Source organism: Pseudoalteromonas sp. 2CM39R, assembly GCF_023161845.1.
Genome location: NZ_JALNTM010000032.1, coordinates 1 through 57,671 on the forward strand (window position 1 = coordinate 1; position 57,671 = coordinate 57,671).

Consider the following 57,671-nt stretch of genomic DNA (forward strand, 5'->3'; position numbering starts at 1 on the left):
ACGTTGCGACGTTGTCGCTAGGGATGCGTATAATACATCCTTAATTTTTCGAGTCAACACTTAATTTTAAACTTTCTTTGTAGACCGTTTTAAACCGAAGTTTCACTTAACTCTGTGTCACTTTGTTCAGCGCTTTTCATTGCTGCCCGCCGTGTCAGTGGATGCGCATTATAGGGATACGAAGAATTAACGCAAGCACTTTTTGAAGGTTTTTTTGAATATTTTCAAATTAGTACAATAACCATACAAATAAAGGGCTGTAGAGGGGTTTTAGCTCAAAAAGCAGTCATTTTTGTGAGGAGAAAATGGCATAGAAAAAGCGACATACATTAAATTAGCTATGTCGCCTTTTATTTTAATAAGGCGGATTAGTTAGTAGAAACTTCCCAAACAGCGATTGAACCCGAAATTTCATTACCAACAACTAGCAATGCTTCATTCGTTGCACTTTGTTCTGCAGGTATAAATGCCATACCTTCAGGAGCAAGATCACCTGTTATATCTGCATCAGCTTCTAGGCCACGATTAAAAAAGTAATCTTGGAATGTCACATTGTATGGATTAGTAATATCAAACACCATAATGCCACCCATACGCTCTAAGCCAATAAATGCAAATGTACGTTCGCCAATCGTACCCAGTGCTAACGCTTCTGGTTCTGCACCTTTGTCATCAGAGCGACTATCACCGTCATTTTCATCTTCGTTATTATTGAATGCTGCTCCGTGAACTGATGCAGTAATGCGTGAGATTTGATCGCCAGAGTCAAAAACCACCATGCCGTTACTATCCCAAATGGTAAAAGAGCGGGCACCATATGCATAGAGTGATTCATATTCGCCATTATTATCTTCATCACCTTTAACAGTGGTCACTTTTAAACGGCCAATATCACTGTTGTCATTGTTCAGGTAGTCAAAATTGCTTGCCAGTATTAAATCTTTAGCTCTGGTTTCATCTATATATGATAAACAACCATCATCTTCATCGTAATCTAGACCACCTTTTGCTAAACAATCAGCTTCGTCGGTTGTATCAAAGAAGTATTCTCGTGCATCACCTTCGTTCGCTGTGACAATAAAGTTAGCACCTTTCCAGGTAAAGCTTGAAATAGTATCTGGTTGATACATGCCATAGAGACCAGGGTAAGATTTAAAGTTAACGCCACCGTCTTTATCTGATGCATCAAAAAGTAAATTAGACCAATCCTTAAAACCTAAGCCTTTAAGCTCTAGGCTATTATCTTCAAGATTGACGATTGCAAGGGCGTTATTTTCTTGTAGTGACACGTAGGCAAACTTATTGTCTTTCGAAATGCTGATGTATTCAGGTTCTAAATCCATAGCCACGGTTGTATTAATCAAGTTACCGTTGATTGTTCGACCTGTCGGGTTAGCAAATACAATCCCAAGTTCTTCAAGCTCTGCTTGTTTGTCGTTATAAGCTGAAAAAGTAATGCTAATAGCAGTATCTGCAATTACACCATCATTAATATTAATAATGCTGATAGAGCCTTCAGGGTCAATACTGTAATCACCATTAGGTTCGCCTTCATTTGCAACCAATACTTTATTGCCATCATGGCTAAAAGTAACCATGTCGGGTAGGGCGCCAACAGATACATTTTTAATAAACTGAGGCTCGTCGCCACTGATATCATAAAATGCGATTAAACCTGCATCACCGGTATTACTTGCAGCCATTGCGACAGCTAAAAGCTCATTATTAGCATCAATAGCGATACTGTTTGCATCACCCGCACTGTGCTCATTAAGTGCAACGGTGATCTCTGAGCTTAAATTAGTGCCGTTTATAACCCCTTCGTTATCTTTAACTAAAGCTGCACGGTCAAAGCTATCGGCTTTTATGATATTAACGACCGCAGAATCACCGGAACTATTGATAGCAAAAATTCGTTGTTTAGATGCTTGGTAAGCGACAATTTCCGCAGCACCTTCAGGGCTTTCTGCGTTCAGCACTGCACGGCCGATAAGATTTATAGTTAAAGCAGCGTTTGCATCTGTACCATTTGCTCCGTCAGTTCCGTTTGTACCATCGGTGCCATTTACCCCATCAGTTCCATTAGTACCATTTTGACCTGCAGGACCTTGTTCACCTTGTAGGCCGTCTTTGCCGTCGTCACCGTCTAATGAGCAGCCAGAAAGAATGGTTAAAAGTGATAGCGCAATAATTGATCTTTTTAACATTATTATTTTTCCTTGGAGTTGTATTGAGGCAATTACAACACGCAGGCATTACAACTATATGGCACTTTTATGAGAACAAAATTTAGTCATAAAAAAAGCGAGTATAAACTCGCTTTTTATTTATAAATTAGTAGGGTAGCTCATTACTTTTTAGTTGGACGCTTCCAACCAGTAAGGTTACGCTGTTTACCACGAGCGACTGCAAGCTGATCGTCTTCAACAGTATTAGTGATAACAGAGCCTGCGCCAATCGTTGCCATTGAGCCAATATTAACAGGGGCCACCAGTGATGAATTAGAACCGATAAAGGCGTTATTTCCAATAATGGTTTTTGATTTATTTACGCCATCATAATTACAAGTAATAGTCCCTGCGCCAATATTAACTTTTTCGCCAACTTCAGTGTCGCCTAAGTAGGTTAGGTGATTTGCTTTTGAGCCTTTACCTAAGCGAGTCTTTTTCATCTCAACGAAGTTACCAATGTGCGAGTCTTCTTCCATAATCGCACCAGGGCGAAGGCGGGCATAAGGACCTAAAGTACATTTAGCTGCGACACTGGCTTCTTCAACAAGTGAGTTAGCTTTAATAACAACGTTATCGCCGATAGTACAATCTTTCAGTACGCAATTTGGCCCAATTTGTACGTTATTACCCAGAGTTACTTTACCTTCGAAAATAACATTAACGTCGATGAGTACGTCTTCGCCAGTCGTTACTTCACCACGTACATCTATACGAGCAGGATCAGCAAGTGTTGCGCCGTTTAGCATTAGCTCTTCTGCTTGCCATGCTTGATATGCACGTTCAAGCGCTGAAAGTTGTACGCGATTATTAGCACCTTCAACTTCCATCGGATGCTCAGGCTGTGCAGAGGTAATTTCAACACCTTCACTGTGTGCCATCGCAACAATGTCTGTTAGGTAGTATTCACCTTGGGCGTTGTTGTTAGATAGGTTACCTAACCAACGCTTAAGTAGCGCACCATTAGCAGCCATAATACCGGTATTGATTTCTTTAATCGCAAGTTGCTCAGGTGAAGCGTCTTTTTGTTCAACAATACCGACTAGCTTGCCATTTTCACGGATCATTCGACCATAACCTGATGGGTCATCTAAGGTAACCGTTAATACTGCTAAGCCTTTTTCTGGAGTCGCAGCAAGTAACTTTTCTAAGGTCGCGCGTTTTGTTAGTGGCACATCACCATAGAGAATTAATACGGTGTCATCATCGGCAAAGTGTTCTTTAGCAACAGCAACAGCATGACCCGTACCGAGTTGTTCTTCTTGTAATACCCAGTTTACTTGGTTGTGCGATAGGGCTTCTTGAAGCTGATCACGGCCATGACCGTAAACAAGATTTGTTTCACGAGCGCCAAGGGCAGTGGCATTATCGATAACGTGCTGCACCATAGGTTTACCAGCAACTTTGTGTAATACCTTAGGTAAAGCAGAGCGCATACGGGTGCCTTTACCCGCAGCAAGAATAACGGTAGTCAGAGACATTAAAACAATATCCTTCTTTCTTTGTTTTAGTGGGACGTAATGAATTTAGCTATAAACATGCAAAGTTGCGCAAGTCACATCATGTGCAAATACTCAATCCTAGCTTACAGGAAAGAACCTTGTATAAAAGCTTAGCTCATTATCAATTAAGACATTGTAGCGGGGAATAGTGCAGGTTATAAGTACAATGATCAGAATAGGGTATAAAACAGTGAATTTTAGGCACAAAAAAGCCCACTTTAAGTGGGCTTTTCGAAAACCGAGTAGGCTTACTTTTTACGTAATTGTTGAATTACGCGAAGTTGAGCGATTGCTTCAGCAAGTTGCACTGCAGCTTGTTGATAATCTAACTCAGCAGTTGACGTATTCGCCATTTGCTCTTCAGCATCACGTTTAGCTTTTTCAGCCGCTTGCTCGTCTAGGTCTTCACCACGTACTGCAGTATCTGCAAGAATAGTGATGCGATCCGGTTGAACTTCTAGCGTGCCGCCAGCAATATACATCACGTCTTCGTGACCAAATTGCTTAACTAAACGTACCATACCAGGTTTTAGGGCAGTTAATAATGGAGCGTGACCATAGTTAACACCAAGGTCACCTTCACTACCACTCACTTGAATCGATTCAACCAGACCAGAGAACAAGCTCTCTTCTGCGCTTACTACGTCAAGATGTACAGTCATAGCCGCCATACTACCCTCCTAATTACATGCTTTTGGCTTTTTCTTGAGCTTCTTCAATAGAGCCAACCATGTAGAACGCTTGCTCTGGCATATCATCAAACTCACCGTTTAAGATACCTTTGAAGCCAGCAATTGTGTCTTTAAGTGACACGTATTTACCAGGCGCGCCTGTGAATACCTCAGCAACGAAGAACGGCTGAGATAGGAAACGCTGGATTTTACGTGCACGAGATACAACTTGCTTATCTTCGTCAGAAAGCTCGTCCATACCTAGGATTGCGATGATGTCTTTAAGTTCTTTATAACGTTGAAGAACTGTTTGAACGCCACGCGCTGTATCGTAGTGCTCTTGACCAATTACTTGTGGGTCAAGTTGACGTGAAGATGAATCAAGTGGGTCTACCGCAGGGTAGATACCAAGTGAAGCGATATCACGAGAAAGTACTACTGTTGCATCTAAGTGAGCAAACGTTGTTGCTGGAGATGGGTCAGTTAAGTCATCCGCAGGTACGTATACCGCTTGGATTGAAGTGATTGAACCCGTCTTAGTAGATGCGATACGCTCTTGAAGTACACCCATTTCTTCAGCAAGAGTTGGTTGGTAACCTACTGCTGATGGCATACGACCTAGAAGTGCTGATACCTCTGTACCCGCTAGAGTATAACGGTAGATGTTATCAACAAAGAAAAGTACGTCACGACCTTCGTCACGGAACTTCTCAGCCATAGTAAGACCAGTTAACGCTACGCGTAAACGGTTACCCGGTGGCTCATTCATTTGACCGTATACTAGAGATACTTTATCTAGTACGTTTGAGTCGTTCATCTCATGGTAGAAGTCATTACCCTCACGAGTACGCTCACCAACACCTGCGAATACAGAGTAACCGCTGTGCTCGATTGCGATGTTACGGATAAGTTCCATCATGTTTACGGTTTTACCAACACCGGCACCACCGAATAGACCAACTTTACCACCTTTAGCGAATGGACATACAAGGTCGATTACCTTGATACCAGTCTCTAAAAGTTCTACTGAACTTGATTGTTCTTCATAAGAAGGTGCTGCACGGTGAATAGACATACGCTCTTCTTCACCAATTGGACCAGCTTCATCAATAGGGTTACCTAATACGTCCATGATACGACCTAGTGTCTTCGTACCTACAGGAACGTGGATTGGCTGACCTGTACCTTCTACTGCAGTACCACGACGTAAACCGTCAGTAGTACCAAGTGCGATACCACGTACCACACCGCCACCTAGCTGTTGTTGAACTTCTAAAGTTAAACCAGCTAAGTCGCCATCTGTTACTTTTAGTGCGTCATATACGGCTGGCACGTTGTCTTGTGGAAATTCGATATCCACAACGGCGCCGATAATTTGGACGACCTTACCTAAACTCATGTCTATTCCTCTCATTAAACTTTGCCGAAGCGTTAAACTGCTGCCGAGCCGCTAACAATCTCACTAATTTCTTGTGTGATTGCAGCTTGACGAGCCTTGTTATAAACAAGCTGTAACTCATCCATAAGGTCGCCTGCGTTATCAGTTGCAGCTTTCATTGCAACCATACGGGCAGCCTGTTCAGAGGCAGCGTTCTCAACTACACCTTGGTATACTTGAGACTCAATAAAGCGTACTAACAGAGCTTCTAAAATCGCTTCTGGGTTTGGCTCATATAAGTAATCCCAAGAATGTTGAGATACTTCTTCTTCAGCTTTTGGCAAAGGGAGTAACTGATCGATTGTTGGCTCTTGCTTCATAGTATTAACGAACTTGTTAAATACTACGTATAAGCGGTCAATTTTACCTTCAGAGTATGCATCTAGCATTGTCTTTACAGGACCAATAACGTCTTGTAATGAAGGTGTATCTCCTAAGTTCGCTTTTTTAGCGACTAACTTACCGCCAAAACGTTGGAAAAAGCCAGCTGCTTTGCTACCTAAAGTAGTAAACTCAGCTTCAACGCCTTTTTCTTTCCACGCTTTAACATCTAGGGCAACTTTTTTGAACTCGTTTGAGTTCAAGCCGCCACATAGACCACGGTCAGTAGAGATAACAATATAACCAACTCGTTTTACTTCACGCTCTTCTAAGAAAGGGTGAGTAAAATCAAGATTTGCTTGAGCAACACGACCAATTACTTGGCGTAAGTTTTCAGCGTATGGACGGCTTGACGCCACACGTTCCTGCGCTTTTTTCATTTTAGACGCAGCAACCATTTCCATTGCGCTGGTGATCTTTTGAGTATTCTTGATACTCCCGATCTTGCTTTTAATCTCTTTTCCGCTGGCCATGACTCTCTCTCCGAATCAGGTGGGCTTTAGTTACCTAAAGCTCACCATTCATAACTAAATTACCAAGTTTGCGTCGACTTGAACTTCTCTAGAAGTTCTTTAAGTTGAGCTTCAATCTCAGCGTTGTAGTTACCAGTTTCATTGATTTGAGCCATTAGCTCTGCGTATGTGCTGTTTGCGTAAGAAATTAGGCCAGCTTCGAAATCCATGATTTTAGCGATTTCGATGTCTTGTAGGTAGCCTTTTTCAGCAGCAAATAGCGACAGAGACATTTCAGCAACAGACATTGGTGCGTACTGTTTCTGCTTCATTAGCTCTGTTACGCGCTCACCATGCTCTAATTGAGCACGTGTTGCATCGTCAAGGTCAGACGCGAACTGCGAGAACGCAGCTAATTCACGGTACTGAGCTAACGCTAGACGGATACCACCACCTAGTTTCTTAACGATTTTAGTTTGCGCTGCACCACCAACACGAGATACCGAGATACCAGCGTTAACAGCTGGACGGATACCTGAGTTGAATAAGTCAGTTTCTAAGAAGATCTGACCATCGGTGATAGAGATAACGTTTGTCGGTACGAACGCAGAAACGTCGCCGCCTTGAGTTTCAATGATTGGCAATGCCGTCAATGAACCTGTTTTACCTTTCACTTCACCATTAGTGAACTTCTCAACGTAATCAGCGTTTACACGTGATGCACGCTCTAGAAGACGTGAGTGAAGGTAGAATACGTCACCTGGGTATGCTTCACGGCCTGGTGGACGCTTAAGTAGTAATGAGATTTGACGGTAAGCAACAGCTTGCTTAGATAAATCATCATATACGATTAGCGCGTCTTCACCACGGTCACGGAAGTATTCACCCATAGTACAACCAGAGAATGGTGCTAGGTACTGAAGTGCCGCAGATTCAGAAGCAGATGCAACAACAACAATCGTGTTTTCTAATGCACCGTGCTCTTCTAATTTACGTACTACGTTAGCGATAGTAGATGCTTTTTGACCAACTGCAACGTACACACACTTAACGCCTGTACCTTTTTGGTTGATGATAGCATCGATTGCTAATGCAGTTTTACCAGTTTGGCGGTCACCGATCACAAGCTCACGTTGACCACGACCTACTGGGATCATCGCATCGATAGATTTATAACCAGTTTGTACTGGCTCATCTACTGATTGACGTTCGATAACGCCTGGTGCGATTTTCTCAACAGGTTCAAAACCGTCGTTATCTAAAGCGCCTTTACCGTCGATAGGTGCACCTAGTGTGTTAACAACACGACCAAGTAGACCACGACCAACAGGAACCTCTAGGATACGACCAGTTGATTTAACTTTTACGCCTTCTTTAAGGTCAGCGTAAGGACCCATTACTACAGCACCTACTGAGTCACGCTCAAGGTTTAGTGCGATAGCATAACGGTTGCCAGGAAGCTCGATCATCTCACCTTGCATACAGTCAGCAAGACCGTGGATGCGGATGATACCGTCAGTAACAGATACGATAGTACCTTCGTTACGAGCTTCACTTACAACTTCGAACTGCTCAATACGTTGTTTGATCAGATCTGAAATTTCAGTGGAATTAAGTTGCATGCTCTTTTTCCCAATTACGATTGTAGTGATGTAGCTAAGCGGGCTAATTTGCCACGTACTGAGCCGTCGATTACAGTGTCACCCGCCTTAATGATAAGACCGCCAACAACTGTAGTATCTTCACTACAATTCAGCTTAACTTTGCGTGCGAAACGTTTTTCAAGTGCCGCTACCAATGTTGCTTGCTGCTCAGCAGCAAGCGGTGTTGCAGAAATCACGTCAACGTCGATTTCTTTGTCGTAGTCCGCTTTAAATTCAGCGAATAACTCAGCAACAGCAGGCAGTGCAACTAAACGTCCATTTTCAGCCATCACCTTGATTAGGTTCTGACCTTGTTCGTTGAGCTGCTCTGCACAGATCTTGATAAACAGATCTGCTTGTTCAGTAGCAGTAGGCAATCCAGCTAGCGCGGCAGCGGCTTGCTCGTTGCTGGCAACATGGCCAGCAAAGAACAGCATGTCGTTCCAACTTTCAACAGTGCCTTTTTCAACGGCAAGTTCAAAAGCCGCTTTAGCGTATGGGCGAGCGATAGTAGCCAATTCAGACATGCTCATACCCTCCTAATTACAGCTCAGCGACAAGTTTTTCAACGATGTCACTGTGTGCGGCTTGATTGATTTCGCGCTCTAAAATCTTCTCAGCACCAACCACTGCCAGCGTCGCTACTTGTTTACGTAGTTCTTCTGTTACACGGTTACGCTCTGCTTCGATTTCAGAGTGCCCTTGAGCAATAATTTTTTCACGCTCTTGTTGACCACGAACAGTTTCTTCGTCAACGATTAGCGTGGCACGCTTTTTAGCTTGTTCAATGATATCAGCCGCTTGAGCTTTTGCCTCTTTAAGCTGCTCAGCAGCTTTCTTTTGCGCAAGTTCTAAGTCTTTTTCGGCTCTATCAGAGGCAGCTAAACCATCTTCGATTTTCTTCTGGCGAGCTTCAATTGCACCATTTAGTGGTGGCCATACGTATTTCATACAGAAAAGTACGAAAACCGTAAATGCAATTAATTCACCGATAAGAGTGGCTGTTAAGTTCACGACCGCTCCTCCTTAAAATAGTAAGCTGTTCAAAAAATAATATTAAAGTACGAACAACAATACCATTGCGATACCAACACCGATCATAGCTACGGCATCGATTAGACCAGCAAGGATGAACATCTTAACTTGTAATGAAGGTGCAAGTTCAGGTTGACGTGCACAAGCTTCTAGGAATTTACCACCCATGTTACCGAAGCCGATAGCAGTACCGATTGCACCGAAGCCGATAAGTAGAGCAACAGCGATGTACTTAAGACCAATCATTAGTTCCATTTTTTTCTCCAAAGTTTCAATTGTAAATTAAAGTTAAAATTTAAAAGTGTAAAAAATTAGTGATTATCTGAGCTTGCCATGCTTAGGTATACGATTGTAAGCATCATGAATACGAATGCTTGCAGTACGATTACTAAGATGTGGAATACAGCCCAAATAAAGTGCAACGGTAGTTGCATTAAACCAACTGCGCCGATCAAGATGAAAATCAACTCACCAGCATATAAGTTACCGAATAAACGCAGTGCTAACGAGAACGGCTTAGCAACTAAAGCGATTGTTTCTAGTAATAAGTTACATGGGATTAAGAACACCATCGCTAGCTTGTTATTAGAGCTGAACGGGTGAAGCGTTAATTCAGCTAAGAATCCGCCAATCCCTTTGATTTTGATTGCGTAACCGATCATCAGAATGAATACACCAATAGCAAGTGCAGCAGTCATGTTGATGTCTGTTGTAGGTACAATCTTCATGTAAACGTCGTGAGAATCCATACCAAACGCTTGCTCGCCAACGAAGCCAGCTAATGCAGGTAGGAAATCAACCGGAATCAAGTCCATTAAGTTCATTAAGAACACCCAAACGAAAATCGTTAGAGCTAATGGAGCGATTAATGCGCTTTTACCGTGGTATGTGTCACGTACGTTGTCGCCAACGAACTCAACGATCATTTCAATGAAACACTGAAATTTACCAGGTACACCGGTATTTGCTTTCTTAGCGGCACTACGGAAGATCCATAAAAATACAAGACCTAGACCGATTGACCATGCGAGGGTATCTATATTCCATGTCCAGAAACCACTGTCTGCACACGCTTTGTTGAAGGCAAGACCAGCGTCGGTCGAGCACATCTTAGCGTTAGTTAAGTGGTGCTGAATATGGCTTGATAGAGTTACTTCTTCTGCAGCCATGTTATATCCCAAAAGTTAATGATTAAAAAAAACGGGCGCAAACAATCCGCTAAATAACACCAATACATAAACACAGAAAAACGGTAATAAAACGACCGTGTAAGACTTCAGTATCAGTGCAAACAAAACGATTGTTAGCATAAATTTTAATCCGTTGCCGCGCTTTAGCGAGGCATACACTTGATTTACTCGACTTGCACCCATATAACGGAATGCATAGACAGCAAATACAAAATTAGGGAGTAGTGCAACAGCTCCGCCAGCAAGCGCTGACTGGCCGGCATTGACTCCCCAACCTATAAAAACAATTACTGCAGCGATTAATGCTACGATACCCTGAAGACAAATTAATTTAAATGCGGCAAGCCTATACGGCCTTGCTAACCTATTAGTCACGTTTTGTTAACCTTTAGAACGTTAAATTGTCAGGGTATGAAAACTGGCGAAATTATACTGATTCCTACCAGTTTTGCAACTTGAGTCGACCCTTTGTAGTGCAAAAACACCACAAATGTCTCTTTTTGGACATGTTATTAATTAATGACGGGAATAGTCTTAATTTATACGGCTTAAAATGCCATCCAACTCATCAAGAGTTGTATAAGAGATAACCAGTTTGCCTTTGCCTTTTTTATTGTAGTTTATTTCTACTTTGGCGCCTAAATTTTCAGCAAGTTTTTGTTCTAACTGTTTGACATCCGGATCTTTTTCTTGCACTTCTTTTTTCGGAGCTGGTTCTAAGATAGAGCGAACTAATTTCTCAGTTTCACGAACAGTCAACGCTTTAGCAACGGCTAATCTAGCAGCATCTGACTGCGCTTCGCCTTCAAGTGCCAATAAACAGCGTGCATGGCCCATTTCGATGTCGCCATGCTCTAACAAGATTTTAACATCTTCGTTAAGGTTATTTAGACGTAGTAAATTAGTCACAGTCGTACGCGATTTACCGACAGCTTCGGCGACTTGTTGATGAGTGAGTTCAAATTCGTTAAGTAAACGATTCAATGCAATCGCTTCTTCCATCGCGTTTAGGTCTTCACGTTGGATATTTTCAATCAATGCGATTGCAACGGCAGCTTCATCTGGTACATCTTTGATGATACATGGAACAGCATCTAATTTTGCAAGTTGAGCAGCACGCCAACGACGTTCACCAGCAATAATTTCATATTTGTCTGCACCAATTTGGCGCACAACAATTGGCTGAATGATGCCTTGAGCACGAATTGAGCTGGCTAACTCTTCTAGCGCTTCTTCAGACATGTCTTTACGCGGTTGATATTTACCCGATTGTAAAAACTCAATCGCTAATTTTTGCAGCTCACCTTTGCTTTGCTCTGCAACAACTTCAGAGACTTGCTCTGGTGTTGCTGTCGCTTGTTGCTGATTATTTGCACTTGGGGCAGGTTTTGATGAACTTAATAAAGCGTCGAGTCCTCGGCCTAAACCGCGTTTTTTAGCAGACATGTTATTTTTTTACCTCGAAGTTAGGCTACTGCTGAAGATGTTTTCTCTTTTCTACGTAACATTTCGCCGGCTAGGGCTAAGTAAGCTTTAGCACCACTTGATGCACGGTCATAATACATGGCAGGGGCACCAAAACTCGGCGCTTCTGCTAAACGGACATTACGTGGGATAACGGTACGATATACTTTATCGCCAAAATGTTGTTTGAGTTGTTCTGATACATCATTTGCAAGGCGATTGCGCGGATCATACATGGTGCGCAAAATCCCTTCAATTGTTAACGCTGGATTTACTAGCTTAGATAGCTGAGTAATGGTATCCATTAATGCCGTTAAACCTTCAAGGGCATAATACTCACATTGCATCGGAACTAAAATCGAATCTGCGGCAGCCATTGCATTAACAGTAAGCATGTTAAGTGAAGGCGGGCAGTCGATAAAAATGAAATCGTATTGGTCTTGAATTTGTTCAAGCGCATTACGTAAACGCACTTCACGAGCAAACAATTCCATTAGTTTAACTTCAGCGGCAGTCACATCGCCATTAGCAGCAATTAAGTGATACTCACCTGAGGTTTCTTTATTGATCACTTCATCGATTGGTGTTTCTTCAATCAATAAATCGTAAATAGTCGCAACATCACCGTATTTATCGACACCACTACCCATTGTAGCGTTTCCTTGCGGATCAAGATCGATTAATAACACTTTACGCTTCGTCGCGGCCATCGATGCCGCGAGATTCACAGCGGTGGTTGTTTTACCAACACCACCTTTTTGGTTTGCTAATGCGATGACTTTTGCCACAGTGCTCTGATCCCTAGTCTTTAGATAGAATGATTAGATGTCTTTGCGCATCTAACTCAGGTACTTCCAAGCTGATTTTTTCATCAAACTTAATACCTTTAGGTAATGAGTCTAGTTCTTCGCTCGGAAATACGCCTTTTAAGGCGATAAATTTACCTGAATGATCAATCAAGTGCGCACACCAGTCAACCATATCTTGTAAAGAGGCGAATGCACGACTTAATACACCATCTAATTTAACACTTGGTTGATATTCTTCAACTCTAGACTGCACTGGGGTTACATTTTCAAGGCCAAGTGCATGTTTTACCTGCATCAAAAAGCGCACGCGTTTACCTAAACTATCTAACAACACAAATTGTGTATCAGGTAAAGCGATGGCTAATACGATACCCGGTAAACCAGGACCGGTACCTACATCAATGTAATGTTTGCCTTTAAGGTGTGGTGCAACAACTAAGCTATCCAATATATGCTTAACCATCATTTCTTCAGGTAAACGAACAGAGGTTAAGTTATAGGCTTTGTTCCACTTGTCTAATAATTCAACATATTGGACAAGTTGTTGTTGCTGTTTTTCTGTTAGCGCAATATCAGTTTGCGCTAACAGCGAAGTTAATTGTTGTTGTAACACTGTATTCCTCACCAACTACGCAGTCTTGCGTAGTAAGCCTTGCTTTTTCAGATAGACTAATAATAGCGAAATAGCAGCAGGGGTGATACCTGAAATACGTGACGCTTGGCCAATTGTATCTGGACGACTATCAGTAAGCTTTGCGATAACCTCATTTGATAAACCAGAAACAGTTGAATAATCAAAGTCTTTTGGTAATACAGTTTGTTCATGACGTAGCTGCTTATTGATCTCATCTTGCTGACGAGCAATATAGCCTGCGTACTTAGTATGGATCTCAACTTGCTCAAGTGCAGCTTGGTTATCAAACTCAGAACCCAAACCATCGATTGCCATTAAGTCGTTATAACGAATTTCAGGACGGCGGATCAGATCTTCAAGGCTCGCTTCACGAGTCAGTGGTGTTTTTAATAACGCGTTTACTTGATCAACAGCAACGTGATCTTTGTGGATCCATGTTTCTTTTAAACGTTGCGTTTCTTTTTCGATGATTTCCATTTTTTCGTTAAAGGCAGCCCAACGAGCATCGTCAACTAAGCCAAGTTCACGGCCTTTTTCAGTTAAACGAATGTCGGCATTATCTTCACGAAGTAATAAACGGTATTCAGCACGGCTAGTAAACATACGGTACGGTTCTTTAGTACCTAATGTTGCTAGGTCGTCAATTAGTACACCTGTGTATGCTTCATCACGGCGAGGTGTCCAAGACTCTTTTCCTTGTACTTGTAATGCCGCGTTCATACCCGCAATTAAACCTTGCGCGCCGGCTTCTTCGTAACCGGTTGTACCATTGATTTGGCCTGCGAAGAATAAACCATTAATAAACTTAGTTTCTAATGATTGCTTTAAGTCGCGCGGATCAAAGAAGTCATACTCAATAGCATAACCAGGACGACAAATGTGTGCATTTTCAAAACCAGTGATTGATTGCACAATTTCAAGCTGTACATCAAACGGTAAACTCGTTGAAATACCATTTGGATATAATTCGTATGATGTTAAACCTTCAGGCTCAACAAAGATTTGATGTTTGTCTTTATCAGCAAAACGAACGATCTTATCTTCGATTGAAGGGCAGTAACGTGGACCAATACCTTCAATTACACCTGAATACATAGGTGAGCGATGTAAGTTATTGCGGATCACATCATGTGTTTTTTCATTTGTATAAGTGATGTAACACGGGATCTGCTGTGGGTGATCCGATTGTTTACCCATAAATGAGAATACAGGCGTTGGGGTATCACCAGGCTGTTCTTGCATCTTGCTAAAATCAACAGTACGCGCATCAATACGAGGAGGCGTGCCTGTTTTTAAGCGATCAACACGGAAAGGTAATTCACGTAAACGCTCAGCAAGTGCAATTGAAGGTGGATCACCGGCACGACCGCCTTTGAAGTTCTCTAAACCAATATGGATCTGACCACCTAAGAAAGTACCTACGGTAAGAACCACAGAAGGCGCGCTAAAACGAAGACCCATTTGCGTTACAACACCAATTACTCGATCACCTTCAACGATTAGATCGTCACATGATTGTTGGAAGATCTTTAAGTTTTCTTGATGTTGTAAAGTATGTTGAATAGCTGCTTTATACAAAGCACGGTCAGCTTGTGCACGCGTAGCACGTACTGCAGGGCCTTTAGATGAGTTTAAAGTACGAAATTGAATACCGCCTTTATCAATAGCCTGAGCCATTGCACCACCAAGAGCATCGATCTCTTTAACTAAATGGCCTTTACCAATACCGCCAATTGCCGGGTTACAAGACATTTGACCAAGGGTATCCATATTATGAGTCAGCAATAGGGTATTCATGCCCATGCGAGCAGATGCTAATGCAGCTTCAGTACCTGCATGTCCACCACCTACAACAATAACATCAAAACGTTCGTGAAAAATCATTTATGGGATCCTACTTAATCGACCAGCAAAACTTTGTAAAGGGAGCGTATTCTACCTAGAAATTTAGAGAAGATAAATGATTAAACAGTGCTCAAGATCTAAGTGGGTGATCTCTAATAATATAAAGGATCTTTTAAAGAGATCTTTTATTACTCTTACTACTAGTAACGGCTAGATCTGTTGATAATGTTCGCTTTACTATTTAAAACATGATCTTAACGTAGATCTAAAGGTGTTAATATGATCGGATCTTCCCGCGTAAAAGCTTTGATCAAAAGGGCTATTTATACACAGGGTAATATCGATTGGATCTTATCCAAGGGATAAACTAGGTTAAAATCGCAGTTAGATCAGTGTTTATCCACAATCCGATCTAAATTATCAGTAAATTGTGGGTAACTTTTATAACAACGATCAACACCGATCGGATTAATTGAGCCCTGCTGATTCGATCCAGCTTGGTAACCAGGCTAATGCCGTGTCTTCTGGCAATGCTTCATCAAGAATATTTAGCTCTAAGCGTTCTGCCACGCGGTTTGCGCCTTTATTAGCTAATAACTCATCTAGATTACGGCCTGCATAGTTATAGGTGTCGTAACTAGTGTCACCTAATCCGATCACACTGTAGTTTAATCCTTTAAGATCAGCCTGTTGGTTAATAGATTCAACAAATGGCAGTAGGTTCTCTGGGTAGTCTCCCGCGCCGTATGTAGAAGTACATAACAACCAAATAGTATCTTGCTGATCAATATCATCAAATACAGGCTGTTCATGAAGCTGCACTTGGATCCCTTGTTGTTCAAGGGCTTCTGCTAGTTGCTCTGCCACGTATTCTGCAGATCCCATTTGGCTGCCAACGATGATATTTACTGATTGCATGTGATTGATCATGTATAGAAATAAGTGGCCACATGATAACTAAGTTAGGGTGTGAGTAAAGCGTTGAATTACGATCTGAATAAGTTTTTCTGCTTAAAATGACAGCTTTAATTCAATGCTTTTTATAATCTACTGTTTTTAATGGTTTTTTATATTTATTCATAAATTAAACCCTTTGATCAAGCTGTTAATAAATTTGGGGAAAGTTCTGATCAAGCTAAATATTGGAAACTGTATAACTTTGCTAAGTTGTTGATCTTTAATTATGTGTAAGCGCTTAATTTTTCTGATCTGATAAAAGTAGTGAGTATGATCGTTTTGTGGATAGATCGCTTGTTGATAACGATCGGTTTGCAATTTGCGATCAATAAAATAGATCGAAAAAAACTTAAATAAGCGCTAATAAAGGCTGTTTTTAAGAAAATTAGTTATCAAAAAGGGCTGTTTTATGAAAATAAATTCAAATTTCCGCGTTTTTTTATGATCAAATCAGCTTTTAGATCTAAAAAAGCCCCAAATGTGGATAACATTTTTAGCTAAATTCGATCTTAAAAGCTGTTTTGATCTAATTTTTTAGCTCGCTAAGTTAGTTTTCGATCTGAGTTAAACTGGTTTTTATCGTATTACCGACTAGATCATAGAGTGAATTACCCAATGAAAACCGTTTTGCACCACCAGCGAAAGCCGCTTTTGCTGAGTTAAAGTTGCTCATTGCCATCACATTTAATGGCATATCTATTGTGTTAGCTAAGCTGGTTATGTGCTCTATGTTAGTTAAGCCGGGCACAAACAGACCGTCTGCACCTGCATTTTGATACGCTTTTGCTCGCTTTAATGTTGCTTGAAAAGGGGAGTCACTAACAATGTAGGTATCGGTTCTGGCGTTTATAAATAAACCACCGAAGCCATTTTCGTTAAGTACTTTCTTTATTTCACTAATAATAGTGCATTGCTGTTCGATAGATCTCAGTGCGTTAGTGTCTTTATTTGAGTCCTCTATGTTGATGCCTACAACTCCTAATCTTGCTAACGCTAAAACGTTTTCGCTAATTTGCAGCGGATCGTTACTGTAGCCTGACTCTATATCCACAGAGAGTGGAATATGAAGGTGTTCGGTTAAGCTTTTAACCAGCGCTAATTGAGTTTTAAAAGAGATGTTTTCACCATCAGCTAAACCTAAACTGGCAGCAATTCCCCAGCTGGTTGTTGCTACTGCTTTAGCTCCCGCAGCTTGGATGAATTGTGCTGAACTAAGATCCCACGCATTAGCAAGTATAAAGCCGCTTTGCTGGTGGTGTAATTGGTGAAAGAGTTGATATTTGTCCATGATGTCCTCCGTTTAATGACATCGCTAGACTAATTGATATGAGGTTAATTACTGGCTGGTTTCGGCCCTGAACCGATAATTAATTAGTTGGAGTAAAAACAAAAAAAGAGTCTTGCGACTCTTTTTTATAATATTGATGACCGGAATTTATTTACCGATACAGAACGAGCTAAAGATTTTCCCAAGTAGGTCATCAGAGGTAAATTCACCTGTTATCTCATTTAAGAACTGTTGAGTTAGGCGTAACTCTTCAGCCAAGATCTCACCTGCAATATGCATCTCTAATTGCTCTTTACCAGTGTTTAAATGGTAGGCTGCGTGATCAAGTGCATCTAAGTGACGACGGCGTGCCATAAATCCACCTTCTGTGGCGCCTTGGAAACCTATACATGCCTTTAAGTGAGTACGAACTAACTCTATACCCTCTGCATTTTTAGCACTTAAGCGGATCACCGGATATTGATCATGTTCATCCATACCGACATTTTCACCGGAAATATCGGCTTTATTTCGGATCACAGTAACACCCATACCCTCTGGTAACTTGGCCATAAACTCTGGCCAAATATCATGGGGGTCAGTGGCTGATGTATCAGTGCCGTCTAACATAAATAGTACGCGATCGGCTTGGTTAATTTCATCCCATGCGCGTTCAATACCAATTTGCTCTACTTTATCAGGGCTTTCACGCAGGCCTGCGGTATCAATAATATGTAGTGGCATACCATCAATGTGGATATGTTCGCGTAATACGTCACGTGTTGTACCAGCTATTTCGGTAACGATAGCTGCATCACGGCCAGCTAACGCATTTAATAAGCTTGATTTACCAGCGTTAGGGCGACCCGCAATAACAACACGCATACCTTCACGCATGATGCTACCTTGTTTAGCTTGCTGAGTTACATTCTCTAATTGGTCAATAATGGCATTTAGATCTGTTGATACTTTACCGTCTGATAAAAAGTCGATTTCTTCATCTGGAAAATCAATAGCGGCTTCAACATACATACGTAGGTGAATGACTTTCTCCACCAGCGTTTCTATGTGCTTAGAGAATTCACCTTGCAATGATTGAAGGGCGCTTTTTGCTGCTTGTTCACTGGTTGCATTAATTAAATCGGCAATTGCCTCTGCTTGAGTTAAATCAAGCTTATCATTCATAAATGCGCGCTCAGAGAACTCACCTGGTTTTGCTAAACGTACACCGTCAATTTGGCTAATTTCTTTTAATAGCATATCTAATACGACAGGGCCGCCGTGACCTTGTAGTTCTAGTACGTCTTCGCCGGTAAATGAATTTGGCCCTTGGAAGTAAATAGCAATACCTTGGTCAAGCTGTTCACCGCTCAAGCTTTTAAATGGTACATAGTCTGCGTAACGTGTTTTAGGACAACGGCCAATAATCTGTTCTGCCACTGTTTTAGCTAAGCTACCAGAGACGCGAATAATACCAACCCCACCACGTCCTGGTGCGGTCGCTTGTGCTGCAATTGTGTCTTGATTAATCATGCGATGAAATAATGCCAATAAAAGAATGAATGCTGGCTCTATTGTAACCTATGGCTTAATTTCATGCGAATAGCTGTTTGAGTAATGAGGTAGCAAAAGTCTGATGTAAGTAATACTTTATTTAGCTTTAATTAATAATAAACAGCCATTGCAAATGATAATTATATTCATTACCATATTGCGCATTCTAAATCTTATCGTTTTTTATTATGCGTCTTTCTGCTGTTTTTATTGCACTTGCTGCTGGTTTTTCGGGCGTTGCCCATGCTCAAACTGAAGTGACTACTTCTGATCAAAATGATTCAAAAGAACTCGAAAAAATAGAAGTTGTTGGCCGTGCGTTCTCTTTATATCGCCCAACCGAGTCTAGCTTTGCTACTCGTACCAATACACCTTTAGAGAAAATTCCTCAGTCAATTCAAATTTTGCCGCAGGAGCTGATCAGTGATCAGGCTGCTCGCCAAATTACCGACCTTTACAGCAATATTGCTGGCGTTAATGCCTTTAGTTATTCGGGCGTGACATTTCGTGGCTTTCGCCAAGATGAGATTTTATATGATGGCGTAAAGGGCGACCCTTTTAATGGCTTTGCTGTACCGCAATTATTTAATATTGAACAAGTTGCGGTTTTAAAAGGACCTGCTGGCGCTATATACGGTAGTGGTAATCCGGGCGGTATTATTAACTATGTAACTAAGAAGCCTAAATTCACCAGTGAACATAGTATTGAAGTTGAAGTAGGTAATGATGACTTCTTCAGTGGTGCATTAGAAAGCACTGGAACCTTGAGTGAATCACTTGATAATCATGCTTACCGTGTTGGTCTTTACCGTGATACTGAAAAGCCATTCCGTGCTAATACTAGCAGCGATAATACCATTGTTGATCTTGGTTATACGTGGCTTATAAACAGTGCAACCGAATTGACCACTCAGTATACCTATATAGAGCAAGAATTGGGTGGGGCACGTTTACGTGGTGTACCTGCTGATGATAACGGTAATTTTCTAACTGATATTAGCTGGAATCATAACGAGGCAACAGACTTTCAAAATGTTGAAGCCCATGTCTATCAGGCTACTTTAAAACATGAATTTAATGATGTTTGGCGCACAGATGTCACAGCACGTTATTTTGATAACAAAGAAGTGCAAAACTACCATGAACCAAGAGGCCTAGTAGATACAGATGAGGACGGTATTGTTGATTGGAGCCATCGTGAGTTTCGTGATCAAGTACGTGAGAACGAAGGCTTTAGTTTAACAGCTAATGCGATTGCAGAATTTGTAGTTGCAGACATGCAGCATCAAGTGTTGTTTGGTAGTGATTGGTATGAACATGATTTCGAAAGCGTTTACCGTACAGCTAAGCAACAAAGTAAAGGTGGCCCAGTACCAGGACTTGATCTTAACAACCCTGAATATGGTTTAACCTCTGCTGATGATTATAACCTTGATAGTATTACCCCAAGACTTGGGCAAACGAATAGCACCCGCTTTGGTGCCTACGTGCAAGATCAGCTAGATATCACCGCTAATTGGAGTGTGACAGCTGGCTTAAGGTATGATCGTTTTGAAGATAAAGATCTGTTAAATCAAACCGAGTTTTCTGATAGCGACTTAACCTACCGTATTGGTACCAGCTATAACATTAACGATATGTTCTTCCCTTATGCACTACATGGCACTGGCTTTGTGCCGCAAAGTGCGAGTAATCAAGAAACAGCAAAGGGCGGTCCGTTCTCACCGGAGACTAGCCGTATTAACGAGTTAGGTTTAAGAACCAAGCTATTAGCTGACACACTTGCTGTTAATATGGCTGTGTACGATATTGTCCGCGAAAACATCCTGCAGCCTAGCTTATTAGGTGATGTTGCAGGTGACGGCGTTGATGACCTAGTTGCCGTCGGTGAAGTACAAAGTAAGGGTTTTGAACTTGAGGTGGTTGGTGACATCACTGAGCGCTGGGTAGTTACTGCAAGCTACGCTTATAATGATACCCGTATTACTAAAGCCAACGACAGCATTCGTAACCAAATTCCAGATAGCGATAAATTTGCTAACGCGCCGCAAAATACCCTAGGTATATGGACACGTTATGAGCTACCTAACTTATCGTCATCTATTTCTGCTGGCTTAGACTATGTTGATGAACAGCTTAGTTTAGGTGGTCAACGTGTTAAACCTTACACGGTTTACAACATGGCGTGGCAAACAACCGTTGATAACTGGCAATGGCAGCTATCAGTTAAGAACCTATTTGATAAAGAATACGCAAGCAGTGGCTTTATCGAGCGAACAGGGCACTTTCCTGGTGAACCACGCCGTGTCTATTTAAGTGCTAAATACAGCTTTTAATGGTGGCGTGTGAACGCTAAAAGTTGGTTTAACTTACATTCTTGGGCAGGACTCTTTGTTGGAGTCCTGCTTTTTGTTACCTGCGTATCGGGAACACTCGCTACGTTAAGTCATGAACTCGAGTACTTAACAGACGCTAAGTACCGTGCTTTAACTTCTTCTGCTTCGACTAACTACCCAGCTCTCGAAAACACCCTTAATGAGCATTATCCGCAAGCTCAGTTACTTTATATCCAACGTCATAAGCAAGATTACCTTGCCATTGAAGCGGCTCTTAAAGTCGGTGATTCATTTCGCTTTGTTTATTTAGATGCTGCAACGGGTCGCTTACTCGGTGAAGGAGAGTGGGCGCGGATATCGCGGTTTTTACGTAACTGGCATATGAACTTGTCGATGGGCTGGACAGGTAAATTAATCGTCACCAGTTTGAGTATTTTACTCGTTATTTTATTGGTTTCGAGTTTTTATGTGTATCGGCGCTGGTGGCAAGGCTTTATGAAAAAGCCTGCTGCGCTAAGCCTTGATAAACGTAGTAGTTGGTCTGATTGGCATAAGCTGTTAGGGCTTTGGAGTTTATGGTTTATTGCTGTGATGGCCATCACAGGGGTTTGGTATTTGGTAGAACATGGGCTGCAAACTGCGAAGGTACCTCACTATGTCTCTAGTCCACCAGCCTTGAGTGAGTTTAAAAAACAAAGCCCTCGCAAAGGTCTATCGCCAATTAGTTTAGCTGCTGCTTATGAAGCCGCTCAACATGCGTTTCCTAGCCTAGATATACGCTATATTCGTTATCCTAATAAAGCGGCTCAGCCTATTGAAGTACGTGGTTATAACGATGATATTTTACTGCGCCTGCGTGCTAACCGGGTTTATTTAAATCCAAGTTCCGGTGAAGTTCTTGGTGTACAGAAAGGGGAAGAACTAAACCTGCTTCCACGAATTAAAGACACCGCTGATCCGCTGCACTTTGGTAACTTTGCAGGAATTGGTACTAAGCTTATTTGGGGTGTATTTGGTGCATTAATGAGCTTTGTAAGCGCTGCAGGCATCTATATGAGTTGGCTTAGGGTTAAGCGTAAAACAACAACTGGAAAGTGGCTTGGTTTATCTGGGGTGATTGCAATCGGTTTGGTAGTTGCTTCCTTACTAACAACGAGTTTGAGCTTTACGGAACGTAGTGTGCCCAATCAAGTTTATTCTCCTATTCTAGGTTAGCTATTTTCAGGCATTAAAAAAGGCGCAGTTAGCGCCTTTTTTATTGGGTTAAGAGTTTAGCCTCTTACCTTAATACCTTTTTTCTCCATACCGCGGTAGATGATTAGCATCTGTGCGATTGAGATAAGGTTCGATACTAACCAGTAAAGTACTAGGCCAGATGGGAACCATAAGAAGAAAATAGAGAATACCACTGGCATAAAGGTCATCATTTTTTGCTGCATAGGGTCAGTAACCGTCATAGGTTGCAGCTTTTGAGTAATGAACATACTTAAACCAAATAAAACCGGTAATACGTAGTATGGATCCATTGCTGATAAGTCATTTAACCATAAAACGAATTCAGCATGACGTAGCTCAGTTGATTCTAAGAATACGTAGAATAATGCTAAGAAGATTGGCATTTGTAGTAACAGCGGGAAACAGCCACCCATAGGGTTAACTTTTTCTTTGCGGTACATTTCCATCATAGCCTGACCGAATTTTTGACGGTCATCACCATACTTCTCTTTTAGTGCAGCCATTTTAGGCTGAAGTGCACGCATCTTCGCCATTGACGTGTATTGTGCTTTAGTAAGCGGGTACATTGCCGTTTTAACGATAACCGTGATTGCAATGATAGCTAGACCCCAGTTACCTAAGATACCGTATAACCACTTAAGTAATACGAATAATGGTTGTGAGATAAAGAATAACCAACCGTAATCTACAGTTAGGTCTAAGTCTGGGTGAATTGCTTCTAGTACGTCAGACTCTTTCGGGCCCATATAGTAAGTTGAGCCAAGCGTTGCTTGCGAACCAGCTTGTACATTAACTGCTTCACCTTTAACACCAATAATTGCTGCATTACCTGATACAAGTTTGCTGTAAAGAGTGTTTTGCTGATCTTGCTTTGGTACCCACGCACTTACAAAGTAGTGTTGAATAAATGCAATGTAGCCGCCAGATGTGGTGATATTAAGGTTTTTATCAGCCATGTCTGAGAAGCTGTATTTTTCATACTTCTCTTCATCTGAGCCATAAGCGCCACCTAAGTAGTTTTGATCTACTAAGCTACCTTTTTCTTGTACTGTGCGTTTTACTTGCGTGTATAACTGAACTTGAATTGGATCAGCTGTTACGTTGTTTACTGTGTACTCTAAATCTACAGCGTAGTCGCCTTTTTTGAAGATATAAGTTTTAGTAAACGTCACACCTTTACTGTCAGTAAACTCAAGTGGTACACGTAGCTCATCACCCGTTAAAGTGAATGCTTTTTGTGTGGTTTTATAAACAGGGCGACCAGCAACAGTTGCGTCAGGACCATTTAAACCAATTAAGCCACTTTGCGAGAAGTATTGCTTACCATCGAACTCACCTAATAGCATGTAAGGTGTGTTACTGCCTTTTTCTTCTTCGTACTGAAGTAAGTCTGTTTCAATGATGTCACCACCACGGGTGTCAATTTTAACAGTGAATACATCAGTTGTTACATCGATAACTGAGCGCTTTGCTGTCGTTACAGCTGGAACTTCACCGTCAGATGATGCTGGAATAAAGTCATCAGATTCTGGTGTTGTTGCGCCTAGTGTTTGTGTTGTGGCACTTGGATCAGCCTTTGGTGCGTTGTAGTCGTTATTCCATTCTTGAAATAATAAAAACGACACAAGCATCAAGCCGATTAATAAAAACGTGCGTTGCGATTCCATAACAGCTCTTATTTCTCGTGTTGGTGGTTAATATGATTTTTTGCCGGTACGGGATCATCCCCACCAGCATGTAAAGGGTGGCATTTTAATATGCGTTTAACAGCTAACCAACTGCCTTTTACACTTCCATGCAAATTAATTGCTTGAATAGCGTAACTAGAGCAGGTTGGATTAAAACGACAATGCGGGCCTAATAGTGGACTTATCCATTTTTGATAGCCGCGTATTAGCATGACTAAACAGCGCTTTGGAATAGCAACAAGTGGTTTAAGTAACCTCATGATGTGTCTGCCCCTGCGTTAATTTAGTCAATGGATACCATGAATTTAAATTCCCATCGTAGAATTTTAAATGCATGATTAAAAGGTGAGCTAAAGATACCTTAATTAAGCCTGTAATTCTATTGCTATCAGGCTTGTTTATTAGATTTAGCTGATTTATTCGGGCGTTTTTTAAATGGTGGTGGTTTAGGTGCACCAGGCTTGCAGCGTTCGTTAATTTTTCGCCACAATTTATTTAGTTGCTTTGTTAGCTCTTCGTTGGACTGTTCATCAATACCACTTTTAACCATAAGCACAATATCAATGTTATCGAGTTTATGTTGATTTAAACGGAAACTTTCGCGAGCAAGTCGTTTAATTCGATTACGTTGACAGGCTTTTTTAACGCGTTTTTTTGCGACCGTAAGACCTAATCGAGGATTAGTTTGGTCGTTGCGTTTAGCTAATAGGGTAAAGAAAGGAGTCGCAGCGCGTGCTGGTTCATTAAAGATTCGAGAGTAATGCGAGGGAGTTAACAGACGTAACTCCCTGCTGAAGCTAAAGTCTTCCACTTATATATTAAGCAGAAAGAACTTTACGGCCTTTAGCACGACGACGAGCTAATACTTTACGGCCATTTGCTGATGCCATACGAGCACGGAAACCGTGTGTACGTTTGCGTTTTAAAACGCTAGGTTGAAAAGTTCTTTTCATAACAATTCCATCCGATCGGTTAAGGTTAAAACATCCTATGCAGGTCGCGATCCTGGCACAGGTGCCATTGCGAGCGCGAGATATTATAGATGAAGACAACAAAAGTCAATCATTAAAACGCTGCAGAGGCCGTAATTATAAAGGATCCTTTTAACTGATCATATAGGATCATCATAAATAAGAAGTTTTCCACAGCCTCTGTATAAAAAGTGAATAAAAGCTTGGGAAAAGCCGATTCGATCGTAGAATTTGATCGCGATCTGCCTGCAAATTTGTTATGATCACCGTTCGAGCTTAAAAAATAATTTTCTTAAAAATCAGTGTTTTATTCTTTTATGTTGCTGAGATCATATTTTTCATAAAAATCAATCTTGTACTTGTGGATAAAGTACCTTCATAATAGTCGGTCTGGGCCAAGAAAGTTGGTCAAAGATTAGCAATAAATGTTTGATTTTCCATCATTAAAGATGAACGGGAATAAAAATTAAATCTCTGGGAGTTTAACTGTGTATCTGTCGGTTTGGCAAAGTTGTTTATATGTATTGCAAGATGAATTGCCTTCACAGCAATTCAGTATGTGGGTAAGACCACTTCAAGCAGAAAGTACCGAAGATACGTTGACTATATATGCACCTAACCGTTTTGTTTTGGATTGGGTGAGAGAAAAGTATTTAAACCGTATTAATGAACTACTCGTTGAAATTTGTGGTGATGAAGCACCTGAATTACGTTTTGATGTTGGTAGTAAACCTATTTTAAATGCCCAAGTGGCATCTGCACCGGCTGCAGCAGAAACAAGCGCGCCTGTTACCCAACAGACTGCCGAAAAACAACAGCCAATACCTGAAAAAGCAGCGGTCGAGCCTGCACCAAAATCAGGCTATAAATCAAACATTAAAGAAAATTACACCTTTGATAGCTTTGTTGAAGGTAAATCAAACCAATTAGCAAAAGCTGCAGCGACTCAAGTTGCAGATAACCCAGGTTCAGCATTTAACCCTGTATTTATATACGGTGGTACTGGCTTAGGTAAAACTCACTTATTACACGCTGTTGGTAACGGTATTATGGCTAATAAGCCAGACGCGAAAATTGTTTATATGCACTCTGAGCGATTTGTGCAAGACATGGTTAAAGCGTTACAAAATAATGCCATAGAAGAATTTAAACGTTATTACCGAAGTGTTGATGCATTGATGATCGATGACATTCAATTTTTCGCTAATAAAGAACGCTCACAAGAAGAGTTTTTTCATACCTTCAATGCTTTACTTGAAGGAAATCAACAAATTATCTTAACTTCAGACCGCTATCCAAAAGAGATAGAAGGGGTTGAAGATCGCCTTAAATCACGTTTTGGTTGGGGCTTAACCATTGCTATTGAGCCGCCAGAACTTGAGACGCGCGTTGCTATTTTGATGAAAAAAGCGCAGCAAAGTAAAATCAATTTACCTCACGAAGTTGCCTTTTTTATCGCTAAAAAGTTGCGTTCAAATGTGCGTGAATTAGAAGGGGCGTTAAACCGCGTTATTGCTAATGCAAACTTTACTGGTCGTCCGATTTCGATCGACTTTGTAAAAGAAGCGCTACGTGACTTACTTGCGCTGCAAGATAAACTGGTAACGATAGATAATATTCAACGCACTGTTGCTGAGTATTACCGTATTCGTGTATCAGATTTACTATCTAAACGCCGTAGCCGTTCAGTAGCAAGACCACGTCAAGTGGCCATGGCATTATCAAAAGAACTTACAAATCACAGTTTACCTGAGATTGGTGACGCCTTTGGTGGTCGTGATCACACAACTGTTTTACACGCTTGTCGTAAAGTTAAATCACTACGTGACGAAAGCCACGAAGTGAAAGAAGATTATCAAAACTTAATAAGAACCTTGTCATCTTAAGGCCGACTTTATTATGCAAATAACAATATCAAGAGAGCAATTTTTAAAACCTTTAGTTCAAGTGTCTGGTGCGATTGAGCGTAAGCACACCTTACCGATTTTATCGAACGTACTGTTAGTTGTTGAAAACGGACAACTTTCGATGACGGGTACCGATCTTGAAATTGAGTTAGTGGCGAGTGTGTTTGTCGGTGAAGATACCACAGATACGCAATTAACTTTACCAGCTAAAAAGTTACTCGATATTTGTAAAAGTTTACCTGATGGCTCAGACCTTACGTTAAGTAGCCAAGATCATCAGTTACTATTAACAAGTGGTAAAAGCCGTTTTTCTCTAACTACGCTGGCTGCTGAAGATTTTCCGAATCTTGAGCAGTGGGATGGTGAAGTTGAATTTCAACTAACGCGTTTAGAATTGCGTAAACTTTTAGAAAGCACACACTTTTCTATGGCGAATCAAGATGTACGTTATTACTTAAACGGTATGTCATTTGAAGTTGATAACGCAGATATTAAAACAGTGGCTACAGACGGTCACCGTTTGGCAATTGCACAAAAGCAATTACCACAGTCTTTAAATACGCAACGCCAGTTAATTATTCCACGTAAAGGTGTACAAGAAATTATGCGCCTAATGGTAGCTGATGATGAGCTAGTAACCATTCAATTTGGTGCTAACCATATTCGTATTATTGATACTGAGTTTACATTTACCAGTAAACTAGTTGATGGTCGTTTCCCTGATTATCGTCGAGTATTGCCGCGTGGTGGTGACAAAGTAATTACTGCTAATCGTGAATGGATACGCAGTGCTTTCCAACGTGTGTCTATTTTATCGAATGAAAAGTTCCGTGGTGTACGTTTGAACCTGTCTGAAGGTTTATTAAAAATTACAGCAAACAACCCTGAGCAAGAACAAGCTGAAGAGGTGGTTGAAGTAATGTACCAAGGTGGCGAACTTGAAATTGGCTTTAACGTTTCTTATGTGCTTGATGTACTTAATACATTAAAAACAGAAGATGTAACCTTTACGCTTGCAGACTCTAATAGCAGTGCGCTAATTGAAGGTGCAGGTGACGAAGAAGCTATGTACGTTGTAATGCCGATGCGCCTATAAGCTTATATGAGTTTAAGTCATTTAAGCCTCAATAATTTTCGGAATATTGAGGCGCTGACACTTGAGCCGGTTAATGGCATAAACATTATCTATGGCGAAAATGGCAGCGGAAAAACCAGTCTCCTTGAGGCGATATATTTCCTTTCTCACGGTAAATCATTTCGTACCGCCAAACATAAAAATATCATTCAGCATCAACAAGACAAGTTTGTGATTCATGGTCGCAAAGCGCTGCATGATTTGTCTATTCCGATTGGTATAAGTAAAAACCAATCGGGTGAAACGTCTTTAAAGATTCAGGGAAAAACGAGCCGTAAAATCTCTGAATTAGCTCAGCTAGTGCCGGTACAAGTTATTACTCCAGAAAGCTATTCATTGTTTTTTGGCGGTCCAAAAGAGCGTAGAAAGTTTCTCGATTTAGGATTGTTCCACGTGGAACATGACTTTTTTTACTTGTGGCAATCTTTTAATAAAGTACTAAAGCAACGTAATGCTTTATTAAAAAGTAAACCTCGAGATTATTTCGAACAGATCAAGTTTTGGGATAAAGAATTTGTTAGACTAGCTGAACAAATAAATAATCTAAGAATCGCGTATATAAGTAGGTTTAAGCAGCAGTTTTTTGATAAAATGTGTGCAGAATTAACGCTTGTAAGCGATTTAGAAATTAACTTTCATGCGGGCTGGAAAGAGAGCGAAACGCTCTCAGAGGCGCTTGAGCAAAGCTTTGAACGTGATGCCAAACAAGGTTTCACAAGTAAAGGTCCGCATAAAGCTGATTTTAGTTTTAGTGTTTCTGGTAACAGTGTAGAAAATACCTTTTCTCGCGGTCAATTGAAGCTCTTGCTTTATGCGTTAAAAGTAACGCAAAATAGCTTAATTGAGTCAGAAACAGATAAGCAATCTATATTGCTAATAGATGACTTACCTTCAGAACTGGGTGAAGATACAAAAGAAAAAGTGGGTCAACTTTTGACTCATTGCGATTCGCAACTTTTTATCTCATCAATTTTATCTGAAAGTATTTCTGCTGTGGTGGAACCCATGCAACGAGAACTAAAAATGTTCCACGTGAAACATGGCAACCTAATAACAAGATAAGTGGGATTAACCATGTCTGAGAATTACGATTCGTCGAGTATTAAAGTACTTAAAGGATTAGACGCAGTAAGAAAGCGTCCAGGAATGTATATAGGGGACACCGATGACGGTACAGGCCTTCACCATATGGTGTTTGAGGTTGTTGATAACTCTATCGATGAAGCCTTAGCTGGTCATTGTGATGATATTTTTGTAACGATTCACTTAGACGGTTCAGTCTCTGTAAGAGATAACGGTCGTGGTATTCCTACATCTATTCACGAAGAAGAAGGTGTTTCAGCGGCTGAAGTTATCATGACGGTACTTCATGCTGGTGGTAAGTTCGATGATAACTCATATAAAGTATCTGGTGGCTTACACGGTGTAGGTGTTTCGGTAGTAAATGCACTTTCTGAAAAACTACAGCTGACAATTCGTCGTGAAGGTAAAATTCACCAACAAACATATACTATGGGTGTACCTGATGCGCCATTAGCTGTAATTGGTGACGCAACAGACTCAGGTACTGAGTTACGTTTCTGGCCAAGTGGTGAAACATTCACTGACCTTAACTTCCACTACGATATTTTAGCAAAGCGTTTACGTGAGCTTTCGTTCTTAAATTCTGGTGTAAGTATCATTCTTACCGATGAACGCGAAGAGGCTAAAAAAGACCACTTCAAATATGATGGCGGTATCCAAGCGTTCGTAGAATATCTAAACCGTAATAAAACACCTGTACATAAAAGTGTTTTCCACTTTACCCATGAGCGTGAAGAAGACGGTATTAGTGTAGAAGTTTCAATGCAGTGGAACGATGGTTTCCAAGAAAGCATATTCTGCTTTACTAACAACATTCCACAACGTGATGGTGGTACGCACTTAGCTGGTTTTAGAGCAGCATTAACGCGTACGCTAAATAACTATATGGAAAAAGAAGGTTTTAACAAAAAAGCGAAAACAACAAGCAATGCTACGGGTGATGACGCTCGTGAAGGCTTAACTGCTGTTGTAAGTGTTAAAGTTCCTGATCCTAAGTTCTCATCACAAACGAAAGACAAACTAGTATCAAGTGAAGTTAAGTCTGCTGTAGAACAAGCAATGGCAGAAAAATTAACTGAGTTCTTATTAGAAAACCCAGTTGATGCTAAAACAGTTGTTGGCAAAATTATTGATGCAGCACGAGCTCGTGAAGCAGCGCGTAAAGCACGTGAAATGACACGCCGTAAAGGTGCAATGGATTTAGCTGGTTTACCAGGTAAATTGGCTGACTGCCAAGAAAAAGATCCAGCACTTTCTGAACTATACATAGTGGAGGGTGACTCTGCAGGTGGTTCAGCTAAACAGGGTCGTAACCGTAAAAACCAAGCAATTTTGCCACTTAAAGGTAAGATTCTTAACGTAGAAAAAGCACGCTTTGATAAGATGCTTTCTTCTCAAGAAGTAGCAACTCTAATCACTGCATTAGGTTGTGGTATTGGTCGTGATGAATATGACCCAGAAAAACTACGTTATCATCGTATCATTATCATGACCGATGCGGACGTGGATGGTTCTCACATTCGTACCTTACTACTGACTTTCTTCTACCGTCAAATGCCAGAGATTGTAGAAAAAGGCTTTATCTATATTGCGCAACCACCACTTTATAAAGTGAAAAAAGGTAAGCAAGAACGCTACATTAAAGATGACCCAGCGCTTGTTGATTACTTAACATCATTAGCATTAAACAATGCTGCACTTTATACAAGCGAAGGTGCATCTGCACTTGAAGGTGAAGAACTAGAAAGAATCGTTCACGATTATCAAAATACAGTTAAAGTGATTGAACGTTTAAAACGTAAATATCCAAATTCAATTATGGAACGTTTAATTTATCAAAGCGAAATTACCGAAGCTGATTTAGCAGATGAAGCAAAAGTTAAAGAGTGGACTAACACACTAGTTGACGACTTAATTGCACGTGATGAAGATGCAACTATCTTCCATGCGGGCACTGAGCACGATACTGAGCGCAACATGTATTATCCTGTTGTGAATATTCGTCAGCATGGTGTGGATAAAGCACATGTACTAAACCATGACTTCATCACATCGCGTGACTACAAACGCATTGCAGCGACAGGCGTAAACATTGCTAACTTACTTGAAGAAGGGGCATATGTTCAACGCGGTGAGAAAACTCTTGCTGTTGATAACTTTGTGGATGCATTAGAGTGGTTAATCAATGAATCGAAACGCGGCCTTTATATCCAACGCTATAAAGGACTCGGTGAGATGAACCCTGATCAGCTTTGGGAAACCACTATGGACCCAGATGCACGTCGTATGTTGAAAGTAACAATTGAAGATGCAGTAGCTGCAGACCAATTGTTTGCGACTCTAATGGGTGACCAAGTTGAGCCGCGTCGTGACTTCATCGAAACGAATGCGCTACGTGTAGTTAACCTAGACGTATAACGCGAAATTAAGAATTAAAAAAGGAGCCTACAGGCTCCTTTTTTTATTGCTGAAAAAGCACAAACTGCTTAAAACCTTACTGCACACAAGGTATACTGAGAGCAATTTTCAGACTAAACGCACCAGATACTATAAGCCAAATATGCAAAAATATGACGTTAAAACCTTTCAAGGTTTGATCCTGGCTTTACAGGACTATTGGGCACAGCAAGGCTGTGTGATTGCTCAACCACTCGATATGGAAGTGGGAGCAGGGACATTTCATCCGTTAACTTTCTTAAAGTCGATTGGCCCAGAGCCAATGTCGAGCGCGTATGTTCAACCATGCCGCCGTCCAACTGATGGTCGTTATGGTGAAAACCCGAACCGTTTACAGCATTACTACCAATTCCAAGTAGTATTAAAGCCATCACCAGAAAACATCCAGGAGCTTTATTTAGGTTCTTTAGCTGCTGTTGGTATCGATACACTAACTGATGAAGTACGCTTCGTAGAAGACAACTGGGAGTCGCCTACATTAGGTGCTTGGGGTCTAGGTTGGGAAATCTGGTTAAACGGCATGGAAGTAACTCAGTTTACTTACTTCCAGCAAGTAGGTGGCTTAGAGTGCTCACCAGTAACCGGTGAAATCACTTATGGTCTTGAGCGTTTAGCAATGTATATTCAGGGCGTAGATAGTATCTATGACCTAGTATGGGCAGACGGTCCTATGGGTCGTGTGACATACGGTGATGTATTCCATCAAAATGAAGTAGAGCAGTCAGCTTATAACTTCGAACAAGCGGATGTTGAGTTCTTATTTGCACAGTTTGATCACTGTGAAAAAGAAAGCGAAAAGCTAATTGAAGCAGGCTTACCATTACCAGCTTATGAGCAAGTAATGAAAGCATCACATGCGTTTAACTTATTAGACGCACGTCACGCTATCTCAGTAACAGAACGTCAACGTTATATCTTACGTGTTCGTGCTTTATCTAAAGCATGTGCACAAAGTTACTATGATGCCCGTGAAGCTCTTGGTTTCCCGCTTTGTAAGGATTAAGAATTAGCATGTCAGCAGAAAATTTATTAGTAGAAATTGGCACAGAAGAGTTGCCACCGAAAGCACTTCGTAAACTTGCTGAGTCGTTTGCTGAGAACTTAGCAGCTGAGCTTGCAAGCTTAGAATTAAATCATCAAGGCGTTAACTGGTACGCATCACCACGTCGTTTAGGTTTGCGTGTTACTGCACTTGAGGCTAAGCAAAGTGACAAGGTTGTAGAAAAGCGTGGTCCTGCAGTTGCAGCCGCTTTTGATGCCGATGGTAATCCAACTAAAGCAGCAATGGGTTGGGCTCGTGGTTGTGGTATCGATGTAAGCGATGCACAAACACTAGAAACAGATAAAGGCGCTTGGTTATTACATAAAGCACAGGTTGAAGGTCAAGCAACTACATCGCTTATGAGTGATGCAGTAAACAAAGCACTTGCTAAATTACCTATCCCTAAACCAATGCGTTGGGGTGCAAATAAAACACAATTTATTCGCCCTGTGCACACAGCGACTATTTTATTTGGTAGCACGCTCATTGAAGGCGAAATCCTTGGTAAGCAAGTTGGCAACCAATTACAAGGTCATCGTTTCCATCATCCAGAAAAAGTAACAATTAACCACGCTGATGATGTGTTTGATGTTCTTAAATCTGCTTACGTTGTCGCTGACTTCGAAGCGCGTAAAGCACAAATTCGCGAACAAATTGAAGCAGCAGCTAGCGCTGTAAATGCTAAAGTAGCGATGGATGAAGACTTACTTGAAGAAGTAACATCCTTGGTTGAATGGCCAGTAACGCTGACAGCAACATTCGAAGAAGCATTCTTAGATGTTCCTTCAGAAGCGCTTATCTATACCATGAAGGACGACCAAAAGTACTTCCCGTTATTAGACCAAGATGGCAACTTACTTAATAAGTTCCTATTTGTTTCAAACATCGAAAGTAAAGATCCAAGCGTGGTAATTGCTGGTAACGAAAAAGTTGTTCGTCCTCGTTTAGCTGATGCACAGTTCTTCTACGAAACAGACAAGAAGAAAACGCTAGAGAGTCGCTTAGAATCGCTAGATACCGTTTTATTCCAAAAGCAACTTGGTACGCTGAAAGATAAATCTGAGCGTATTAGTGAACTTGCCGGTTACATTGCTGAGCAGTTAGGTGCCGATGCCGAGCTTGCTAAGCGAGCAGGTTTATTAAGTAAAACAGACTTAATGACCGAAATGGTTATGGAGTTTACCGACGTGCAAGGTGTAATGGGTATGCATTACGCTCGTCACGACGGTGAAGCTGAAGAAGTTGCACTAGCGCAAAATGAACAATATATGCCTCGCTTCGCGGGTGATAACTTACCAACAAATGTGATCAGCTGTGCAGTAGCAATTGCTGATAAGTTTGATACGCTGGTGGGTATTTTTGGTATTGGTCAAGCGCCAAAAGGCGACAAAGACCCATTTGCACTTCGCCGTGCAGCAATTGGTGCATTACGCATCATGGTTGAAAAATCATTACCGTTAGATATCTTAGACCTTGTTGCTAAGTCGCAAACGCTATTCGGTGAAAAGCTAACGAACCTAAACGTATCAACAGATGTGTTTGAGTTTATGTTAGGTCGTTTCCGCGCATGGTATCAAGATGAAGGTATTGAAGTTGATGTCATTCAAGCAGTGTTAGCACGTCGTCCAACTAAACCAGTTGATTTCGACCGCCGTGTTAAAGCGGTAAGTCACTTCCGTACATTAGACGCAGCAGAAGCGCTTGCAGCAGCAAATAAACGTGTAAGCAATATCTTGGCTAAAAATGACATCACAACACAAGGTGATGTAAATGAGAGCCTATTAAGCGATGACGCAGAAAAACTATTAGCGTCACACGTTGCTAAGTTTGCAACTGAGCTTGCACCTCTATATGCAAATGGCGATTACCAAGAAGCATTGTCACAACTTGCGGGTATCCGTGAGAGTGTTGATAACTTCTTCGATAACGTCATGGTAATGGCTGATGACGAAGCAGTTAAACAAAACCGCTTAGCATTGTTAAGCCAACTAAGCCGTCTGTTTTTAGATATTGCTGATATTTCTGTACTCCAGAAGTAAGCAGTAGCCAATTATTAAAAGCCAGCTCAGTGCTGGCTTTTTTGTAGCAAAAGGAACAGTAATGAAACGTGTAATTACTTTAGCATTAGCAGGCTTATTAACTGCCTGTTCTAGCCAAATGCAAATGCCAAGCATTGACGATATTCTGCCAAGCAAAGAGCTTGACCGTACTATGTATTTACGTGGTGATTTTACCTTGTGGGATGCCGAGCCGCAGTATCAATTAGAGCAAGTTGCACCGGGCATATTCCAAACCGACGTTAAGTTTTCAACACCAGGTAAGGTTTATGAATTCAAAGTAGCGGATGCAGATTTTAGCGAAGGCTATAACTGTGGTTACAGTGATATGGACCCAGCAGGGCAATCATTGGTTCTAGGCCAAGCCGCCAATGCCGACTGTAATACCATCTACAATTATTTTAGCTTTAAACCCGCTGCAAAAGGCGTGTATGTAGTGAGCTTTGATTACCGCAATAGTAATCAACCAAAAGTGACAGTAACTCGAAAGTAAAGCTCTGCGCTGGTAGGTTGGGTAGAGCGGAGCGAAACCCAACGCATACACTCACCTTGAAGAGTAGCTACGATACCGAACCCTTCACGGATTTGCTATCGGGAGTGTTCGATATATCGCAGAAGAAAAGTACCTACAACATGTTGGGTTTCGTTGCTCTCAACCCAACCTACACTAGTTAGGCTAGCGTTAGAACAAAGCACCAACCTCTCATCAATCTTCATAAAGATTAAGTGCGATATCTAACTCATCACCTGACAAATTAAAAGCAGATGACTTACTCAATTTCCTATAAGACGAAAATGGCCAGTCTTCAATTTGATTCACATATTTATGTTTCACAGGGTTGAAGTAAATATAATTAATATGGTTCATTAGGTCTTGCTCGTCCTTTATATAATGCTCCCAATACCGTCTCTGCCAAATACCTCGTTCACATTTCTGAATACGGCTAGGCGATTTATGCTCGTAATTATTTAGCTGTCTAGAAAAATTAGACTTAATTAACCGCCACCGTTTTGCATAATCACAATCCCCAACGGGTAGTTGCCAAATAGCGTGTAAGTGATCTGGAAGAATGACAATGGCAAGTGTTTTAAAAGGGTGTGACTTAGCCACACTTTTATAAGCTGAACGTAGCAGAGTGATGTTTGAAGTTAAAAGTGCTGAGTTTCTTTGCGCAATCGCTAGAGTAAAGAAATAGGTGCCCCCGGGGATTAATATTCTTCTGTATCGCATACATTCATCCTTGAATGTTAAATGATAAGAGTAGTTTAATTTCGATTAAAAGTTGAATTTCACGAACTTTAATTTTTTGCTATCACCTTGCAGTTACGTTGGGTTTCGCTTCGCTCTACCCAACCTACAAGCTCGTTACAACCCTTTCTTCACCAAGTACCGATACGGTGATTGTTCTACATCTTTAGCCACAAGTGTGTGATCCATAAAAGTACAAAAGCTTGGGATATCACGAGTGGTTGATGGGTCGTCGGCGATGATCAGTAAGGTTTCGCCATCTTTCATTTTTCGTACTGCGCCACGCACCATCATGACAGGTTCTGGACAACGAAGGCCAAGTGCATCTAATTGGTGATCGGGATTATCAAAACTCATGGCTGACCTTTTAGGTGAAAGAGACGATTAATAAGCGGCTATTTTAACTTTCTATTGCTGCCAGTTTCAATAACCGAAAGCAAAGCAAATAAAAAAGGCGCACTGAGCAATTCAGTGCGCCTTTTTATCACCAAGATGTTTGGTGTGAGCTCGTTATTCTACGCGCTCAAATACAGTTGCAATACCTTGGCCTAAACCAATACACATAGTTGCTAGACCGTATTTAGCGTTCTTGTCTTCCATTAGGTGAACAAGCGTTGTGCTAATACGTGAACCAGAACAACCAAGTGGGTGACCAAGTGCAATTGCACCACCATTTAGGTTAACTTTTTCATCTACCACATCCATCAGACCTAAGTCTTTTAATACTGGTAGAGATTGTGCTGCGAACGCTTCGTTAAGCTCTGCAACATCGATATCGTCAATAGTGATACCTGCTTGTTGAAGTGCTTTTTGCGAAGCTGGAACTGGGCCGTAACCCATGATTGATGGATCGCAACCTGCAACAGCCATTGATTTAATACGCGCACGAATTGGTAAACCAAGTTCTTTTGCTTTCTCTTCGCTCATTACAAGCATTGCTGACGCGCCGTCAGAAAGTGCAGAAGAAGTACCTGCCGTTACGCTACCTGATGCTGGATTGAATACAGGGCGTAGTTGCGATAAGCCTTCAACAGTTGTCTCTGGACGGATTACTTCATCGTCTTCAACTAAGATTAAAGAACCATCTGCATCATGACCTTCCATTGCTAGGATTTCACGACGGAAACGACCTTCAACTGTTGCTGCGTGTGCACGTTGGTGCGAACGGTAAGCAAATTCGTCTTGTTGCTCGCGGCTAATGCCGTGAAGCGTAGCAAGGTATTCTGCAGTTAAACCCATTACGCCAGCAGCTTGTGCTACAGACGTTGATAAACCTGGATGAAAATCATTACCGTGAGTCATTGGTACGTGACCCATGTGCTCAACACCACCAATGATGTAGGTATCACCAGCGCCAGTCATAATAGCGCGTGCTGCATCGTGTAATGCTTGCATTGATGAACCACATAAACGGTTAACTGTAACAGCTGGTACTGAGTGAGGAATACCGGCTAGTAGTGCTGCGTTTCGAGCAATGTTAAAACCTTGCTCTAACGTTTGTTGTACACAGCCCCAGTAAATATCATCAATTGATGCTGGATCAACGGCTGAGTTACGGTCTAACAAACCTTTCATTAAGTGAGCACTTAAATCTTCCGCACGCTTGTTTTTGAATACGCCGTTCTTTGAACGACCCATTGGTGTGCGGATACAATCTACGATTACTGGATTATTCATGTTTCTTATCCTTCCACCTTATAGAATACACGGCCTTCTTCGGCCCACTTGCGAGTTTCATCTGATACTTGGTAAATCGCACCTAAGTGAGCGTATTTGTCTGCTGCCGCAACAAAGTTCGCTAAACCAGTTTGATCTAAGTAACGGAATGCACCGCCTCTAAATGGAGGGAAACCAATGCCGTAAATTAGCGCCATGTCAGCTTCTTGTGGAGACGCTACGATACCTTCTTGTAAACAAAGTAGTACTTCGTTGATCATCGGGATCATACAACGGTCAATGATTTCTTGTTTGTCGAAATCTTTAGGTGCATCAGTGATAGCACTTAGTAACTCTGTTGCTGTTGCATCTTTTGCTTTTTTCAGGCGACCACGACGGTCTGGCGCGTATTGGTAGAAACCTGCACCATTTTTCTGACCAAAGCGTTTTTCGTTTGCAAATACAGTAACAGGGTCTTTATCTTGGCGAGCCATACGCTCAGGGAAACCGTCAGCCATTACACCAGTACAGTGGTAAGCTGTATCGATACCTACAACATCAAGAAGATATGCAGGACCCATAGGCCAACCAAATACATTTTCCATCACTTTATCAACTTTAGTGAAGTCAGCACCTTCAACAACAAGTTTGCTGAAACCTGCAAAGTAAGGGAATAGTACGCGGTTTACAAAGAAACCAGGGCAGTCGTTTACAACAATTGGTGATTTACCAAGTTTTAATGCGTAATCAACAACGGCATTAATTGTTGCTTCTGATGTTTTTTCACCACGAATGATTTCTACTAATGGCATTTTTGGCACTGGGTTAAAGAAGTGCATACCACAGAAGTTTTCTGGTTTTTCAAGTGCCGATGCTAACTCGTCAATACGAATTGTTGAGGTATTTGAAGTTAGGATAGTGCCCGCTGGTAAGTCTTTTTCAAGACCAGCAAGAACAGCTTGCTTCACTTTAGGGTTTTCAACCACAGCTTCAACAACGATGTCTGCACTTTGTAGGTCCGCATCGTTTAGTGTTGGTTTAATCTTGCCTAAGGTAGCAACCATCTTATCCATCGCCATATGGCCACGTTGTACTTTTTTGCCAAGTAGCTTAGATGCTTCGCCCATACCTAAATCAAGTGCATCTTGGTTGATGTCTTTCATGATAATAGGTGTGCCTTTATAAGCAGACTGGTATGCAATACCGCCGCCCATAATACCTGCGCCTAATACAGCTGCTTGTTTGATCTCAAGTTCACTGTGTTTAGCTTGCTTCTTCGCTTTACCTTTAATGTATTGGTCAGCTAAGAAAATACCTGTTTGTGCAGCAGCTTCGCTTGTTGCTGCTAATTTAGCAAAGTTAGCGTTTTCAATTGCCATTGCTTCAGCGCGTTCACAGTTTGCTGCAGCTTTGATTGTTTTTACAGCCATAACAGGTGCTGGGTAGTGACCTTTTGTCTGACCCATTACCATGCCTTCAGCCATCGCAAAGCTCATACCTTGCTCAACACGGTTCATTTTCAGTGGCTGTAATTTTACTTGTCGTTTTGCTTGCCAATCTAGCTTGCCAGCAACTGCTTGCTCAAGTGTTGCAATACTTGACTCTAAAAGTTTGTCAGCACTAACTACCGCGTCAAAGGCACCTACTTTTAGGGCATCAGCAGCGCGGTTTTCTTTACCTGTAGTGATCCATGTCATCGCATTATCAGCGCCAATAAGGCGTGGAAGGCGAACTGTACCACCAAAACCAGGCATGATGCCTAGTTTAACTTCAGGTAGGCCAATTTTAGCGTTAGAGCTAGCAACGCGGTAATCGGTAGCAAGTGCCCACTCACATCCTCCGCCAAGCGCCATGCCGTTTACAGCACTTAGCGTTGGGAAAGGTAAATCTTCAATTGCATCAAAAACGTCAGTTGCATTTTTGATCCATGCAACAAGTTCTTCTTGAGGTTTAGTGAAGGTAGGTAAAAATTCGAAAATGTCGGCACCGATAATGAAATGATCTTTATCGCTGGTGAACACCATGCCTTTGATATCTGAGTTTGTTGCCAATTCTTTTAATGCTAAAGCGCAATCTTGCAAGGTTTGCTGCGAAAGTTTATTTACTGAGCCGTCTGCACAGAACTTAAACTCGGCGATGTTGTCCTTGATGAAAGCAACTTCAAATGAATCGCTTTTATATAACATTATTATTCTCCCTAGTTTATTAACTAAGACTGGTACGATGAGTTTGCATTTCAATCAGTGTGCTTGCTTTAAAATGAAAATGCAACGAAAAATTTACTGCGCTTTATCGCGATTGGTTAAAATATAGCTGGTTTGGTGCTAAGGTGTAGGAGAAGTTTTTTGTTATTAATTCTTTAATTTTTGTTAAAGGTCATCATGAAAAAACAACTCCTTGGTTGGACAGCTGCCGCATTACTTTTTCCTTTTTTTGCAGCTGAAGCCAACGATAAACATGACGCTTTTTTAAAAGCAGAAAAAAAGGCGCGTTACGGTGATTATCAAGACATGAAAGAGGCGGCAAGTGGGCTTGATCACCCTTTGAAGCCTTATGTCGAAAAGGCTTATTGGCAACGTAATCCGAGCCTTAAACATCAGACAGAAATCGAAAACTACCTCAATGTTTACCAAAACACGCCACTAGAGTGGCCTGTACGTAAGGCATGGCTTAATTACTTAAAAAAGTACAACAAAAAAGCGGCTTATATTCGTAACTATCGCGAAACAAGCAATAACGAATTGACCTGTCCTTATTTAAGTTTTCAATTGGACTTAGGTGCGCCTGAAAAAGCCATCATGAATCAAGTGACTGATTTATGGGTGGTAGGAAAATCACAACCAAAAGAGTGCGATAAGTTGTTCTCTCTTTGGAAGAAAAAAGGGTACCAGACCGAAGAGCGGGTTTGGCAGCGCATTAGCTTGGCTGCCGAAGGGGGCTCATCAAGCTTAATTCCATACTTAAAAACATTACTGCCTCGTGCTGACCAATATTTAGCTGATTTATATTTAAAGGTACGCAAAGATCCGAGTGCTTCAGCGGGCCTTTATCGCTACAAGAAAAAATCTGCTAAAGAAGGGCAGATTGCGATTTATGGAGTTAAGCGCCTAGTATGGCGAGATAAAGACCTTGCACTGCGTGCCTGGGAAAAGCTCGAAACCATGTTCGACTACACAGACGAGCAAAAAGCGGATGTTTACTACAGCTTTGCCTTGTCGCTTGCTTCAAGTGGCCACCAACAAGCGCGCTTTTGGTTAAATAAAGTGCCTAAAGACCGTCAAACTAGAAAGTTAATGCAATGGCAACTTGGCAATATGTTAGAGAGACAAGATTGGTCTGGCATTGTGGCGTTTTTTACAGGCAAAGAAAACCTGAGCCTAGGTCAACAATATTGGTTGGCATATAGCTTAAATCAACGTGGTGAAGTCGAGCGTGCTCGTGAAATCTGGCAAACAGTGGCTAAAGAGCGTGATTATTACGGCTTTTTAGCATCTGCACGCTTAGGTATTCCGGTTAGCTTAAATAATAAAGAGATAAATATTAGTAATAAGCTAAAGCTTGAAGTGGCGAATGCTCCAGGCTTTAAGCGAGCTCGTGCTTTATATGAGCTTGAGCGCTTTACATCTGCGCGTCGTGAGTGGAATTATTTAACGGGTACATCAACCAAAGAAGAAAAGCTTGCTGCGTCATTACTTGCTGCTGAACTTGATTGGTACGACAGTACTATCTATACCTTGGCGCAGTTAAAAGAGTGGGACTATGTCGACTTACGTTTCCCATTTGCTTTCAAAGATGTATTTGCAACATATAGCAGTCGCAGCCATATTGATGTTGCTTGGAGCATTGCAATTTCACGCCGTGAAAGTTCTTTTGCGCCCGATGCGCGTTCTCATGCCAATGCTCATGGTTTAATGCAGCTGTTGCCAAGCACTGCTAAATATATGAATAAGAGTTCAGTGTCGCGTAAGCAGTTATACCAGCCTCGTACTAATATTCGTCTTGGTAGTGAGTATTTGCAGTATTTGAAAAAGAAAAATCATGGCAACGAAATCCTGGCAACGGCCTCTTATAATGCGGGTTATCATCGCATTAAACGCTGGATCCCAGAGCAAGCTATGCCAGCTGAACTGTGGATTGAGTTAATTCCTTATACAGAAACACGAAACTACGTTAAGAACGTATTTGCTTACCGACAGGTTTATCACACTCGATTAGGACGCGATGGCAATGTTCTAGCGCCAATTCTTGATATGTCGATGGGTGGTTAAACTCGATTTGTCACACTATCCTCCCTCAGTTGGGGGATGGTGCTGGCTATGATAGACTGCTAACAAGTTAAATTTACTAAAGATGGGTTTACTATGGATAAATTAGCGGTGTTATACGCCGAACATATTGCAACCTTGCAACAACGCACTCGTACAATTACAGAGCGTGAAGGTTTAGAAGGGTTAGTAATTCACTCAGGTCAGGCTAAACGTCAGTTTTTAGATGACATGTATTATCCGTTTAAGGTGAATCCGCAATTTAAAGCTTGGTTACCAGTGATCGACAACCCGCATTGTTGGATTGTGGTTGATGGTGCATCTAAGCCGAAACTGATTTTTTATCGTCCTGTCGACTTTTGGCATAAAGTACCTGATGAACCACGTGATTTTTGGGCTGAGTATTTTGATATTGAATTATTAGTACAGCCAGATCAGGTAGAAAAGCTACTGCCTTACGATAAAGAAAAGTTTGCCTATATCGGTGAATACCTAGAAGTAGCGCAAGCGCTGGGCTTTAGTATTATGAACCCAGAGCCAGTTATGAACTACCTTCATTTTCATCGTGCTTATAAAACACAGTACGAGCTTGAGTGTTTACGACAAGCTAACCGTATCGCGGTAGATGGCCATAAAGCAGCACGTGATACGTTTTTTGCTGGTGGTTCAGAGTTTGATATTCAACAAGCTTACCTTATGGCTACCCGCCAGAGTGAAAACGAGATGCCTTACGGTAATATCGTTGCACTAAATGAGAACTGTGCAATTTTACATTACACGCATTTTGAACCTAAAGCGCCGCAAACGCATCATTCTTTCCTTATTGATGCAGGTGCAAACTTTAATGGTTATGCTGCTGATATCACACGTACTTATGATTTTAAAAAGTCAGGTGAGTTTAGCGATTTAATTAAAGTAATGACTGAGCATCAAATCGCTTTAGGTAAAGCATTAAAACCTGGCTTGTTATACGGTGAATTGCATTTAGATTGTCACCAGCGTGTAGCGCAAGTACTAAGCGACTTTAATATTGTGAAGTTACCAGCCGCTGAAATTGTTGAGCGCGGTATTACGTCAACGTTCTTCCCGCATGGTCTTGGTCATCACCTTGGTTTACAAGTTCACGATATGGGTGGTTTTATGGCTGATGATACAGGTGCGCACCAAGCACCACCTGAAGGTCATCCGTTCCTACGTTGCACTCGTTTAATCGAAAAGAACCAAGTATTTACTATTGAACCTGGTTTATACTTTATCGACTCGTTATTAGGTGACCTTGCGCAAACTGACAACAAACAGTTTATTAACTGGGAAAAAGTTGAAGAGTTTAAGCCATTTGGCGGTATCCGTATTGAAGATAATATTATCGTTCATGAAGATAGCCTAGAAAACATGACTCGTGATCTACACTTAGATTAACGATAAAGGTTAGTGAATATCGGGGCCAATAGGCCCCATTTTTTTTAGATAAGCAATTATGTCTGAATACCAATATCCGGCTGAGCCGGTTTTTTACCAAGAAGAAATCAAAAAAAGCACCTTTATTGTGCATATTGCCCACACCCCAGATCTTGCGGCAGCCAAAGCCTTTATCAAAGAGATTCAAGATAAATACAGCGATGCTCGTCATAATTGCTGGGCACATGTTGCGGGTAACCCCGGTGGCAGCCATGTGTATGGTTTTTCTGATGATGGTGAGCCCAATGGCACAGCAGGTAAGCCAATGCTTAATGTATTAACAGGCTCTGGTATTGGTGAAATTACAGCGGTGGTAACCCGTTATTTCGGGGGCATCAAGCTTGGTACAGGTGGGCTAGTTCGCGCATACGGCGGTAGTTTAAATAATGCCATGCGAGAGCTTAAAACCATTACCAAGGTACCGAGTGTTGAACTGGTTGGTCAAAGTGATTACAGCGTACAAGGTGCAATTGAGCAGTTATTAAAAAATCAGTATCAGGTGCTTAATATCGAAAAACAATTTGCAGAGAACATCACATGGCAAATTGAAATCGATAGCCGTCAGGCAGAGCAAGCGATTGATGATATCCATGAATTGACTCATGGCGGAGTTAGCCTAAAAGTCAGAAAAGTTTGAAATGTAAAAATAATACATTCCGTTTACTTACAATTAAGGCTGTAAGACAATAAACTGTATTAGCTAAACATTTAATAAGAAAGCGATACGCCTAGATGCAATTTCGTACCATAATAAAAATTCTCGGCCAGCTGGTGGCGTTATTTAGTATCACTATGGTGCCACCGGCACTGGTGTCTTTGATCTACAAAGACGGTGGTGGTGTGCCATTCGTTCTCGCTTTCATTTTTAGTGTTGTGATTGGTTTAGCAGCTTATTATCCAAACCGTCATGAGCATGGTGATCTTAAAGCCCGTGAAGGCTTCTTGATTGTAGTCTTGTTCTGGTTAGTACTAGGTACCTTCGCTGCGGTGCCTTTAGTGTTCTTACAAGAGCCTAATCTTTCCTTAGCTGACTCGGTATTTGAGGCCTTTTCTGGGCTGACAACCACAGGGGCTACCGTACTTACGGGCATAGAATACCTACCTAAATCAGTTCTCTTTTATCGCCAGCAACTGCAGTGGCTAGGTGGTATGGGGATCATCGTACTCGCGGTCGCGGTACTGCCTATGCTAGGGGTCGGTGGTATGCAGCTATACCGAGCAGAAACACCTGGTCCGGTTAAAGATTCAAAAATGACGCCGCGTATTGCCGATACTGCAAAGCATCTTTGGTATATTTATGTATCGCTGACGATTGCTTGTACGCTTGCGTACTGGGCTGCAGGTATGGATTGGTTTGATGCAATCTGTCATGCGTTCTCTACAATTGCGATTGGTGGCTTCTCTACCTACGATGCATCAATGGGGCAGTTTGATAGCCCATTAATTAACTTTATCTGTGTCGTGTTTTTGCTGATCGCAGCCATTAACTTCTCGCTGCATTATGCGGCGGTAGCTTCACGCAATATTCGTGTTTATTTACGCGACCCTGAATTTAAAGTGTTCTTATTGATTCAATTAGCATTGGTCATTGTCTGCTTTACTGTGCTTTCATCAAATAATATTTATGCCGATGGTGACGAGACTCTCGACCAAGCTATGTTCCAAGCGGTATCAATGAGTACCACCGCAGGCTTTGCGACAGACAACTTCTCAGCATGGCCACTGTTCCTACCTATTTTACTTATTTTCTCAAGTTTTATTGGCGGCTGTGCTGGTTCTACCGGTGGTGGTATGAAGGTTGTGCGGGTGTTCCTACTTTACTTACAAGGTATTCGTGAGCTTAATCGTCTTGTGCATCCAAGGGCTATTTATTCAATTAAATTAGGCCGAAAAGCACTCCCAGATAAAGTTGTTGAAGCTGTTTGGGGCTTCTTCTCTGCGTATGCTTTGGTGTTTGTCATTATCATGTTGGCGCTGATGGGCACCGGCATGGATAACATCAGTGCATTCTCAGCAACAGCTGCTTGCTTAAATAACTTAGGCCCAGGTTTAGGTGAAGTCGCTGCTCATTACGGAGCGATTTCTGATACGGCAAAATGGCTACTTACTATTGCGATGGTATTTGGTCGTTTAGAAATATTCACCCTGTTAGTGTTGTTTACGCCAACCTTCTGGCGAGGCTAACCATAGTAAGGTGATTATCTAGAAGTGGAGGCATTACTGTGCCAAAAACTCAAAAACAACGTAATCTAGAAAAGCTAACCTGTATCCCTGCGGGTAGTTTAGTGGATGTTGAAATTACCACACCAACCGACAGTAAGCGCGTAAAAACAGAATTTATTGGTTTGATGAATGATCAGTACATCATTATCAATTACCCATCAGCAAAGCGTTTAGCAAATGGTAGTGATTTCATCAAAGACGGGGTGATGGTCGTTATACGCGCGGTACTTGAAGCGGGTGGTGGGCAAGTAATTGCTTTTCGTCAGCAAATAAGCGCCTTGGCATCGCATCCTCACCGTTTAATTTTTCTCGAGTTTCCTAAGCAAGTGCAGCTTTATAGCTTACGTAGTGAAGCACGTATTCCTACGTTATTCCCTGCAAACTTAGTCATTGCAGAGCAAAAACTGGCAGGGCTTATTAAAGATATTTCACTCACAGGCGTGCAGTTTGATCTTAATAGCAAGGAGGACTTAAGCGCTTTTAAAGGGCAAAGCTGCCAAATCACACTTAGTAAACGTGAGTTTAATGGCACAGTATGTAGCGTGCGTAAAAGAGCAGGCGGTTTTATGTTCGGTGTACAGCTTGATACGAGTGAAGATGAAATGAAAGCGTTTATGAAAGAGCACTTAATTGACCTTTCTGTGTTGGATATCTAATACTAATTCGCCATTTTGCAACAAAATGGCTATTTCCTCCGATTTAACCCTATAAATATCAAAATTAATTTATAAATAAATTTAAATAACCAATTAAATCAATGTATTATTAATTAAATTAATTTCGGTTTTTTTCTTTAAGTTTTGTTGTTCAGATAGAGTTTATTTTCAAATTTCTAATTTTTCTGTTTTCTAATCCGAGTTAATCGCTATTGTCTCCATTTTAATCTTTGTAACTTATTGATTTTAAAGGTGACAAAAAACCAACCACCGAGCTTGTTGCAAAACAGCAACAAACAAATAGCGTTATTTCCCCCTAATTCTCGATATTTTAATTTAATACACTGATTTTATTGTTCTTTTTAACTTTGGCATCGAAGTTGAAATAGTCTTAGCGAACACAGAGAAAAACTGATTCAGGAACATATCCTTTATCACAGTTGAGACAACATTGAAGGAATAGTGATTATGAAAACGTTACACAAAACTTTAGCACTTGTAGCTCTAGCAGCTTCATCAGCAGCGTTTGCCGCTGACTTTGACACACTGGATGTTAATGGCGATGGCGCTATCAGCAAAAGCGAAGCATCAGTAAGCGAAACTTTAATGAGCCAATTTAAAGAGCTTGATACAGACGGCAACGGTGAGCTGTCTAAACAAGAGTACTCAAAAGCTTAATTTCATTGTAAGGACACACTGAAAAGGACTTCTAACTCAAGACAACACATTTTGAAGGAATGACATTATGAACACAGTAAATAAAACACTAGCACTTATGGCACTTGTATCTTCATCAGCAGCATTTGCGATGAGTGATTTCGATACTCTAGATGTTGATGGCAATGGTGTTATCAGCCAAAGCGAAGCATCGGTAGATGCAGAGCTAATGAGCAAATTCAGCGAATTAGACACTGACGGTAACGGTGAGTTATCGAAACAAGAATTTTCAAAAGCTTAATGTGATTAAGCAAAACCAGTTTATTTAGCTGATTAGTTCTGAGCTGCCAAAGACAGCCTAAATGGATAAGGGAATCCATGACAAAGGACAACACTGGAAGTGTGATCAGCTAACACTCTTAAAATTGAAGGAATATGATTATGAAAACAGTAAACAAAATATTAGCTTTAATCGCACTGGCATCTTCTTCAGCAGCTTTTGCAGCAACTGATTTTGACACTCTAGACGTAGACGGTAACGGCGTGGTTAGCAAAAGTGAAGCAGCCGTTGACGCAAAAATTATGTCGCAGTTTAAAACATTAGACGTGAACGGTGACGGCGTTCTTACTGAAGCAGAGTTCTCTGAAGCCGAATAACTGAATTAAATGAGTCTTTATACCAGTTTCCAATAAACAGGGATCTCAGAAACGGATTTCATCTTTTCAAATCTTAAGGTAGTTATTATGAAGCAGTTAAGCATAACAGTCGCAATTTTAGCACTAGCAACATCATCAGCAGCCTTTGCACAAGGCGTAAGCTTTTCAACATTCGATACCGACGGTGATGGTGTGATCAGCAAAGAAGAAGCGTCTGCAAATATGCAGCTTGAAAAGTTATTTCCAGAGCTAGATAGCGATGGTAATGGCGAACTTTCAAAAGAAGAGTTCGCTCAAATTCAATAGAATCTTTTAGAAAAGTTAGGTACTTTCACTTCAAGAGTCGTAAAGCAGCTGTCATGGCTGCTTTTTTCGTTTATAAGCTTTTTTACAAGAAGATAGCACTTACTTGAAACAGCTTTTCAACAACTGTAATGTGCTTTTTATCAATCAAGAACATGATTACATGGTCACCCGACTGAATAACCGTATCGTCATGGGCAATCAGTACATCATCGTTACGCACAATTGCACCAATGGTTGTTCCAGCTGGTAGTTTGATATCAGCAATTGCTCGGCCAACAACTTTAGAAGTATGCTCATCACCATGAGCGACAGCCTCAATGGCTTCTGCTGCGCCCTTACGTAACGAATAAACATTAACAATGTCACCACGGCGAACATGTGTTAACAGCGCCGAGATAGTGGCTTGCTGAGGTGAAATAGCAATATCAATCTCACCGCCTTGTACTAGGTCTACATAAGCGCCACGCTGAATAAGCACCATGGTTTTTTGTGCGCCCATACGCTTTGCCAGCATCGCAGACATAATGTTTGCTTCATCGTCGTTAGTCACTGCGATGAACACATCCACTTGTTCAATATGTTCTTCAGATAGCAGCTCTTGATCAGAGGCATCGCCACAAAATACCACGGTGTTATCAAGCATTTCAGAAAGCTGTGCTGCGCGCTCTTTATTGCGCTCAAGCAGCTTCACGCTGTGGTTTTTCTCAAGTGAACGCGCAAGGCCCGCACCGATATTACCACCACCAGCAATCATGATCTTTTTGTATGAACGTTCGAGTTTTTGCAGCTCATTCATGACTGCTCGAATATGCTTTGTTGCAGCGATAAAGAACACTTCATCGTCCGCTTCGATAACCGTTGTGCCAAGCGGTTTAATCGCTTTACCTTGACGATAAATAGCCGCGACACGAGTTTCGACATTCGGGATGTGCTCTTTCAAGGCTGAAAGTGCATAACCCACCAGCAAACCACCGTAATAGGCTTTCACCGCAACCAGCGATAACATGCCATCGGCAAATTGTAATACCTGCAAAGCACCCGGATAGTCGATTAAGCGACGAATATACTTAGTTACCAGCGCTTCTGGAGCAATGTAGTGATCAACAGGTAAGTCGTCATTATGAAATAGCTTTTCACGGTACTTTAAGTATTGCTCTGAGCGAATACGGGCAATTTTGGTTGGCGTGTTAAAAATACTATAAGCAACTTGGCAAGCAACCATGTTCACTTCATCAGAACTGGTTACGGCAATAATCATATCGGCGTCTTCTGCGCCTGCGCGACGCAATACATCGGGATGCGCACTGTGACCGGTAACACCTTGTAAGTCGTACTTATCTTGTAGCTCACGCAAACGGTTACCGTCGATATCGACAACGGTGATCTCATTTTGCTCACCTACGAGGTTTTCTGCCAATGTGCCACCAACTTGTCCGGCACCGAGTATGATTATTTTCATAGCTTGTTCTTATTAGTGTTTTTTAACTAGCTTTGCATAATAGAAACCGTCACTTTCACCAGGGAGCAATTGCAGACCTGGTAACGTAGGCGTGTCGTTTTCATGCAGAGGTATGTGTTCAGCACTTGGATTATTGGCAAGGAACTTAGCAACTTGTTGTTGGTTCTCTTGCGGTAATACTGAGCAGGTCGCGTAAACTAACGTACCACCGGGCTTAAGTAGAGGCCAGATGCTATTTAAGATATCGCCTTGTAAATTAGCCAGATCTTCAATATCAGATGCACGACGTAACCATTTAATATCAGGGTGACGACGGATCACGCCAGTTGCTGAACAAGGCACATCAAGCAAAATACGGTCGAATTGCTGCTCATCCCACCAGATATGCGGTTGTGAAGCATCGGCACATTGTAAATCGGCAGCTAAACCAATACGCACTAAGTTTTGTTTAACACGTTCTAGGCGCTCGCTGTCACTATCAAGTGCTAATACGTCGGCATCAGCAAGCTCTAGGATATGGCACGTTTTACCACCTGGCGCTGCACACGCATCTAAAATGACATCATCATTTTGTGGATCTAAAAAGCGTGCTGCTAATTGTGCCGCAGCATCTTGAACTGAGCAGGCACCAGTATCAAACTCTGGCAGTGCGTATACATCACACGGTTTAGCTAGTTTAATACCATCAGGAAAATCAGCATTGAGGGTATGCTCAATATCATTTGCTTTAAGCATTTCGCTGTATTCTTGGGTGCTATATTGCGCTTGGTTTACACGTAACCACATAGGTGCTTGCAACTGATTCGCTTCAAGAATTTCTTGCCAGTTATCAGGGTAAGCTGCAGTAACTTGTTTGATAAACCAACCTGGGTGGTTAAATTTACAAACAGGAATTTGCTTTGCTTTTTCTTCAAGCTCAGCTTGTTCACGTTGGAAACTGCGTAAAATAGCGTTAATCAGGCCTTTTAAACCCAGTGCGCGCATTTGCTGCAGCGCATTAACCGTTTCGCTGATTGCTGCATGAGGCGGTACACGCATATGTTGAAGTTGGTAAATACCCACATACAACAAGAATTGGAAAATACGGCGCTTGCCTTTTAGCGGTTGATCTAAAAGTTGCTGGCAATAATTTTCTAGGCTAGGTAAATAGCGCAGCACACCGTAGCAAATTTGTTGCAGTAGGGCTTTATCTTTCGGCGATAATCCTTGGCTTGCAAAAGGCAGCTCTTGATTAAGCGATGCACCTTTATCGACCACGTTGTAGAGGGTTTCAGCAGCAAGTGCTCTTACATTACTCATTGCTTTGACCTAATACTGAGCCAGGTTCAACCCAATCACTGCGACCATTTAAAAAGTCAGTAACAGCCATTGGTTTTTTGCCTTGTGGTTGAAGAAGGGTGATTTTAAGTGCATCTTGTCCACAGCCAACGGTAATACCTTGCTTATCAGCAGCAATGATTTTACCGGCTTGTGCAGTTTGCGATACAACTTCGGCTTGCCAAATTTTTACCGTTTGTCCTGCCATTTCAGTAAAGCAAACAGGCCATGGATTAAAGGCACGGATATTACGCTCAATTTGCGTAGCATCCATTGACCAATCAATATTGGCTTCGTCTTTTGATAGCTTCTTGGCGTAATTTGCTTGTGCGTCATCTTGCTTTTCTGGGGTGATTTCACCTGCAGCAAGACGATTGATTGTACTGATCAGTGCATCAGGACCCAGTGCTGCCAATTTATCGTATAAAGAGCTACTGGTTTCTGTGCTATCAATCGGGCAACGACTGATATGCAGCATATCGCCGGTATCTAAGCCTTCATCCATTTGCATTATTGTTACACCGGTTTCATTGTCACCAGCCCAAATAGCACGTTGGATCGGTGCAGCACCACGCCAGCGCGGTAAAATAGAGCCATGCACGTTTAAGCAGCCTAAGCGCGGTGCATCTAAAATCGCTTTTGGTAACAGTAAGCCGTACGCCACCACAATCATAATATCGGCGTTCAGGCTGGTAAGCTCTGCAAGCGCTTCATCTGATTTTAGTGATTGCGGTTGAAATACAGGTAAATCATGAGCAAGTGCCAGTTCTTTAACTTCACTGGCTTTTAGCTTTTTACCTCGGCCCGCTGGGCGATCAGGTTGGCTATATACACCAACAACTTCGTGCTCTGAGTCAATCAGTGCTTGTAAATGGCGCGCAGCGAAATCCGGCGTACCAGCAAAAATAATGCGTAATGGTTGTGTCACAGATATTCCTATTGATTAACTTATGATTTAGCAGCCAGCTTAGCTTCTTTCTCAAGCTTTTTACGGATACGTTGGCGCTTTAAAGGCGATAGATAATCAATAAATAGGGTGCCTTTAAGGTGATCAAGCTCATGCTGAATACAAATCGCTAATAGCTCGTCAGCGTCAAGGCTGAATTCTTCACCGTTTTCATTAAGCGCTTTAACAGTAACTGTTTCTGCGCGGTCAACTTTTGCGTATGAGTAAGGAACTGATAAACAGCCTTCTTCACTCACAGTTGAACCATCTTTTTTGGTGATTTCTGGGTTGATTAATACTAACGGTTGGTCGCGCTCTTCAGATACGTCGATCACCACAATTCGCTGGTGGATATCTACTTGCGTCGCTGCTAAGCCGATACCGTTTTCGTCATACATAGTTTCAAGCATGTCTTTGACGATTTGACGAACTTCATCGTTTACTTCTGGTACTTCTTTCGCGATTGTACGTAAACGCTCATCCGGAAATCTCAAAACTTCTAACCTAGCCATAGTTACCTTTTACACTTGTGATTCATTTAGGGTATTGTATGCTCTTATTTTAGCCATTCGTGTTCACCTTTAACAGGTTTTGGTCGATAATAATCTAAAAACAACTCAAGGAAGCCAAATGAGATACCCACTAGTTGCGGCTTTGTTAGCCATTAGCTGTGCTTTTCCGGTAGCTGCTGATGTTTTAACAATTAAAAAAGATGCACCAAAACAATATGTTGTCAAAAAAGGCGATACGCTTTGGGATATCTCGGGCGTGTATCTTGATGAACCTTGGCAATGGCCTGATTTATGGCAAATGAACCCGCAAATAGCGAATCCACATTTAATATACCCGGGTGATGCGCTCACTTTAATTTACGATAAAGACGGAAATCCTCGTTTAGTTAAAAATGCGCGTTATAAAAAACTCTCGCCAGAAGGGCGAATTACACCAAAAGGTAAGCAAGCAGTGCCGACGTTACCTTTGGAGTTGCTGCGCCCATATTTGAGTTATGAGCAAGCGATTAGCGCCGATGTTATTGCACAAAAACCATATATTTTGGGTGCCAGTGTTAATACCAAAATGAATACCATGGGTCATACTCTTTACGTTAAAGGTGACTTAACACTTAACGAAGCTTATGGCGTATACCGTAAAGGCAATGATCTTGTTGATCCAAATACCAATGAAGTACTAGCGAATAAAGCGGAATTAGTGGCGATTGTTCGCGCATTTAGAAGCGGTGACGTAGAAAACGGTGTGTCTGCATCAGTTAGAGTTGAACTGGTAAAACAAGAAATTAAACCTCATGACTTTTTAATGCCGGCGATGGAAGGGCAAATGTTGCCAGCCTATTTCACTATGAAACGCCCTGAAGCTACTTTAGATGGCACTATTATCGCCGCAGCTAATGAAATGCGTGAATTTAGTACCATGGACATTGTTGTACTAAACTTAGGTTCAGACCAAGTGAAACCCGGTTTTGTACTTGATATTCAGCGTCAATCACCTGAAGTGTATGACGGCCGCAATGGTCCGCGTTACCGCGAAGACTCTAACAGCCTTGAGAAATTCATGACTGATGCAAATGATGTGTTAGGAATTGAAAGCGATGAAGACAGTAATGTATGGCACATGCCAAAGGAAAAAGTCGGTGAGTTAATGGTGTTTAAGGTATATGACAACGTTAGCTACGCATTGATTGTGAAGAATCAGCACCCGATCCGAGTTGGAGATTATGCAGTTATAAACTAACTCACAATTTGGGCGCTCTAAGGAGGGAGCATGGCACAGGTTTCAGGCAAGCTATCCCATTGGCTTGCCTTTTATTTATGTAAAGGGCTTGGGATAAAGAGCCTTATTGCATTAAGTCAAAAACAGCCACTGGATGAGCTATTTAAGCTATCTAGTTTAGAGCTTCAGCAGCTGGGTTTATCACAAAGCCAAGCCGATAACTTAGTTAATACTGACTGGCAGTTAGTAGCCCACTACCAAGAATTAATAGCAAGACTTAAAATCAAAGTCATAAGCTATTTTGATAACAGCTATCCGCCCTTGCTCAAGCAAATAGCCAGTGCACCTATCTTATTATTTTGTTTAGGTAACACAGAACTATTACTGTCACCGCAAATAGCAATCGTAGGCAGCCGCAATGCCACACCGACAGGGCTTGAAGTAGCCGCTGAATTTGCTCATCAATTATCTTCTGTTGGTATGACAGTAACATCGGGTATGGCTATGGGCATTGATGGCGCTGCCCATAAAGGCGCATTAGCCGGGTCAGGCAATACGATTGCCGTACTGGGTACGGGTATCGATATCGCTTATCCCAAACGTCATCGCTTACTCATTAAACAAGTTGCAGAGCGGGGCTTATTGGTTTCTGAGTTCTTGCCAGGCACCGCTGCTAATGCCGCTAATTTCCCGCGCCGAAACCGTATTATTTCTGGGTTGTCATTAGGTGTATTGATTGTCGAAGCGCAAATTAAAAGTGGCTCATTGGTTACCGTACGCTATGCGCTTGAGCAAAATAAAGAGGTGTTTGCCGTGCCGGGTTCGATAAAAAGCCCACTTTCAGAGGCAAGCCATTTTTTAATTAAGCAAGGCGCTAAATTGACAGAAAATATTACTGATATTCTTGATGAAGTGAGCTTTTTCTGTGAAAACAGTCTATATAGTATAGAACAGCCTATTGCAGATGAACCCGACTGCCCAGTGTTCAAAAGTATAGGGTATGAGGTAACAAGTGTTGATCAAATAGCACAGCGCAGCCAATTACCTGTAGACGAAGTACAAGCTCGGTTACTCGACCTAGAGCTCGCAGATAAAATCGAACGAGTACTAGATGGTTATATAAGACTAGGAGGACATAAACATGTTTGACATCCTCATGTATCTTTTTGAAAACTATATCCATAGTGAAGCTGAAATCTTTACTGAAGAGAACGAACTTACCGATGAGTTGGTTCGTGCTGGCTTCAATAAACCTGAAATCTACAAAGCCCTTGATTGGCTAGAGCAACTTGCTGACTTACAACAAAGCGATATCTACCCGTACCTTAATGCCCAACCACAACATGCCATGCGTATTTACACTGATAGTGAATGCCAAATGTTAAGTGTTGAGTGTCGCGGTTTTTTAATGTTTATCGAGCAAATTGGCGTGATTAACACTGTAACTCGCGAAATGGTTATAGATAGACTTTGCGCTCTAGATAAACCATTTATTTCTTTGGAAGATCTAAAGTGGGTGGTGCTTATGGTGTTATTTAATGTACCAGGGTCAGAGCAAGCTTACGCACAAATGGAAGACTTAATATTTGACGAGCCAGCTGATGTATTACACTAAGTAGACTTTGCTTGTATCTTTGTTGAGTTTGGGTATATTAGGCGAAAATTAGCCAACCCCACAGGAATCTTATGAGTAAAATCGACCATTCTCTTTTTTCTGCAGATAAGCATGCACTCGAAAAAGAGTATGAGGTTTGCCCTAAATGCGGTTCTGAATTGGTTATGCGCAACTCAAAGTCAGGGCCGTTCTTAGGCTGTGCCAGTTACCCAAAGTGTGACTTTATCCGCCCATTAGCTCATCACGATAGCCAACAAATAAAAGTACTCGAAGACAGTGCCTGCCCAGAGTGTGGTAAGCCATTAGTAATTAAAAATGGCCGCTACGGTATGTTTATTGGGTGTACTGGCTATCCTGAGTGCCACTATATTGCCCATGATGAAGAGCCTGACGATGCCCCTCAATTACCTGCTTGTCCTAAATGCAAAAAAGGCCAGCTGGTTGCGCGTAATAATAAGTTTGGCAAAACCTTTTATTCTTGTGATGGCTATCCGCGCTGTAAATATACCCTTAACCATAAACCTGTGGCGACCGAGTGCCCGGCCTGTCAGTGGCCAATTATGACCGAAAAGAAAACTGCCTCAGGTGTTGTGTTACAATGCCCGCAGAAGTCGTGTATGCATAAGTTAGTCGAATCTTAATGCACTTGTAATTTGTTTATTTAGGAGAGTTTCTTTGTCTGATCCTGTTACACAACCAGCCAATGCAATTGACGCTTTGCAGCAAGGCGGTGTAATTGTTTACCCAACCGAAGCTGTTTTTGGTCTTGGTTGCGATCCTGATAACCAAGCTGCGGTTGAAAAGCTTTTAGCCATCAAACAACGCCCTGTAGAAAAAGGGTTAATTTTAATTGCTGACAATTATGGCCAGTTATTAAAGTATGTAGATGATGCCAAAATCCCGATGGATAAACGTGCTGATATCTTTTCACAATGGCCAGGTGCTATCACTTGGGTGATGCCAGCAGCAAAAGAAACGCCAAAGTGGCTAACAGGCCAGTTTGATACTATTGCGGTACGTGTTACTGATCACCCTACGGTAAAAGCCCTGTGTCAGCAATTTGGTAAGCCGTTGGTTTCAACAAGTGCAAACTTAACCGGTCAAGAAACGGTAATGACTATCGCACAAGCGAAAAGCGAATTTGCAGACACAGTAGATTTTTATGTTGATGAGCCGTTAGGTGGCAACAGCCAACCAAGTGTGATCAAAGACGCAGCGACCGGTAAAGTATTTAGAGGATAAACATGCAAAGCGAGCTACTCGAACAAGTTAAAACCTATTTAATGGCCTTACAAGATACAATTTGTCAGGGCCTTGAACATGCTGACGGCAAAGCAAAGTTTGTTGAAGATAATTGGCAACGTGCAGAAGGCGGCGGTGGCCGTACTCGTGTTATCCAAGGTGGTAATGTCATCGAACAGGGTGGGGTAAACTACTCGCATGTATTTGGTGCTTCAATGCCAGCATCAGCAACAGCACATCGTCCAGAGCTCGCCGGTCGTAGCTTTCATGCATGTGGTGTGTCATTAGTGATCCACCCTAATAATCCACATATTCCAACTAGCCATGCCAATGTCCGTTTCTTTATTGCCGAAAAAGAAGGCGAAGAGCCAATTTGGTGGTTTGGTGGTGGTTTTGATTTAACCCCTTATTACCCTGTTTTTGAAGATGTACAACATTGGCATCAGGTTGCTAGCGATTTATGTCAGCCATTCGGTGCTGAGGTTTACGATAAATATAAAAACTGGTGTGATGATTACTTTTATCTAAAACACCGCAGTGAAACACGTGGTGTTGGTGGCTTATTCTTTGATGATTTAAATGAGCTTGGCTTTGAACAAAGCTTTGCCTTTATGCAGGCGGTAGGAAATGGCTATTTAGATGCTTACCTTCCTATAATTGAGCGCCGCAAAGACACGCCAACTACCGAACAGCAACGCGACTTTCAATTGTATCGTCGTGGTCGTTATGTTGAGTTTAATCTTGTTTGGGACCGTGGCACATTATTTGGCTTACAAACAGGTGGACGTACTGAATCAATTTTGATGTCGATGCCGCCATTGGCACGTTGGGAGTATAACTATGTACCTGCTGCAGATAGCCCTGAGGCTAAGCTGTATCAGTACTATTTACGCCCACAAGATTGGTTAAATAGCAAAGAGTCTGATTTAGTTGCACGCCAATGGCAGCTTTAATCAAGTATTGAAACTACTCGAACCAACATTGCGTTGTCACCCTCTACGAGGGTGGCAACACTGTCACTGCTAGGCAGCTCTGCCAAGACACTAAATAGCACTTCTGCTTTTAATATCTTTAGCTTATCAGGTGTCGTATCAATGGGGGCGCTAACCTGTGTTAAGCATTGACTGATATCACAGGCATAGAAATCAAGTTTCACCTCAAAATATTCAGGGTGTTGAATAAGCTTATCAAAACCACCAACAATACTTTGTTCATACTTATCGCTTTGTGATGTTTTATCTTGGCTGAGAAGAGA

General features: G+C 41.6%; 56 protein-coding genes (1 of these 56 running past the window's edge). 25 read left to right on the forward strand and 31 right to left on the reverse strand.

What is annotated here, in order from left to right:
* Window positions 1-368: 368 nt before the first annotated feature.
* From MTF66_RS35185 to mnmE, 18 genes are all read right to left on the reverse strand, one after another.
* On the reverse strand, window positions 369-2,207 hold the full coding sequence (locus MTF66_RS35185; RefSeq protein WP_248530076.1) for a choice-of-anchor I family protein: 1,839 nt from the start codon (window positions 2,205-2,207) through the stop codon (window positions 369-371).
* A 143-nt stretch (window positions 2,208-2,350) separates the two neighbouring features.
* Window positions 2,351-3,709 (reverse strand): bifunctional UDP-N-acetylglucosamine diphosphorylase/glucosamine-1-phosphate N-acetyltransferase GlmU, encoded by a 1,359-nt coding sequence (glmU, locus tag MTF66_RS35190; RefSeq protein WP_248530077.1) that lies wholly within the window; start codon window positions 3,707-3,709, stop codon window positions 2,351-2,353.
* Between the two features lie 269 nt (window positions 3,710-3,978).
* A complete protein-coding gene (locus MTF66_RS35195; protein ID WP_054554812.1) occupies window positions 3,979-4,401 on the reverse strand; it encodes a F0F1 ATP synthase subunit epsilon in 423 nt (140 codons plus the stop codon).
* 13 nt (window positions 4,402-4,414) lie between these two features.
* Window positions 4,415-5,800, reverse strand: coding sequence for a F0F1 ATP synthase subunit beta (gene atpD / locus MTF66_RS35200; RefSeq protein WP_248530078.1), 1,386 nt, complete (start codon window positions 5,798-5,800; stop codon window positions 4,415-4,417).
* Between the two features lie 32 nt (window positions 5,801-5,832).
* Window positions 5,833-6,693: a F0F1 ATP synthase subunit gamma gene (gene atpG, locus MTF66_RS35205; protein WP_217875389.1), complete on the reverse strand. Its 861-nt coding sequence runs from the start codon at window positions 6,691-6,693 to the stop codon at window positions 5,833-5,835.
* 59 nt (window positions 6,694-6,752) lie between these two features.
* Complete coding sequence (gene atpA, locus MTF66_RS35210; RefSeq protein WP_058583667.1) at window positions 6,753-8,294, reverse strand: F0F1 ATP synthase subunit alpha; 1,542 nt, start codon at window positions 8,292-8,294, stop codon at window positions 6,753-6,755.
* A gap of 14 nt (window positions 8,295-8,308) precedes the next feature.
* The gene (gene atpH / locus MTF66_RS35215) at window positions 8,309-8,842 is read right to left on the reverse strand and encodes a F0F1 ATP synthase subunit delta (protein WP_054554808.1); all 534 of its coding nucleotides are present in this window, start codon (window positions 8,840-8,842) and stop codon (window positions 8,309-8,311) included.
* Between the two features lie 16 nt (window positions 8,843-8,858).
* Entirely contained in the window at window positions 8,859-9,329 is a 471-nt protein-coding gene (gene atpF, locus MTF66_RS35220) for a F0F1 ATP synthase subunit B (RefSeq protein WP_054554807.1), read from the reverse strand.
* Between the two features lie 42 nt (window positions 9,330-9,371).
* The gene (gene atpE, locus MTF66_RS35225) at window positions 9,372-9,605 is read right to left on the reverse strand and encodes a F0F1 ATP synthase subunit C (protein ID WP_010561330.1); all 234 of its coding nucleotides are present in this window, start codon (window positions 9,603-9,605) and stop codon (window positions 9,372-9,374) included.
* Window positions 9,606-9,661: 56 nt separating this feature from the next.
* Window positions 9,662-10,519: a F0F1 ATP synthase subunit A gene (gene atpB / locus MTF66_RS35230; protein ID WP_054563741.1), complete on the reverse strand. Its 858-nt coding sequence runs from the start codon at window positions 10,517-10,519 to the stop codon at window positions 9,662-9,664.
* 15 nt (window positions 10,520-10,534) lie between these two features.
* Window positions 10,535-10,915 (reverse strand): ATP synthase subunit I, encoded by a 381-nt coding sequence (locus MTF66_RS35235; RefSeq protein WP_054554805.1) that lies wholly within the window; start codon window positions 10,913-10,915, stop codon window positions 10,535-10,537.
* A 159-nt stretch (window positions 10,916-11,074) separates the two neighbouring features.
* Window positions 11,075-11,986 (reverse strand): ParB/RepB/Spo0J family partition protein, encoded by a 912-nt coding sequence (locus tag MTF66_RS35240; protein ID WP_054554804.1) that lies wholly within the window; start codon window positions 11,984-11,986, stop codon window positions 11,075-11,077.
* Window positions 11,987-12,006: 20 nt separating this feature from the next.
* The gene (locus tag MTF66_RS35245; protein ID WP_054554803.1) at window positions 12,007-12,792 is read right to left on the reverse strand and encodes a ParA family protein; all 786 of its coding nucleotides are present in this window, start codon (window positions 12,790-12,792) and stop codon (window positions 12,007-12,009) included.
* A 13-nt stretch (window positions 12,793-12,805) separates the two neighbouring features.
* Window positions 12,806-13,426 (reverse strand): 16S rRNA (guanine(527)-N(7))-methyltransferase RsmG, encoded by a 621-nt coding sequence (gene rsmG, locus MTF66_RS35250; RefSeq protein ID WP_248530079.1) that lies wholly within the window; start codon window positions 13,424-13,426, stop codon window positions 12,806-12,808.
* 15 nt (window positions 13,427-13,441) lie between these two features.
* Window positions 13,442-15,331 (reverse strand): tRNA uridine-5-carboxymethylaminomethyl(34) synthesis enzyme MnmG, encoded by a 1,890-nt coding sequence (mnmG, locus tag MTF66_RS35255; protein WP_054554801.1) that lies wholly within the window; start codon window positions 15,329-15,331, stop codon window positions 13,442-13,444.
* Between the two features lie 429 nt (window positions 15,332-15,760).
* A complete protein-coding gene (gene mioC, locus MTF66_RS35260; RefSeq protein ID WP_054554800.1) occupies window positions 15,761-16,210 on the reverse strand; it encodes an FMN-binding protein MioC in 450 nt (149 codons plus the stop codon).
* Between the two features lie 586 nt (window positions 16,211-16,796).
* Window positions 16,797-17,537 (reverse strand): isocitrate lyase/phosphoenolpyruvate mutase family protein, encoded by a 741-nt coding sequence (locus tag MTF66_RS35265; RefSeq protein WP_248530080.1) that lies wholly within the window; start codon window positions 17,535-17,537, stop codon window positions 16,797-16,799.
* A 147-nt stretch (window positions 17,538-17,684) separates the two neighbouring features.
* Window positions 17,685-19,049 (reverse strand): tRNA uridine-5-carboxymethylaminomethyl(34) synthesis GTPase MnmE, encoded by a 1,365-nt coding sequence (gene mnmE, locus MTF66_RS35270; RefSeq protein WP_130166143.1) that lies wholly within the window; start codon window positions 19,047-19,049, stop codon window positions 17,685-17,687.
* A 209-nt stretch (window positions 19,050-19,258) separates the two neighbouring features.
* Between mnmE and MTF66_RS35275 the strand changes: the two genes are divergently transcribed.
* On the forward strand, window positions 19,259-21,406 hold the full coding sequence (locus MTF66_RS35275; protein ID WP_248530081.1) for a TonB-dependent siderophore receptor: 2,148 nt from the start codon (window positions 19,259-19,261) through the stop codon (window positions 21,404-21,406).
* A 9-nt stretch (window positions 21,407-21,415) separates the two neighbouring features.
* A complete protein-coding gene (locus MTF66_RS35280) occupies window positions 21,416-22,621 on the forward strand; it encodes a PepSY-associated TM helix domain-containing protein (protein ID WP_248530082.1) in 1,206 nt (401 codons plus the stop codon).
* A gap of 56 nt (window positions 22,622-22,677) precedes the next feature.
* Here the strand turns inward: MTF66_RS35280 and yidC are convergent, their stop codons facing one another.
* The 4 genes from yidC to rpmH all read right to left on the reverse strand — a co-directional run bounded on the left by yidC (window position 22,678) and on the right by rpmH (window position 25,283).
* A complete protein-coding gene (gene yidC / locus MTF66_RS35285) occupies window positions 22,678-24,309 on the reverse strand; it encodes a membrane protein insertase YidC (RefSeq protein ID WP_054563757.1) in 1,632 nt (543 codons plus the stop codon).
* An 8-nt stretch (window positions 24,310-24,317) separates the two neighbouring features.
* Window positions 24,318-24,590 (reverse strand): membrane protein insertion efficiency factor YidD, encoded by a 273-nt coding sequence (yidD, locus tag MTF66_RS35290; protein WP_054563758.1) that lies wholly within the window; start codon window positions 24,588-24,590, stop codon window positions 24,318-24,320.
* Between the two features lie 128 nt (window positions 24,591-24,718).
* The gene (rnpA, locus tag MTF66_RS35295; protein ID WP_058583673.1) at window positions 24,719-25,141 is read right to left on the reverse strand and encodes a ribonuclease P protein component; all 423 of its coding nucleotides are present in this window, start codon (window positions 25,139-25,141) and stop codon (window positions 24,719-24,721) included.
* A gap of 7 nt (window positions 25,142-25,148) precedes the next feature.
* Window positions 25,149-25,283 carry a 50S ribosomal protein L34 gene (rpmH, locus tag MTF66_RS35300; protein ID WP_045980711.1) on the reverse strand — a complete coding sequence of 45 codons (135 nt, stop codon included), beginning with the start codon at window positions 25,281-25,283 and terminating at the stop codon, window positions 25,149-25,151.
* Between the two features lie 506 nt (window positions 25,284-25,789).
* On the opposite strand from rpmH, the gene dnaA reads away from it, so the two are divergent.
* The 7 genes from dnaA (at window position 25,790) to MTF66_RS35335 (ending at window position 35,475) form a co-directional block, all read left to right on the forward strand.
* Entirely contained in the window at window positions 25,790-27,187 is a 1,398-nt protein-coding gene (gene dnaA / locus MTF66_RS35305; protein WP_248530083.1) for a chromosomal replication initiator protein DnaA, read from the forward strand.
* A 13-nt stretch (window positions 27,188-27,200) separates the two neighbouring features.
* Complete coding sequence (dnaN, locus tag MTF66_RS35310) at window positions 27,201-28,304, forward strand: DNA polymerase III subunit beta (protein ID WP_217875400.1); 1,104 nt, start codon at window positions 27,201-27,203, stop codon at window positions 28,302-28,304.
* A gap of 6 nt (window positions 28,305-28,310) precedes the next feature.
* Window positions 28,311-29,405: a DNA replication/repair protein RecF gene (gene recF / locus MTF66_RS35315; protein WP_248530084.1), complete on the forward strand. Its 1,095-nt coding sequence runs from the start codon at window positions 28,311-28,313 to the stop codon at window positions 29,403-29,405.
* A 12-nt stretch (window positions 29,406-29,417) separates the two neighbouring features.
* A complete protein-coding gene (gene gyrB, locus MTF66_RS35320; protein ID WP_248530085.1) occupies window positions 29,418-31,844 on the forward strand; it encodes a DNA topoisomerase (ATP-hydrolyzing) subunit B in 2,427 nt (808 codons plus the stop codon).
* Between the two features lie 142 nt (window positions 31,845-31,986).
* The gene (gene glyQ, locus MTF66_RS35325; protein ID WP_054554789.1) at window positions 31,987-32,886 is read left to right on the forward strand and encodes a glycine--tRNA ligase subunit alpha; all 900 of its coding nucleotides are present in this window, start codon (window positions 31,987-31,989) and stop codon (window positions 32,884-32,886) included.
* Window positions 32,887-32,894: 8 nt separating this feature from the next.
* A complete protein-coding gene (glyS, locus tag MTF66_RS35330; RefSeq protein WP_248530086.1) occupies window positions 32,895-34,964 on the forward strand; it encodes a glycine--tRNA ligase subunit beta in 2,070 nt (689 codons plus the stop codon).
* Window positions 34,965-35,025: 61 nt separating this feature from the next.
* On the forward strand, window positions 35,026-35,475 hold the full coding sequence (locus MTF66_RS35335) for a hypothetical protein (RefSeq protein ID WP_054554787.1): 450 nt from the start codon (window positions 35,026-35,028) through the stop codon (window positions 35,473-35,475).
* A 213-nt stretch (window positions 35,476-35,688) separates the two neighbouring features.
* On the opposite strand, the gene MTF66_RS35340 is transcribed toward MTF66_RS35335, so the two are convergent.
* The 4 genes from MTF66_RS35340 to fadB all read right to left on the reverse strand — a co-directional run bounded on the left by MTF66_RS35340 (window position 35,689) and on the right by fadB (window position 40,073).
* Entirely contained in the window at window positions 35,689-36,213 is a 525-nt protein-coding gene (locus tag MTF66_RS35340) for a transposase (protein WP_248530087.1), read from the reverse strand.
* A gap of 135 nt (window positions 36,214-36,348) precedes the next feature.
* Window positions 36,349-36,588 carry a sulfurtransferase TusA gene (gene tusA / locus MTF66_RS35345; protein ID WP_248530088.1) on the reverse strand — a complete coding sequence of 80 codons (240 nt, stop codon included), beginning with the start codon at window positions 36,586-36,588 and terminating at the stop codon, window positions 36,349-36,351.
* Window positions 36,589-36,741: 153 nt separating this feature from the next.
* Complete coding sequence (fadA, locus tag MTF66_RS35350) at window positions 36,742-37,908, reverse strand: acetyl-CoA C-acyltransferase FadA (RefSeq protein WP_248530089.1); 1,167 nt, start codon at window positions 37,906-37,908, stop codon at window positions 36,742-36,744.
* A gap of 5 nt (window positions 37,909-37,913) precedes the next feature.
* Window positions 37,914-40,073, reverse strand: coding sequence for a fatty acid oxidation complex subunit alpha FadB (gene fadB, locus MTF66_RS35355; protein ID WP_248530090.1), 2,160 nt, complete (start codon window positions 40,071-40,073; stop codon window positions 37,914-37,916).
* A gap of 1,252 nt (window positions 40,074-41,325) precedes the next feature.
* Between fadB and MTF66_RS38675 the strand changes: the two genes are divergently transcribed.
* The 10 genes from MTF66_RS38675 (at window position 41,326) to MTF66_RS35400 (ending at window position 48,109) form a co-directional block, all read left to right on the forward strand.
* Window positions 41,326-41,376, forward strand: a complete 51-nt coding sequence (locus MTF66_RS38675) for a KxYKxGKxW signal peptide domain-containing protein (protein WP_350338391.1) — start codon at window positions 41,326-41,328, stop codon at window positions 41,374-41,376.
* A 74-nt stretch (window positions 41,377-41,450) separates the two neighbouring features.
* Window positions 41,451-42,155, forward strand: coding sequence for a transglycosylase SLT domain-containing protein (locus tag MTF66_RS38680; RefSeq protein ID WP_350338392.1), 705 nt, complete (start codon window positions 41,451-41,453; stop codon window positions 42,153-42,155).
* Between the two features lie 93 nt (window positions 42,156-42,248).
* The gene (gene pepQ, locus MTF66_RS35365) at window positions 42,249-43,571 is read left to right on the forward strand and encodes a Xaa-Pro dipeptidase (RefSeq protein ID WP_058583681.1); all 1,323 of its coding nucleotides are present in this window, start codon (window positions 42,249-42,251) and stop codon (window positions 43,569-43,571) included.
* 58 nt (window positions 43,572-43,629) lie between these two features.
* Window positions 43,630-44,247, forward strand: coding sequence for a YigZ family protein (locus MTF66_RS35370; protein ID WP_248530091.1), 618 nt, complete (start codon window positions 43,630-43,632; stop codon window positions 44,245-44,247).
* Between the two features lie 95 nt (window positions 44,248-44,342).
* The gene (locus MTF66_RS35375) at window positions 44,343-45,794 is read left to right on the forward strand and encodes a TrkH family potassium uptake protein (RefSeq protein WP_054563770.1); all 1,452 of its coding nucleotides are present in this window, start codon (window positions 44,343-44,345) and stop codon (window positions 45,792-45,794) included.
* A gap of 38 nt (window positions 45,795-45,832) precedes the next feature.
* A complete protein-coding gene (locus tag MTF66_RS35380; protein WP_055022186.1) occupies window positions 45,833-46,489 on the forward strand; it encodes a flagellar brake protein in 657 nt (218 codons plus the stop codon).
* A gap of 468 nt (window positions 46,490-46,957) precedes the next feature.
* Complete coding sequence (locus MTF66_RS35385) at window positions 46,958-47,167, forward strand: calmodulin (RefSeq protein WP_248530092.1); 210 nt, start codon at window positions 46,958-46,960, stop codon at window positions 47,165-47,167.
* A 67-nt stretch (window positions 47,168-47,234) separates the two neighbouring features.
* Window positions 47,235-47,447 carry a calmodulin gene (locus MTF66_RS35390; protein ID WP_054554776.1) on the forward strand — a complete coding sequence of 71 codons (213 nt, stop codon included), beginning with the start codon at window positions 47,235-47,237 and terminating at the stop codon, window positions 47,445-47,447.
* A 140-nt stretch (window positions 47,448-47,587) separates the two neighbouring features.
* Window positions 47,588-47,803 (forward strand): calmodulin, encoded by a 216-nt coding sequence (locus MTF66_RS35395; protein WP_248530093.1) that lies wholly within the window; start codon window positions 47,588-47,590, stop codon window positions 47,801-47,803.
* Between the two features lie 87 nt (window positions 47,804-47,890).
* Entirely contained in the window at window positions 47,891-48,109 is a 219-nt protein-coding gene (locus MTF66_RS35400) for an EF-hand domain-containing protein (RefSeq protein WP_248530094.1), read from the forward strand.
* A gap of 82 nt (window positions 48,110-48,191) precedes the next feature.
* On the opposite strand, the gene trkA is transcribed toward MTF66_RS35400, so the two are convergent.
* The 4 genes from trkA to def are packed head-to-tail and all read right to left on the reverse strand — an operon-like array spanning window position 48,192 to window position 52,343.
* Entirely contained in the window at window positions 48,192-49,568 is a 1,377-nt protein-coding gene (trkA, locus tag MTF66_RS35405; protein WP_054563775.1) for a Trk system potassium transporter TrkA, read from the reverse strand.
* 12 nt (window positions 49,569-49,580) lie between these two features.
* Window positions 49,581-50,867, reverse strand: a complete 1,287-nt coding sequence (rsmB, locus tag MTF66_RS35410; RefSeq protein ID WP_105173815.1) for a 16S rRNA (cytosine(967)-C(5))-methyltransferase RsmB — start codon at window positions 50,865-50,867, stop codon at window positions 49,581-49,583.
* A complete protein-coding gene (gene fmt, locus MTF66_RS35415) occupies window positions 50,860-51,813 on the reverse strand; it encodes a methionyl-tRNA formyltransferase (RefSeq protein ID WP_248530095.1) in 954 nt (317 codons plus the stop codon). Before fmt ends, rsmB begins: the two co-directional genes overlap by 8 nt.
* Window positions 51,814-51,833: 20 nt before the next feature.
* A complete protein-coding gene (gene def / locus MTF66_RS35420) occupies window positions 51,834-52,343 on the reverse strand; it encodes a peptide deformylase (protein ID WP_054554770.1) in 510 nt (169 codons plus the stop codon).
* A gap of 118 nt (window positions 52,344-52,461) precedes the next feature.
* Here def and MTF66_RS35425 point away from each other — a divergent pair, with 118 nt between their 5' ends.
* The 6 genes from MTF66_RS35425 to hemF all read left to right on the forward strand — a co-directional run bounded on the left by MTF66_RS35425 (window position 52,462) and on the right by hemF (window position 57,369).
* Window positions 52,462-53,580 carry a LysM peptidoglycan-binding domain-containing protein gene (locus tag MTF66_RS35425; RefSeq protein ID WP_248530096.1) on the forward strand — a complete coding sequence of 373 codons (1,119 nt, stop codon included), beginning with the start codon at window positions 52,462-52,464 and terminating at the stop codon, window positions 53,578-53,580.
* A 30-nt stretch (window positions 53,581-53,610) separates the two neighbouring features.
* The gene (gene dprA / locus MTF66_RS35430) at window positions 53,611-54,708 is read left to right on the forward strand and encodes a DNA-processing protein DprA (RefSeq protein WP_248530097.1); all 1,098 of its coding nucleotides are present in this window, start codon (window positions 53,611-53,613) and stop codon (window positions 54,706-54,708) included.
* Window positions 54,701-55,174: a DUF494 family protein gene (locus MTF66_RS35435; RefSeq protein ID WP_054563780.1), complete on the forward strand. Its 474-nt coding sequence runs from the start codon at window positions 54,701-54,703 to the stop codon at window positions 55,172-55,174. Before dprA ends, MTF66_RS35435 begins: the two co-directional genes overlap by 8 nt.
* A 71-nt stretch (window positions 55,175-55,245) precedes the next feature.
* Window positions 55,246-55,815: a type I DNA topoisomerase gene (locus MTF66_RS35440; RefSeq protein ID WP_058583687.1), complete on the forward strand. Its 570-nt coding sequence runs from the start codon at window positions 55,246-55,248 to the stop codon at window positions 55,813-55,815.
* A 34-nt stretch (window positions 55,816-55,849) separates the two neighbouring features.
* On the forward strand, window positions 55,850-56,416 hold the full coding sequence (locus MTF66_RS35445) for an L-threonylcarbamoyladenylate synthase (protein ID WP_058583688.1): 567 nt from the start codon (window positions 55,850-55,852) through the stop codon (window positions 56,414-56,416).
* A 2-nt stretch (window positions 56,417-56,418) separates the two neighbouring features.
* On the forward strand, window positions 56,419-57,369 hold the full coding sequence (gene hemF, locus MTF66_RS35450) for an oxygen-dependent coproporphyrinogen oxidase (protein WP_248530098.1): 951 nt from the start codon (window positions 56,419-56,421) through the stop codon (window positions 57,367-57,369).
* On the opposite strand, the gene MTF66_RS35455 is transcribed toward hemF, so the two are convergent.
* Window positions 57,366-57,671 carry the 3' portion of a hypothetical protein gene (locus MTF66_RS35455; RefSeq protein ID WP_248530099.1) on the reverse strand. 147 nt of this gene lie beyond the right edge of the window, so only the last 306 of its 453 coding nucleotides appear in the window; the start codon falls outside the window, past its right edge; it ends in the stop codon at window positions 57,366-57,368. The genes hemF and MTF66_RS35455 overlap by 4 nt on opposite strands.

What these genes read in the sequence shown, in the direction of transcription:
- MTF66_RS35185 (WP_248530076.1), bottom strand. Translation starts at nt 2,207, where the DNA reads ATGTTAAAAAGATCAATTATTGCGCTATCACTTTTAACCATTCTTTCT.
- glmU (WP_248530077.1), bottom strand. Translation starts at nt 3,709, where the DNA reads ATGTCTCTGACTACCGTTATTCTTGCTGCGGGTAAAGGCACCCGTATG.
- MTF66_RS35195 (WP_054554812.1), bottom strand. Translation starts at nt 4,401, where the DNA reads ATGGCGGCTATGACTGTACATCTTGACGTAGTAAGCGCAGAAGAGAGC.
- atpD (WP_248530078.1), bottom strand. Translation starts at nt 5,800, where the DNA reads ATGAGTTTAGGTAAGGTCGTCCAAATTATCGGCGCCGTTGTGGATATC.
- atpG (WP_217875389.1), bottom strand. Translation starts at nt 6,693, where the DNA reads ATGGCCAGCGGAAAAGAGATTAAAAGCAAGATCGGGAGTATCAAGAAT.
- atpA (WP_058583667.1), bottom strand. Translation starts at nt 8,294, where the DNA reads ATGCAACTTAATTCCACTGAAATTTCAGATCTGATCAAACAACGTATT.
- atpH (WP_054554808.1), bottom strand. Translation starts at nt 8,842, where the DNA reads ATGTCTGAATTGGCTACTATCGCTCGCCCATACGCTAAAGCGGCTTTT.
- atpE (WP_010561330.1), bottom strand. Translation starts at nt 9,605, where the DNA reads ATGGAACTAATGATTGGTCTTAAGTACATCGCTGTTGCTCTACTTATC.
- atpB (WP_054563741.1), bottom strand. Translation starts at nt 10,519, where the DNA reads ATGGCTGCAGAAGAAGTAACTCTATCAAGCCATATTCAGCACCACTTA.
- MTF66_RS35240 (WP_054554804.1), bottom strand. Translation starts at nt 11,986, where the DNA reads ATGTCTGCTAAAAAACGCGGTTTAGGCCGAGGACTCGACGCTTTATTA.
- mnmG (WP_054554801.1), bottom strand. Translation starts at nt 15,331, where the DNA reads ATGATTTTTCACGAACGTTTTGATGTTATTGTTGTAGGTGGTGGACAT.
- mioC (WP_054554800.1), bottom strand. Translation starts at nt 16,210, where the DNA reads ATGCAATCAGTAAATATCATCGTTGGCAGCCAAATGGGATCTGCAGAA.
- MTF66_RS35265 (WP_248530080.1), bottom strand. Translation starts at nt 17,537, where the DNA reads ATGGACAAATATCAACTCTTTCACCAATTACACCACCAGCAAAGCGGC.
- mnmE (WP_130166143.1), bottom strand. Translation starts at nt 19,049, where the DNA reads ATGATTAATCAAGACACAATTGCAGCACAAGCGACCGCACCAGGACGT.
- MTF66_RS35275 (WP_248530081.1), top strand. Translation starts at nt 19,259, where the DNA reads ATGCGTCTTTCTGCTGTTTTTATTGCACTTGCTGCTGGTTTTTCGGGC.
- yidC (WP_054563757.1), bottom strand. Translation starts at nt 24,309, where the DNA reads ATGGAATCGCAACGCACGTTTTTATTAATCGGCTTGATGCTTGTGTCG.
- yidD (WP_054563758.1), bottom strand. Translation starts at nt 24,590, where the DNA reads ATGAGGTTACTTAAACCACTTGTTGCTATTCCAAAGCGCTGTTTAGTC.
- rpmH (WP_045980711.1), bottom strand. Translation starts at nt 25,283, where the DNA reads ATGAAAAGAACTTTTCAACCTAGCGTTTTAAAACGCAAACGTACACAC.
- dnaN (WP_217875400.1), top strand. Translation starts at nt 27,201, where the DNA reads ATGCAAATAACAATATCAAGAGAGCAATTTTTAAAACCTTTAGTTCAA.
- recF (WP_248530084.1), top strand. Translation starts at nt 28,311, where the DNA reads ATGAGTTTAAGTCATTTAAGCCTCAATAATTTTCGGAATATTGAGGCG.
- gyrB (WP_248530085.1), top strand. Translation starts at nt 29,418, where the DNA reads ATGTCTGAGAATTACGATTCGTCGAGTATTAAAGTACTTAAAGGATTA.
- glyQ (WP_054554789.1), top strand. Translation starts at nt 31,987, where the DNA reads ATGCAAAAATATGACGTTAAAACCTTTCAAGGTTTGATCCTGGCTTTA.
- glyS (WP_248530086.1), top strand. Translation starts at nt 32,895, where the DNA reads ATGTCAGCAGAAAATTTATTAGTAGAAATTGGCACAGAAGAGTTGCCA.
- MTF66_RS35335 (WP_054554787.1), top strand. Translation starts at nt 35,026, where the DNA reads ATGAAACGTGTAATTACTTTAGCATTAGCAGGCTTATTAACTGCCTGT.
- MTF66_RS35340 (WP_248530087.1), bottom strand. Translation starts at nt 36,213, where the DNA reads ATGCGATACAGAAGAATATTAATCCCCGGGGGCACCTATTTCTTTACT.
- tusA (WP_248530088.1), bottom strand. Translation starts at nt 36,588, where the DNA reads ATGAGTTTTGATAATCCCGATCACCAATTAGATGCACTTGGCCTTCGT.
- fadA (WP_248530089.1), bottom strand. Translation starts at nt 37,908, where the DNA reads ATGAATAATCCAGTAATCGTAGATTGTATCCGCACACCAATGGGTCGT.
- fadB (WP_248530090.1), bottom strand. Translation starts at nt 40,073, where the DNA reads ATGTTATATAAAAGCGATTCATTTGAAGTTGCTTTCATCAAGGACAAC.
- pepQ (WP_058583681.1), top strand. Translation starts at nt 42,249, where the DNA reads ATGGATAAATTAGCGGTGTTATACGCCGAACATATTGCAACCTTGCAA.
- MTF66_RS35370 (WP_248530091.1), top strand. Translation starts at nt 43,630, where the DNA reads ATGTCTGAATACCAATATCCGGCTGAGCCGGTTTTTTACCAAGAAGAA.
- MTF66_RS35375 (WP_054563770.1), top strand. Translation starts at nt 44,343, where the DNA reads ATGCAATTTCGTACCATAATAAAAATTCTCGGCCAGCTGGTGGCGTTA.
- MTF66_RS35385 (WP_248530092.1), top strand. Translation starts at nt 46,958, where the DNA reads ATGAAAACGTTACACAAAACTTTAGCACTTGTAGCTCTAGCAGCTTCA.
- MTF66_RS35390 (WP_054554776.1), top strand. Translation starts at nt 47,235, where the DNA reads ATGAACACAGTAAATAAAACACTAGCACTTATGGCACTTGTATCTTCA.
- MTF66_RS35395 (WP_248530093.1), top strand. Translation starts at nt 47,588, where the DNA reads ATGAAAACAGTAAACAAAATATTAGCTTTAATCGCACTGGCATCTTCT.
- MTF66_RS35400 (WP_248530094.1), top strand. Translation starts at nt 47,891, where the DNA reads ATGAAGCAGTTAAGCATAACAGTCGCAATTTTAGCACTAGCAACATCA.
- trkA (WP_054563775.1), bottom strand. Translation starts at nt 49,568, where the DNA reads ATGAAAATAATCATACTCGGTGCCGGACAAGTTGGTGGCACATTGGCA.
- rsmB (WP_105173815.1), bottom strand. Translation starts at nt 50,867, where the DNA reads ATGAGTAATGTAAGAGCACTTGCTGCTGAAACCCTCTACAACGTGGTC.
- def (WP_054554770.1), bottom strand. Translation starts at nt 52,343, where the DNA reads ATGGCTAGGTTAGAAGTTTTGAGATTTCCGGATGAGCGTTTACGTACA.
- MTF66_RS35425 (WP_248530096.1), top strand. Translation starts at nt 52,462, where the DNA reads ATGAGATACCCACTAGTTGCGGCTTTGTTAGCCATTAGCTGTGCTTTT.
- dprA (WP_248530097.1), top strand. Translation starts at nt 53,611, where the DNA reads ATGGCACAGGTTTCAGGCAAGCTATCCCATTGGCTTGCCTTTTATTTA.
- MTF66_RS35435 (WP_054563780.1), top strand. Translation starts at nt 54,701, where the DNA reads ATGTTTGACATCCTCATGTATCTTTTTGAAAACTATATCCATAGTGAA.
- MTF66_RS35440 (WP_058583687.1), top strand. Translation starts at nt 55,246, where the DNA reads ATGAGTAAAATCGACCATTCTCTTTTTTCTGCAGATAAGCATGCACTC.
- hemF (WP_248530098.1), top strand. Translation starts at nt 56,419, where the DNA reads ATGCAAAGCGAGCTACTCGAACAAGTTAAAACCTATTTAATGGCCTTA.